The organism is Streptomyces sp. NPDC033177, assembly GCF_055577715.1.
Map to the genome: position 1 here is coordinate 403,250 of NZ_JBVIPS010000009.1, position 56,715 is coordinate 459,964.

The following is a 56,715-nucleotide window of genomic DNA, read 5'->3' on the forward strand; positions in this document are numbered from 1 at the left end:
GGCGGCCAGGGCACGTCGGCCCCCGGTGGTGCGTGGAGTGCGGAAGCTGGCAGACACGGGAGGTGGTCCTCTCGTCGGCCCGGTCCCTACGCCCTCAGGGCGTGGCCGGGAGATCGGCGGGTTTTCGTCTTCGCAGGTGGAACTCGCGGGGGGTGTGGGCGCGCAAGCGGTGCGCGTACGTCACTGCGCACATCGCCCGACTCCGCCCTGCCCCGCGCCGAGGGCGCCGCTGCCGACGCGGCCGCCCTCCTTCGCGAAGGTCGAGAAATAGTCGATCGTGGTCATGGTCAGAAGTCCCAGCCCTCGTCGTCCGCCGCCTTCTTGGCCTCTTCGACCGTCTCGACGGTTTCGGCGAACGCGTCACCCGCCATGCCGGCCGCGAGCGTGGTGCCGTCGGCCGGGTCGATCAAGAGGAACGAACCGGTGCGGCGCGAGGCGGCGTACGAGTCGACGGCGATCGGCTCGGCGGTGCGGATCACGACGCGGCCGATGTCGTTGGCGACCAGCTGCCCCGGCTCCGGGTGCTGGGAGAGGTCGTCCAGGGTGAGCCGCGAGGGGATCTCCTTGACGATCGCCTTGACCGTGCGGGTGGTGTGCTTGAGCAGTACCCGCTGGCCGACGGTCAGCGCGGTGTCCGCGACGTGGCAGACCGTCGCCGTGAGGTCCTGCGAGGTCCCCGGCTGGTCACCGCTCGGCACGATCAGGTCGCCGCGCGCGATGTCGATGTCGCTCTCCAGGAGCAGCGTCACGGACTGCGGCGTCCACGCGACGTCCACCGGCGTGCCGAGGAGGTCGATGCCCGCGATCTTCGACGTCTTGCCCGAGGGAAGCACGGTCACGGACTCGCCGACCCGGAAGGTGCCCGCCGCGATCTGTCCCGCGTAGCCCCGGTAGTCGGGGTGCTCCGCGGTCTGCGGGCGGATCACGTACTGGACGGGCAGGCGCGCGTGGCAGGAGGTCAGGTCGTGGCTGACCGGGACCGTCTCCAGGTGCTCGAGGACGGTGGGGCCGCCGTACCAGTCCATGTTGGACGACGGCTCGACGACATTGTCACCGGCGAGCGCCGAGATCGGGATGGCGGTGATCTCCGGGACGCCCAACTCGCTGGCGTACGCGGTGAATTCCTCGGCGATCTTCGCGAAGACGGTCTCCTCGAAGTCGACGAGGTCCATCTTGTTCACGGCGAGCACCACGTGCGGGACGCGCAGCAGCGCGGCGACGGCGGCGTGCCTGCGGGTCTGCTCGATGACGCCGTTGCGGGCGTCGACGAGGACCACCGCGAGGTCGGCCGTCGAGGCGCCGGTGACCATGTTCCGGGTGTACTGCACGTGCCCGGGGGTGTCGGCGAGGATGAACCGGCGCTGCGGGGTCGCGAAGTAGCGGTAGGCGACGTCGATGGTGATGCCCTGCTCGCGCTCGGCCCGCAGGCCGTCGGTGAGCAGCGCCAGGTCGGGCGCCTCCTGGCCACGGCCGAGGGACACGCGCTCCACGGCCTCCAGCTGGTCGGTGAGGACCGACTTGGAGTCGTGCAGAAGACGGCCCACGAGGGTGGACTTGCCGTCGTCGACGGAGCCCGCGGTGGCGAAGCGCAGCAGGGTGGTGGCCGAAAGATGCTCGGCGGAGAGCGGCTGCGCCTTGTCTGGTTCGGTGGTGCTGGTCATGTTTAGAAGTACCCCTCGCGCTTGCGGTCTTCCATCGCGGCCTCGGACATCTTGTCGTCGGCGCGGGTGGCGCCGCGCTCGGTCAGCCGGGACGCGGCGATCTCGGTGATGACGGCGTCCAGCGTGGTGGCGTCGGAGTCGACGGCTCCGGTGCAGGACATGTCGCCGACGGTGCGGTAGCGCACGAGCCGCTTCTCGACCGTCTCGTCGTCCTTGGGGCCGCCCCACTCGCCGGCCGTCAGCCACATGCCCGAGCGGCGGAACACGTCCCGCTCGTGCGCGAAGTAGATCTGCGGCAGCTCGATGCCCTCGCGGGCGATGTACTGCCACACGTCCAGCTCGGTCCAGTTGGACAGCGGGAACACGCGGACGTGCTCGCCCGGGGCGTGGCGGCCGTTGTAGAGCTGCCACAGCTCGGGGCGCTGGCGGCGCGGGTCCCACTGCGAGAACTCGTCCCGCAGCGAGAACACCCGCTCCTTGGCGCGGGCCTTCTCCTCGTCACGGCGTCCGCCGCCGAAGACCGCGTCGAACTTCTCGCTCTGGATCTTCTCCGTGAGCGGCACGGTCTGGAGCGGGTTGCGCGTCCCGTCCGGGCGCTCGCGCAGCTTGCCCGCGTCGATGTACTCCTGCACGGAGGCGACGTGCAGCCGCAGGCCGTGCTCGGCGACGACGCGGTCGCGGTACTCGAGAACCTCGGGGAAGTTGTGCCCGGTGTCGACGTGAAGGAGCGAGAAAGGGATCGCCGCGGGGGCGAACGCCTTCAACGCGAGGTGCAGCATGACGATCGAGTCCTTGCCGCCGGAGAAGAGGATCACCGGCCGCTCGAACTCGCCCGCCACCTCGCGGAAGATGTGCACCGCCTCGGACTCCAGGGCGTCCAGGTGGGACAGCGCGTACGGGCTGTCCGTCTCCTCGGTCACTGTGGCCACGGTGGTCGTCATGCCAGACCCCTTTCGATGAGCAGCGCGCGCACGGCCGCCGCGGACTCCTGCACGGTCTGGTCCTGGGACTCGATGCGCAGATCGGGTGACTCGGGTGCCTCGTACGGGTCGTCGACCCCCGTGAGCCCGGAGATCTCGCCGGCCGCCTGCTTGGCGTACAGACCCTTCACGTCACGTACGGAGCAGACCTCCACCGGTGTGGCCACGTGGACCTCCAGGTAGGGCGTGCCGCCCGTCTGGTGGCGCTTGCGCACGGCCTCGCGGCTGTCCGCGAAGGGCGCGATCACCGGCACCAGGACCTTCACGCCGTTACGGGCGAGCAGTTCGGCGACGAAGCCGATGCGCTGCACGTTCGTGTGCCGGTCCTCGCGGCTGAAGCCGAGGCCCGCCGAGAGGAACTCGCGGATCTCGTCGCCGTCGAGCACCTCGACCCGGTGGCCGTCCTCGCCCAGCTTGCCCGCGAGTTCGTAGGCGATGGTGGTCTTGCCCGCGCTGGGCAGGCCGGTGAGCCAGATGGTGGCTCCGGTGGTCACGTGCTTCTCCGATTCATTCTGCGGCTCTGTCCGCGGCTCTGGCATCAGTGGATCCCGCACTCGGTCTTGGCGTTGCCCGACCAGCGTCCGGCGCGGGCGTCCTCGCCCTCCAGGAGGCGGCGGGTGCAGGGCGCGCAGCCCACGGAGCCGTAGCCGTCCATGAGGAGGGGGTTGGTGAGGACGCCGTGCTCGTCGACGTACGCGTCCACGTCGTCCTGCGTCCAGCGGGCGATCGGCGAGACCTTGACCTTGCGGCGCTTCTCGTCCCAGCCGACGACGGGGGTGTTCGCCCGGGTGGGGGACTCGTCGCGGCGCAGACCCGTCGCCCACGCGGAGTACGAAGTCAGGCCCTCCTCAAGGGGCTTGACCTTCCGCATGGCGCAGCACAGGTCGGGGTTGCGGTCGTGCAGCTTCGCACCGAACTCGGCGTCCTGCTCGGCGACCGTCTGCTTCGGCGTGAGCGTGATGACGTTGACGTCCATCACGGCGGCGACGGCGTCACGAGTGCCGATGGTCTCCGGGAAGTGGTAGCCGGTGTCGAGGAACACGACGTCCACGCCGGGGCGGGCGCGCGAGGCGAGGTGGGCGACGACGGCGTCCTCCATGGAGGAGGTCACGCAGAAGCGCTCGCCGAAGGTGTCGACGGCCCACCGGAGGATCTCCAGGGCGGAGGCGTCCTCCAGGTCGCGCCCGGCCTGCTCGGCGAGAGCCTTCAACTCGTCGTCCGTGCGCTGTTCCTGCTCCTGAGCGGTCGTCATATCTGTTCCCCTCCACCGTTGTCGCGCTGAACTCCCTGGGCGAGCAGCCCGAGGAACTTCAACTGGAAGGCTCGATTGCATGCGGCGCATTCCCAGGCGCCGTGACCGGTCTCGTTCGGGCGCAGGTCCTCGTCACCGCAGTAGGGGCAGTGGAAGGGGGCGGCACGCTCGCTCACGAGAGTGCCTCCTCGCTGGCGCGTGCCACCCAGGTGGCGAAGCGCTCGTCGTCCGCGCGCTCCTCCTCGAAGCGCTTGAGGACCCGCTCCACATAGTCGGGCAGCTCGGCCGAAGTGACCTTCAGGCCACGGACCTTGCGGCCGAACCCGGCCTCCAGGCCGAGCGCGCCGCCCAGGTGCACCTGGAAGCCCTCGACCTGGTTGCCGTCGCCGTCGAGGACCAACTGCCCCTTCAGGCCGATGTCGGCGACCTGGATGCGGGCGCAGGCGTTCGGGCAGCCGTTGATGTTGATGGTGATCGGCTGGTCGAACTCCGGGATGCGGCGCTCCAGTTCGTCGATGAGCTGAGAGCCGCGCGCTTTGGTCTCGACGATTGCCAGCTTGCAGAACTCGATGCCGGTGCAGGCCATGGTGCCGCGCCGGAAGGGAGAGGGGCTGACCCGCAGATCGAGGGCTTCGAGCCCGGCGACGAGGGACTCGACCTGAGCCTCCTCCACGTCGAGCACGATCATCTTCTGCTCGGCGGTGGTGCGCAGCCGGCCGGAGCCGTGGGCGGCGGCCACATCGGCGATCTTCGTCAGCGTCGTGCCGTCCACGCGGCCGACGCGCGGGGCGAACCCGACGTAGAAGCGGCCGTCCTTCTGCTTGTGCACACCGAGGTGGTCGCGCCAGGTGCCGGCGGGCTGCTCGGGCGCGGGCCCGTCGAGGAGCCCGCGCTTGAGGTACTCGTCCTCCAGGATCTGCCGGAACTTCTCGGGACCCCAGTCGGCGACGAGGAACTTCAACCGGGCGCGGTTGCGCAGCCGCCGGTAGCCGTAGTCACGGAAGATGCCGATGACGCCGGTCCACACCTCGGGCACCTCGTCGATCGGCACCCAGGCACCGAGCCGCACACCCAGCTTGGGGTTGGTCGAGAGCCCGCCGCCGACCCAGAGATCGAAGCCGGGCCCGTGCTCAGGATGATTGACACCCACAAAAGCGACGTCGTTGATCTCATGCGCGACATCGAGCTGCGGCGACCCCGAGATGGCCGTCTTGAACTTACGGGGCAGGTTCGAGAACTCGGGACTGCCGATGAAGCGGCGCTGGATCTCATCGATGGCGGGCGAGCCGTCGATGATCTCGTTCTCGGCTACACCGGCGACGGGCGAACCGAGGATGACGCGGGGCGTGTCACCGCAAGCCTCGGTCGTCGAAAGGCCGACCGCCTCGAGCCGCTCCCAGATGGCGGGAACGTCCTCGATGCGAATCCAGTGGTACTGCACGTTCTGCCGGTCGGTGAGGTCGGCGGTCCCGCGCGCGAACTCCTGCGAGATCTCGCCGATGACCCGCAGCTGCTCGGTGGTGAGGCGCCCGCCGTCGATCCGGACCCGCAGCATGAAGTACTCGTCGTCGAGCTCCTCCGGCTCCAGGATCGCGGTCTTGCCGCCGTCGATGCCCTGCCGGCGCTGGGTGTAGAGCCCCCACCAGCGCATACGCCCACGAAGATCGTTCGGGTCGATGGAATCGAACCCACGCTTGGAGTAGATCGTCTCAATGCGTGTCCGCACATTGAGACCGTCGTCGTCCTTCTTGAACTGTTCGTTGCCGTTGAGCGGCGTGAAGTGGCCTACGGCCCACTGGCCCTCACCACGGTGACGGCTCGCCTTGCGCCGGGGCGCGGCAGTCGTGGGTTTTTCAGGGGTGGCAGCCATGGCTATACGTCCTTCAAGGCGGGCTGAGGGCAACTTTGACCTGCGCACTTCGCGCAGAGGGCGCGGCGGTGCGCAAGGGGATGGTCAAGCAGGGGGAGTCGTCGGCGCTGTTGCTGTCAGCTCGCCGGACACATGGCGCTGGACATGCGGCAGAGATCGACGTGACGCCGACTCACCAAGGCAATTCCAGTGCGATCCATGACGGAAGCGTGTCACGGGACTTTCGACCCAGTCCACCACTGTCCGAAGTATGGACGTTGTTGTCCCATCTGATGAGACGCGTGATGTGGGTCACTCTGGAAGCTTGGGGGAGGTGGAACCTCACGCGCCCGGCCAAGGCCCCGGCGAGGCCACGTCCGCCTCCTCCTCGACCTTCGTGTCGAAGAGCTTGAAGCCGCGCCGCAGGTAATTGTCCATCGCGTGTGCGCCGTCCTTGGAGCACGTGTGCAGCCACACCCGCTTCGTCGGGGTGAGGTCGGGCCAGCGGTCCGCGAGGTCCCAGGCGCGCCGCACCGCGTGCGAGAGCAGGTGGCCGCCGATGCGGCGGCCACGGAAGGCGGGGATGAGGCCGAAGTAGACGATCTCGACGACGCCCTCCTCCCGCGCCGCGAGTTCCACGTAGCCCGCGGGTGTCCCCTTCTCGTACGCCACCCAGGTCTCGACGCCCGGCCTGCCGAGCTCCTCCTGCCACTGGGCGTAGGACAGGGACAGCCGGTCCGTCCAGCGGATGTCGCCGCCGACGGAGGCGTAGAGGAAGCGGCTGAACTCCGGGGAGGGGATCTCGGCCCGGACGATCCGTACGCCGTCGCCCTCGGGTGCGGCGGCGGGCAGCAGGTCGGTGGGAGCGGTCTGCTCGAGCGACCAGGTGGTGACAGTGAGGCTCATGCCGGTCAGAGAATCATGGGGCCAGGGTGGTGGCCAAGGCGGGCACGACCGCACTCAAGGCTCCGGCACCCTGCGTGCCTCCCGCACCGCCGGTGCCGTCGAGTGCGGGAGCAGGTTCGCCGGGTGCTCGGGGAGGATCACCTTCACGTCCACGTCCTCGGGGAAGCGGTAGGGGCGGTGGGCCAGGAGGCAGCCCAGGTAGCGCCGGATACGGGAGATCTCCGCGCGGACCGTGACCGTGCGCGCCGGGTCGCCGAACATGTCCTCGGCGAGGCCCGAAGCGCTGCGGCCCTTGCGATGGGTGGCGAGGAGGTAGAGCAACTCCGCGTGCCGCGGGCTCAGTTCACGCGTCCAGCCGCCCGCCCCGCCGCCCTCGACGGTGACCGCCCAGCGGCGCGGCCCGCTCACGTCCAGGATGACGCGCGTTGCGGCCAGCGGCTGCGGCTCCTCCTCGGCGCGCAGCAGCCAGCCGCCGGGCAGCGGCTCCACCGCGCAGGTGCCGAGCGAGGGCAGCCATATGTGGCCCGCGGTCATGGCCTTGGGCAGGGACAGTCGGTCCGTGGGCGGCATTCCGGTGACCGCCGCCGTCCACCCGTGGACGTCCACCGCCACGGCGCGCCCGCCGAGGCGCGCGAGGACCGGCGCCGCCACTGAGCGCAGCCGGTCGAGCGCCGCGACGTGGGTCTCCCGAAGCCGGGCCTCGGCGAGCTTGGCCACCGAGTCGACCAGGGCGAGCGTCGCCGGGTGCATCGTGTTCAGCGGACCGCTGATGTCGACCACGCCGAGGAGGCGGCCGTCACGGGGATCGGTGATGGGCGCACCCGTGCACGTCCACGCGTGATGCGTCTCCACGAAGTGCTCGGCGGAGAACACCTGCACGGGACGGCGGACGACGAGCGGTGTCCCTACGCCGTTGGTGCCGACGACGCCCTCGTTCCAGTCCGCGCCCAGTTCGAAGCCGAGCGAGTCCGCCTTGCGCAGCACCGGGGAGTTGCCCTCGCGCCACAGCACCCGGCCGTCCGCGTCACAGACGACCATGATGTGGTGCGCCGCGTCCGCCACCGTGACCAGCGCGTCCCGCAGCATCGGCATGATCTCCGTCAGCGGCGACGCGCGCCTGCGTTCCTCCACCTCCTCGACGCTGAGCAGCCGGGAGCGGAAGTCGTGGTCGGGGTCGACCCCGACGAGCTTCATGCGCTCCCAGGACTCCTCGATCACGGGACGCGGCAGCATGCGCGGCCGCTGCCCCGCGAGCGACGCCTGGCGGACACCCGCGAGCAGTCGCGCGGCCTGAGCACAGTCCATGGCGGAGATCCTCGCGAGGTCGATCGTCGAAGTCACGTTCATGACCGGTCCTTCCCGAGCGGAGCCAGTGCGTCGGGAGCATCCTCTGGCTTGCAACCGTCTGCAACCCTCGCGAACGGCCGTACGGAGATCGAAGCTGATGTTCAACGCCGTTCGCGGCGTTGACGCTCCTCAACGGGGCTTGGGAGCGGGGGTGGTGCCGTGTCGGCGCAGCACCACCCCCGCGACTCTCCGGATGCCCGGGGCGTGTGGGGGAGGTGACTAGGCGTCGCGCGGAGCCGCCCGTTCCACCACGGAGGCCAGATCGAGGGTGTGCGGCAGCGTCCCGAACGCCGAGCCCCAGTCCCCGCCGAGCCGCGAGGCACAGAACGCGTCGGCCACCTCCGGGGGCGCGTACCGCACGAGCAGCGAACCCTGGAGCACCAGGGCCATCCGCTCCACGAGGCGGCGCGCCCGCGCCTCCACGCCGTCCAGGTCGGCCAGTTCGGTCAGCAGACCCTTGATCGCGCCGTCCAGGCGGTGGTCGGCGCCGCGGGCGAGGCCGACCTCCTGGAGGAAGGCGTTCAGGGCCAGCGGCTCCCGCTGCAGCGCACGCAGCACGTCGAGCGCCTGTACGTTCCCCGAGCCCTCCCAGATGGAGTTGAGCGGCGACTCGCGAAGGAGCCGCGGCATCCCCGACTCCTCGACGTAGCCGTTGCCGCCGAGCACCTCGAGGGCCTCCACCACGAGCGGCGTGCAGCGCTTGGTCACCCAGTACTTCGCGGCCGGCACCGCGATGCGCAGGAACGCCCGCTCCTGCTCGCTCCCGTCGTCGTACGCGGCCGCGAGGCGCAGCGCGAGGGTCGTGGCGGCCTCCGACTCCAGGGCGAGATCCGCCAGTACGTTGCGCATGAGCGGCTTGTCGACGAGCTTGCCGCCGAACGCCTCGCGGTACGTGGCGTGGTGCACGGCCTGCGCGACGGCCTGCCGCATGAGCGACGCGGAGCCGATGACGCAGTCGAGCCGCGTGGCCGCCACCATCTCGATGATGGTGCGCACCCCGCGCCCCTCGTCCCCGACCCGGCGCGCCCACGTCCCGTCGAACTCGACCTCGCTCGACGCGTTCGACTTGTTGCCCAGTTTGTCCTTCAGGCGCTGAATGGCGAAGGCATTCCTCGTGCCGTCCTCAAGGACCCGTGGCACGAGGAAGCACGTGAGCCCCGCGTCGGTCTGCCCGAGCACCAGGAAACCGTCGGACATGGGTGCGGAGCAGAACCACTTGTGCCCGGTGAGTTCATAGGCACCTTCCTCCGCGAGGGCACGCGCACGCGTCGTGTTCGCCCGGACGTCGCTGCCGCCCTGCTTCTCCGTCATGCCCATCCCGAAGAGCGCTCCGGCCTTCTGCGAGGCGGGCCGCATGCCTTCGTCGTAGACGAGGGAGGTGAGCCGGGGCTCCCACACGGCGGCGAGCGCGGGATCGGCCCGCAGGGCGGGAACGGCCGCGTGCGTCATCGACACCGGGCAGCCGTGCCCCGCCTCGACCTGCGACCACACCAGGAACCCGGCGGCGCGCCGCAGATGCCCGCCCGGACGCGACCAGGCGGTGGTCAGACCCGACGACACCGCCTTGCCGAGCAGCCGGTGCCACGCGGGGTGGAAGGCGACCTCGTCGATACGATTCCCATAGCGGTCATGGGTGTGCAGAACGGGCGGATTCTCGTTGGCGAGGAACCCCCATTCGCGCGCCTGCTCCGAGCCCGCGGTCCGCCCGAGTTCCGAGAGTTGCTCGCGCGCGGTGTCGAGGAGCGCGGGGTCGAGATGCCGTTCGACCCCTTCCGCGAGCGCGCGGTCAGACGTAAAGACGTCATATCCCACCAGGGGCGGAGCCTGGTTGGTCACTGTGTGGGTGGTGGCTGCCATGCCGCTACGGTAAGGAGGTGCACCAGGCAAATGAAACACCCGGGAGGCCGTCGGGCCGCTGGAACCGGGCCCGCGCTCTCTACAGCAACGTCTCCAAGCGCAGGACCGCCTGGCTGCTGCTCAAGGACACGGTCAACTCATGCGTGGAGTACCGCATCCTGGGCCTTGCCGCCGAAGCGGCGTTCTTCACGCTGCTCTCGGTGCCGCCGCTGCTCCTGAGCCTGATCGGGCTCCTCGCGTACGTGGACCGGTGGACCGGCGCGAACACGATCGCCAGCGTCGAGAACAACATCCTCGAGGCCTCCCGCACGGTCCTCTCCGACCGGGGCGTCAGCCAGATCGCGCAGCCGATACTGGAGGACGTCATGCGGGTCGGCAGGCCCGACGTCATCTCCATCGGTTTCGTCTTCGCCCTGTGGTCGGGCTCGCGCGCCGTGAACGTCTTCATCGACACGATCACGGTGATGTACGGCCTGGACGGCGCGCGCGGCATCGTCAAGACCCGCCTCCTGGCGTTCGGCCTGTTCATCGTGGCGCTGCTGATCGGGTCGGTGGCGCTGCCGCTGATGGTGGCGGGCCCCGACGCGGTGGTGAAGCTGGTGCCCGGCTCCACGACGGTCGTGCAGATCCTGTACTGGCCGGTGGTGACGCTGCTCTCGGTGGTGTTCCTGACGACGCTGTACCACGTGTCCGTGCCGGTGCGCTCGCCCTGGGTGGAGGACATGCCGGGCGCGCTCATCGCCCTGGGGATGTGGGTCCTCGGCAGCTTCCTGCTCCGGATCTACCTCACGAGCACGGTCGAAGGGCCCACGATCTACGGCTCGTTGGCGGCGCCGGTGGCGGTGCTTCTGTGGATCGGTGTGTCGGCGTTCGCGGTCCTCGTGGGGGCGGCGGTGAACGCCGCGATCGACCGGGTGTGGCCCTCCGTCGCCACGGCGGCCGCGCGAGCGGCCAACGACCGGATCCGGGAGGCGCGGGCGGTGGAGATGGTGGCGCGGGCGGCCGCCGCGCGGGAGGCTTCCGCGGACCCGGACGACCCCGACATGCCGTCCGAGTTCCCCGAGCGGTGGTCCCGCTTCCTGCCGCCGGATGACGTCTCTTCGCGACTGCGGACGCACGTGAAGAAATCTGGGGGGAACGGGGAGAAGCCGCCGGAGTAGGGGGCTACAAGATGTCCTCAAACGCCGGACGGGCTGGATTTCCAGCCCGTCCGGCGTTGGAGGACAAGGCCCTCGCGCCGAGCGAGTTTGTGGGAAGGGGCGGGGTTGGGGAGTAGTCACCCCTTCCAGACGCCCGCCTCCCCCTGCTCCCGAGCAAAATCGGCGAAGTCCCGCGGCGCCCGCCCCAGTACCTCCCGCACCCCCTCGGAGAGATACGCGTTGCGGCCGTCCAGGTTCGTCTCGAAGAGCTCGATCAGGAACTCGACCTCCTCCGCAGGCGCCCCGTACTCGGCGAGAGCACCCCCGTACTCCCTCGCCGAGACGGGGACATATCGAATCTCCCGCCCCGCGGCCGCCGACACCTCGGCCACGGCGTCGCGGAACGAAAGAAGCCGCGGCCCCGAGATCTCCAGAACCCGGCCCGCGTAGCCCGAATCGGGACGCAGTACCGCCACCACCACATCGGCGATGTCCCGCGCGTCGATGAACGGTTCGAGCACCTCACCGGCGGGGAACACCAGCTCCCCGGCGCGCATCCCGTCGAGCAGCGGCCCCTCGCTGAGGTTCTGGGCGAACCAACTCGCCCGTACGACCGTCCACTCGGCCCCGGACTCCCGCACCGCCCGCTCGGTCGGCTCCGCCTGGTCCTCGCCCCGCGCAGAGAGCAGCACGAGCCGCCGCACACCGAGCGCCACCGCCTGCCGGGCCAGCGCGCCCACCGTCTCGCCCGCGCCGGGCGCGCCGACGTCCGGCATGTAGGCGAGGTAGGCGGCGTCCGCGCCCCGCAGCGCGTCCTCCCACGTCGAGGGGTCGTACCAGTCGAAGCGCACGGCGCCCGACCGCGACGCGGCCCGCACCGTGTGGCCCGCGGCCCGCACGGCCTCCGCGACCCGGCGCCCGGTCCTGCCGGTGGCCCCGGTGACCAGCACCGTCATCTTCGGCGTGTGCTGATTGTGCTGCGTGTTCACTGCGGTCTCTGTCATGACTCCAGTGAACTGGCCCGCGCCACAAGGAACCATCCGCCAGGGACTCGCCCCCATACGCGTACGTCTACGCTTCCCGCATGGATGTACTCGCAGGCTTGCTGGAAGGCCCCCGCGCGCGAGGAGCCTTCATGATCCGCGCGTGCTTCGACCCGCCCTGGTCCGTCCGCATCGCGGACGAGGCACCCCTGTCGGTCATGATCATGGTGCGGGGCACCGCCTGGATCGTGCCCGAGGACGGCGAACCCCAGCTGATCCGCCCCGGTGACGTCGCCGTCGCCCGCGGCCCCGACCACTACACCGTCGCCGACGAGCAGGCGGCGCCGCCCCGCGTGGAGATCCGGCCCGGCGAACACTGCATGCCCCTCGGTGACACCCCCGCCGACCAGTACCGCGACCTCGGCCCGCGCACCTGGGGCCAATCGCTCGACGGCGCCTCCGAGATGCTGATCGGCACCTACCAGGCGCGCGGCGAGATCACCGGCCGCCTGCTCGACGCGCTGCCCCCGCTCCTCGTCCTGCCCATCGAGGTGTGGGACTGCCCGCTCACCCCGCTGCTCGCCGACGAGATCACCAAGGACGAACCCGGGCAGGAGGTCGTGCTCGACCGGCTGCTCGACCTGCTGATGATCGCGACGCTGCGGGCCTGGTTCTCCCGGCCGGAGGCGGAGGCACCCGCCTGGTACCGGGCGATGGGGGACCCGGTGGTCGGGCAGGCGATCCGGCTGCTCCAGGACGACCCCGCACACCCGTGGACGATCGCCGGACTCGCCGCGAAGGCGGGCGTCTCACGGGCCGCGCTCGCCCGGCGGTTCACCGAACTCGTGGGCGAGCCGCCGATGGCGTACCTGACGGGCTGGCGGCTCGCGCTCGCCGCCGACCTGCTGCGGGACGGCGAGCAGACGATCGCCGCGATCGCCCGCCGCGTCGGGTACGGCAGCGCGTTCGCGCTGTCCAGCGCCTTCAAGCGGGTGTACGGGGTCAGCCCGCAGGAGCACCGCTCACGGGCCGCGTGACCCCGGGCGGCGTAGCCTTGAGGCGTGTCGTTCACGCCTGTCCAGTACGCGGAGCGGCCGTCCCTGGTCACCGGCGCGGTCCTGTGGACCCGTGCCGGGGGCGCCCGGACCGGCCCCGTGTACCCCGTCCTGCCCGACGGTTGCATGGACCTGCTCTGGACCGGCGGCAGGCTCCTGGTCGCGGGCCCCGACACCCGCGCGTACCGCCCCGAGTCGAACGGCGCCGCACGTTATGTGGGCATCCGCTTCTATCCCGGCACCGCCCCCGCCTTCCTCGGCGTGCCCGCGCACGAACTGCGTGACCGGCGTGTCGACCTCGCCGACCTGTGGCCGTCCGCCGAGGTGCGCCGGCTGACCGAGCGCATGGACGCGGCCCGCGATCCGGCCGCCGTCCTGGAGTCCGCAGCCCTGGCGCGGGCGGACGTGGCGGGGCCGCCGGACCCGCTGCTCACCCACGTCGTCACGTCCCTGGACTCGGGGCGGTCCATCGCGTCCACCGCCGAGGAGGTGGGCATCAACGCCCGTCTCCTGCACCGGCGTTCACTAACCGCGTTCGGCTACGGCCCCAAGACGCTGGCCCGGGTCCTGCGCCTGCAGCGCGCGCTCGCCCTGGCCAGGGGAGGCCTGGCGTACGCGGAGACTGCGGTCGTCGCGGGCTTCGCCGACCAGGCCCATCTGGCGCGTGACGTCAAGGAGTTGACGGGCGTACCGCTGGGCGAGCTGCTCAGCCCGCGGCCGGACCCGGCGGTGTAGGCAGCGGCGCGAACAGGTCGACGCCGTTCCCGTCCGGGTCGAGGACAGCGGCGTACCGCTGGCCCCAGAAGGCGTCCCACGGCTTCAGCTCGCCGCGGTACCCGGCGTTCACCAGCTCCGCGTACACCGCGTCGACACCCTCGGGGGTCTCGCAGTGGAACGCGAGCCCGATGCGGCCCGAGCTCTGCGGCGGCTCCCAGTTCTCGGTGAAGGAACGGATGGTTTCCTCCGTGTCGAACGCGAGGCGCAGACCGCCGGGGAGCGCCGCCTCGACGTGCGGCTGCTCCTCCGAACCCTCGGCGAACTCCAGGCCGAGGCGGCGGTAGAAGGCGAGTGTGGCGGCCATGTCGGCGACGACGATGCCGATCAGGTCGAAGCGGGGTGTGATGTTCGTGTTCATGCTTCGAGCGTAGACAGCCGCCGTCCGCCCGTCTTGAAGGAATCGGACGACGCGCCACGCCGTGTGTGCCCCATCGACTGACCGTCCTACGAGGTCCCTTCCTGGCGCGAGAAGGTGAACGCGAACTCCGCCGGGGCGGCGTGGAGTTCGTACCGCGGCAGAACCCCGGGACCGCACGCCTGCGAGCCGATGCCGTGCTGCCCGTGATCGAGGTGGACCCACACGGTGTCTCCGGCGACGAGATCCGTGCGGTGCGTGGCCGCGTCGAGCTGCTCGGTGGTCCAGCGGCGTGCCGTGAACCAGAAGGCGGGCTCACCGACCACCCGTAGTCCGACGCCCGTGAAGTCGGTCCGCAGCTCGGCCCAACGGACGTCCGCGCGGGCGCCGTTCTCCTGCGGGCACACATACGGGGTCTGCATGCGGTCGACCGGCGCGAAGTGGCGACCGATGTCGGACGCCGCCGCCGTGTCCGGGTACGCCTCGCCGGAGCCGCCGAACCAGTGCGCGTACCCGTACGCGGCGGGCAGACCGAGCCGGATGCCGAGCCGGGGCAGCGGCACCGTCCACTCACCCTCGGGCACCACGGACACCGTGAGGCGCAGGCGGGCGCCGTCGGACGTCCAGCGGTAGACCGTGCGCAGGCCGATGTCGCGTGCGGCGGGTGCCGCACGGGTGCGGACGATGAGCGTGTCGTCCGTCAACTGGACCGAATCGAGGCGGTGTTGCATCCGGTGCAGGCCCAGCTCGCGCCAGACGAGGCCGTTGCGCTGCCCGCCCTGCCAGGACGCCCCGTTGTCGTTGTCGGTGGGCGCGCGCCAGATGTCCAGGCGCGGGGCGCTGGTCAGCGGGACGTCGTTCAGCGTGCGCAGCTCGCCGCTGCGGGCGTCGAAGGTGCCGGGGCCGAGCGTGATGAGGTCACCGTCGGGCACGGGGCGTGCACCTGTGGCGGGACGGGCCGCAGGACGTGGTGCGACCGCGAACTCGGCCCGCGCGACTACATGGTCCAGCTTCGTCCAGCTCGTCTCGACGCCCACCGTGGCCGTGAAATGCAGGAAGGTCTCGGCGTCGCGGCTCGCGGCCGGCGCGTCGGGCACTTTCAGCTCGACGGATTCACCGGGCCCGAGCTCCGGCGGCACGGCCAGCTCCCCGGCCGCGAAGGGGGCCTCTTCGTCGTCGCTGATGTACTGCCACTCGAAGGACAGATGGGACAGGTCCGCGAAGTCGTGCAGATTGGTGACCTTGACCGTCCCCGCATCGTCGTCGTACGCGAAACGCACGGGCTGGATGACCCGCTTGTACGCGTCGAGTCCGGGCGACGGCAGCCGGTCGGGGAAGACCAGGCCGTCGCAGACGAAGTTCCCGTCGTGCAGCTCCTCGCCGAAGTCGCCGCCGTAGGCGTAACCGAACTCCGGGTGGCTGAGGCCGTGGTCGATCCACTCCCAGATGAAGCCGCCCTGATTGCGTTCGTGCGCGTCGAACAGCTCCTGGTACTCGCTCAGGCCGCCGGGGCCGTTGCCCATCGCGTGCCCGTACTCGCAGAGGATGAAGGGGAGTTGGCGCCGCGCCTCGGGTCCTCCGGTGTCCGCCCGGTGGCCGATGCGCTCCACCTCGGCATGGTCGGCGTACATGCGCGAGTACATGTCGGTGTCCGCGCAGGACGGGTCGCCCTCGTAGTGGATCAGGCGCCCCGCGTCCCGCACGCGGATCCAGCGGGCCATGGCGGTCAGGCCGCGGCCCGTCCCGCACTCGTTGCCGAGGGACCAGATGATCACCGAGGCGTGGTTCTTGTCGCGCTCGACCATGCGGGCCGCGCGGTCCAGGAGGGCGGGCGTCCAGCGCTCGTCGTCGACGGGGTTGCCGCGCCACCCTTGCTCGGTGAAGCCGTGGGTCTCCAGGTCGCACTCGTCGACGACCCACAGTCCGAGCTCGTCGCAGAGGTCGAGGAAGGCCGGGTGCGGCGGGTAGTGGCTGGTGCGGACCGCGTTGATGTTGTGCTGCTTCATCAGGAGCACGTCGGTGCGCATCGTGGCGAGGTCGAGGGCGCGGCCCGTGTCCGGATGGAACTCGTGCCGGTTCACGCCCCGGAACAGGATTCGCCGTCCGTTGACCTTGATGACGCCGTCCTCGACCACGACCGTGCGGAAGCCGATCCGCAGCGGGACGAGCTCGCCCGGCGTGGCCAGGACCCCGTCGTAAAGGCGTGGCATCTCGGCGGTCCAGGGTTCGACGGCCACCGTCACGGACTCGCCCGTGGCGACATCGATCCCCAGCTCGGGCACGCTGATCCGCCCCTCGACGTCCGAGTCGACGCGCAAGGTTCCCGTCCCCGCGCGATGGTCGTACGAGGCGTGCGTGAAGAAGTCGAGGGCGCAACCCTCCGGGCGGTGCAGCAGGGTCACGTCCCGGAAGATGCCCGGCAGCCACCACTGGTCCTGGTCCTCCAGATAGGAACCGGACGACCACTGGTGGACGCGGACCGCGAGGACGTTGTCCGACGGCTTCAGGAGGTGGCCGACCGAGAACTCGTGCGGGAGCCGGGAGCCCTTGAACTCGCCAAGCTCCGTGCCGTTCAGCCAGACGCGGGCGCAGGACTCGACGCCGTCGAAGCGGAGTGTGCCGTCGCCGGTCTCCGGCCAGCCGTCCGGCAGGTCGAAGGTGCGCAGGTGATCGCCGGTCGGGTTCTCGGTGGGCACCCGGGGCGGATCGACCGGGAAGGGATAGACCATGTTCGTGTAGATGGGCGCGCCGTGGCCCTGCAGCACCCAGTGGCCGGGCACCGCCACGGTGTCCCAGCCCCGGGCGTCGTAGCCCTCCGAGGCGAAGGAGTCATCGGCCGTGTCGGCGGCCGGGGAGAGACGGAAGTTCCAACTGCCGTTCAGCGAGAGGGAGATGGCGTCCGACTTCGCATACCACGCGCGGGGCGGGAGGCTGCCGGTGCCGGGGGATACGTCCTCAAGGTAGGGGAGCTCCATGACCTCCATCAGACAGGGGGGAGGTGAGGCGCCACAACCGTCACACGGCGGAGGTTGTTGGATTCTCGGAGACCGAGTTGGACAAAAGGCGCAGGGGTTGCGGATTTCGTCGTGTGGCGCCGATCGGTTAGTCGTTATTCGTTGAGGCATGGCATTTCGGCCGCGTTATCGGTAGCTTGCGGAGGCGTGACCACCAGCCAGCAACCCAGCAAGCCGCACGTGCCGTCGCCACCGCGTCTGCCCGCCACGCTCCCGCAGACCGATCGCACCCGCCACAGCCGTCTGCGCGAGCAGGGCAGCCTGGACCGCGCCGACCTGGAGGCGATACTCGACGCCGGGTTCGTCTGTCATCTGGGTGTCGTGGTCGACGGCCATCCGATGGTGGTCCCCACCGTCTACGGTCGCGACGACACCCAGATGTATCTGCACGGCTCGGTCGCGAGCCGCAGCCTGGCCGCCGACCCGGCCGCCGAGATCTGCGTGACCGTGACCCACGTGGACGGCCTGATCCTGGCCCGCTCGGTCTTCGAGCACGGCGTCAGCTACCGCAGCGCGATGATCTACGGCGTCCCGCGCGAGGTCACCGACCCGCAGGAGAAACTGACCGGCCTGCGCCTGCTCACCGAGCACGCGGCCCCGGGCCAGTGGGATTACGCCCGACGCCCCAGCCACAAGGAACTCGCTGCCACGACACTGCTCGCCCTCTCCCTGGAGGAGGCGTCGGTCAAGACGAGCGCGGGCCCACCGGACGACGGTGAAGGCCCAGATGCCGAGCTCGGCATCTGGGCCGGAAACCTTCCCCTGACCGCCAGTTGGGGTACTCCGCTCGCCGATCCGCTGCTCCCGCCGGGCATCGCGGTCCCGCCTCACATCGCCGCGCGCGGTGGTACGCGGCAGAGCTGAGGAGGGTCGGGGTTGAGGCGGCGGCTGAGGCGGGTCAGGGTTTCGCGGCGGAGGGCGTCCCGCAGCCGTGCGCCTTCGCCGAGCCCTGTGCGAACGCCGTGAGCGCGGCGCGCTGGTAGGCGCGATCGGCGGGCGCGGGCTCGCCCCTCTCGCCCCTCTCGTCCTTCTCGTCCTTCTCGTCCTTCTCGTCCTGTTCGTACGAGGCGTCGCCGGACCCAGGTGGCTCGACGGTGAACAGGGCGCGCTCGCCGCCCTTCTCGCATGCCGCGCTCACCCAGTAGCCGCCGTCCGGTAGCCGGCCCGACGGCCGCACGCCGGGGATGGCGTTCCGGCCCAGGAAGTCGTAGTGGTCCTGGTAGCGGTAGCGCTCGTCCTGCGCGTACGGGCCGTAGGACGCGGTCAGCCGATACCGCCCACCCACGTCCTCGGACGACACGGCCACCGGCAGCCCGCCCCGCGTCACGGTGCCGGGACCCAGCACGCACACCTCGACCGGCGTCCCGCGCCGCCCGCCCTCCCACGCGCGTGCCACCTCGGAGCCACGCCCGGGTACGCCACGGCAGGACGCGGCGGCGTCGGCGAGCGGCACGGCCTCGTCCGTGTCCACGGGCAGCGGCACCGTGCGCGGCGGCTTCCCCAGGTCGGCGTCGCAGTTCCAGTGCGCGGAGGCGTTCGCCGCCGTGGCGGTGGCGATCCGGGCGTATGCGGTGCGCTGCCCGGGGTCGTTTACGGTCGCGTCCTCGCCCTCGGTGTCCACCGTGACCAGGAGTCCGCCACGGCCGCGCGCACAGTCGAGGAGGACCGCGGTGGTGGCCGACACATCGGACGACACGCCCCCACCGCTCGATCCGCTCGATCCGCTCGCCGTGAAGGTGCCGTTCCACCCGGACCCGACCGCCACCGGCGGCAGTGCGGAGTGCACGTCCGGATACACCCCGTCGTACTCGCCGCTGAAGGTGTCCCGCCGCCACCTCCGGGCCTCCGGGCCCTCGTCGCCCTTCGCGGGCCGCTCGGGCACCGCCCGCACGTTGACCGTCACCGAGCCGTCGCGGGCCGGACTGCCCTCGGCGTCACGGGTGATCGTGCAGTCCACGCGCAGGGAGGCGTCGCCCAGCTCGCCCTCCACCCGGTCGCGCGTCTCGTCCTTGAACGGCCCCTCGCCCAGTACGTCACGCACTTCGGCGGCCGGGAGCACCCCGTCGCAGGCCCCGCCCACCAGGCGCTGCGCCACCCACCGGTCGTAACCCCCGCCGAACCAGAAGTAGCCGCCCGCCACCAACGCGAGGGCGAGCACCGCCCCGGCAGCCGTGGTGAGTCCTCGTCCGGCACCGGAACGCCAGGTCAGTCCCGCCACTCCTCCACCTCTCCCATGATCTCGGTGCTGCGGCAGTGCGCGCGTCGCGGCCAGCCGTCGTCCGCCACCAGATACCGGTCGAGCAGCGCCCGCGCGTCCGCCGACACCCGCCGCCACTCCTTCTTGTCCAGGACGACCTCGTCCTGGTGCCGGAAGTCGAGCGCGGGTGTCACCGTGACGCGGTGGAACGTCGGCCCGCCGTCGCACACCGACCGCGCCCAGAGCGCGAGCAGCGGATCGTCGCCCGACCGGCCGAAGGTCAACTGCCCCTCGGGACCCCGCTTGTGGCGGCTCTGGCCGGTCCCGGGGACGACACCGCTGCCGCCGAACCTCTCGTACGCGCCGGGCGCGAGGACGCCGGACCAGCTCTGCGCGCTCGCGGCCTTGGTCCGTGGCTCGGTCGCCTGCCCCGCCGTGTCGTCCCACTGCCCGCCGCAGGTCCCGGCGCGTTTGTTGTACGCGGTGTCGTTCGCGTCGAACTTCCAGTTTCCGGCCGCGAACTTCAGCGCCTCGGGCGAGAGCCACTCGCAGAGCGCGCCAGCCCTCTCCGCCTCCTTCACGCCGGCCAACGGCCGTCCGCCGCAGCCCTGTTCCCGGCTCACCCAGTCGGCGACCCGTACCGCGGTGCGGGACGCGAGGAGCCGGTCGGACTTCGGGACGTCGTACTCGCTGTCGGCGCGCGAGGGAAGGTCCACGGAGACGAGCAGATCCTTCGACGGCCTGACCCGGCCGCTCAGCCCCTTCCGGCACTCCGTGAGCAGCGTGGCCGACACCTGGCTGGCGTGCAGCCGGTCATCGGTGGACACCCCGCCCAACGCGCTGCTCGGCAGCGGCAGTTCGAAGCCGCCGACCGGCGCGTCGGCCCGGCCGAGCACGGCCTGGGCCCGCACCCTCACCTGCGCGTCCGGCTCCCAGCGTGCGTCGCCACCGCCCCACGACAGCGTGCAGTCGAGCAGCGCCCGGCTCTGCTGCCTCGGCGCGAGGAGCGTGCCGTACTCGTCCAGTACGCCCGCCGAGTCGTCCGGAACGTAGGAACGCAGCTCCTCGGGGAGCAGGCCCGCGCAGGCGCGGGTCAACTGGTCTTGATTGGCCGCGAGACGGTCGTCGCGCTCCTGGGACCGCGACACGGCGATCCCGGTTCCTGCCACCACCAGAGCCAGGACGGCCACCCCGGTGGCCAGAAGCCACGTACGCCTGCGGACGTCACGGATTCCCGGCATGGCCCCCCTTCCAAGATCGGAGAGGAGACGCTACCAACCGGGCCGGCTAGAGCTCCATCGGCCCGGTCAGATATCGCCGGGCGACCGCTTCGGGGGGGCACGCCGAACGCGAACGCGCGGGCCTTGATCAGCGCGAGGGAATCCGAGATCGACCGGCCCGCCTGCGCGGACAGCGCGCCCGCAGCCTGATGGACCACCGACCGGATGTCGGCACCGCCGTACAGATCGAGGTCTCCGTCGGGGCCGAGCAGTACGCCGTTCAGGAGGGCGCGGGCGACCGTGTGGAACGTGTCATGCCGGGCCAGCGGCGACCCGGGATCGAAGAGGCACCGGCAGGTCGGAGTCCGACTCCCCGAGAAGCGTGATCAGAGCCTGGACGCCTCCGGCCGACGACGCGAGGGTGACGACGGCGTAGTCCTCTGGGGCGCGCTGCGCGGACGGCATTTACTGCGCCTATCCGGTGACCGGTCACGGGGCGTAGCGGCGCGGGACGGCAACACCCTTGTCGCCGGTCGGGTCATCTGCTTGACTCCGCCCGCCGGCACGCCAGATCCCCCCCAGCACGCCAGATCCCCCATCACGCCAACGTATCGGCGGAGGACGCCATGGAGATCACCCGCAGACGCCTGCTGTCCGCCCTCTCGGCCGCCGGCCTCCTGGCGGTGATCCCCATGCTTCCGGCGAGCGCCGCCGAGGCCCCGGCGGACAGCGCCCGACTGCTGGCCAACACCGTGCACGTCTTCGCCGGGACCGCCGAGTCCAACGCGCGCCCCGAGACCGCAGCCAAGCTCACCGCGATCGACAGGACCGCGCGGACGAACCTGAAGGCGATGGACGACGCGGCCGAGGGCGAACTCTTCGCCGGTCTGCCGCTCGGCACCGACGACGCCAACCTCAACACGGCCTACAAGCGTCTGTACGAGATCGCCCTCGCCACCCGCGCACCGAACCCCACCGCCCCCTCGGACCTCTACGGCAACACCACCGTGCAGCGCCGCGTCATCGACGGCCTCGTGTGGCTGCACGAGCGCTACTACGGGGATCAGGCCAAGGGCTACTACGGCAACTGGTTCAACTGGGAGATCGGCATCTCCCAGCACGTCAGCAAGACCCTCGTCCTCCTCGTCGACGAGGTGCGGACCTACCAACCCGAGCTCATCGCCACCTACGTGGCCTCGATGGACGCCTATCTGCGCAACGGCACCGACGGCGACGTGAACCTCGACTCGCGGTTCCACACCGGTGCCAATCTCGCCGACATCACCACCAACCGGATCCTGCAGGGCGCGCTCCTGGGCGCGAGCGGTGAAGCCCGCATCCGCAAGGCCCTCGTCGACCAGCTGACGGTCTTCGTCACCGTCGACCCCTACCACCTAGTGCACGGGGTGACGGACGGCCACTACGCGGACGGTTCGTTCATCCAGCACGCCTCCGTCGCGTACACGGGCTCGTACGGGAAGGCCCTGCTCACCCGGGTCGTGCAGACCCTCAAGATCCTCGACGGCACGGGTTTCGCGCACGGCGAGGAGCTGGTGCCGACCGTGCGGAGATGGGTGCGCGACGGCTTCGCGCCGCTCATCTTCGAGGGCTGGATGATGGAAATCGTGAAGGGGCGCGCGGTGTCGCGGCCGGACGGCGGCTACGTCGACGTCGCGGTGGTCGTGGAGGCCGTCGTCGACCTCTCCTCACTCTCGACGGGCGCCGACGCCACCGCCCTGAAGAGCTATGTGAAGCACATCCGCGCCACCTCGCGCGCCGCGCTCAACCCGGCGGGATTCGTCTCGCCCGTCAGCATCGTGCGCTACACCGACATCATCGGCGACACCTCGCTGCCCGCCGCGGACCTCAACCCCGCCTCGCGCAGCGTCGCCTTCAACGCCATGGACAAGAACGTCCACCGCAGACCGGGTTACGCGTTCGCCCTGGCCCGCAGCTCGGACCGGATCAGCAAGTACGAGTACATGAGCGGCGAGAACCTCATGCCGTGGTTCCAGGGCGACGGCGCGTACTACCTCTACCTCTCCGGGCAGGACCAGACGCAGGCGTACGGGGTCGACTACTTCACCACGGTCTCGCCGTACGGCCTCGCGGGGGTCACCGCGCCCGTCGAGCAGCGGCGCACCGTGCCCGACCTGTACGGAAAGCCGTACTACGACAACCCGGCCCACCCCTTGAACTTCACCTCCTCCTCCGAGTCGCAGAACAAGTACGTCTACTTCCCGCGCGGCACCAACCAGCACTCCGGGGGCGCCGTCCTCGGGGCGTACGGCGCGGCGGGGGCCGTGCAGTCGAACGATGTCCCCTTCCAGGAGCGGGAGTTGCTGCCGGACGACTTCGTCGTGTACCGCAACGCGACGGCGACGAAGTCGTGGTTCCTGCTCGACGAGGAGATCGTGGTGCTCGCCGCCGGGGTGGGTGACCGCGCGGGGCGGGCCGTGACGACCACGATCGACGCCAGGATCGCGGCGCCGGACGACGAGGTCTCCGTGACGGGGCGGTCGCGTGACGGCCGCGCGTGGACCGGGGCGGGCACGGGCGACCTCCGGTGGCTGCGGTACGCCAACGCCACGCGGCGCACCTCCGTCGGCTACCTCTTCCTGGACACCCCGAAGGTGCGCGTCACCCTGGACGAGGTCACCCGAAGCCGCCGGGTTGTCCGCACCGCCAACCCGGACACCGCCGTGACGCGCAGGGTCCTCGGCGTGACGGTGGACGGAGCGGCCGGGGCCAAGCCCGCCTCGCTGGCCTACGCGCTGGTGCCGAACGCCGGGGAGGCCGCTCTGCGCTCCTACCGCTCAGGGCAGCCGCTGAAGGTCCTCGCGAACACGGTGCGGCTGCAGGCCGTCAGCCACGCGGGCCTCGGCCTGACCGCCGCGAACAGCTTCACCACGGGGCGGCACGAGGCCGCCGGACTGCGGATCGACGGCCCCGCCTCGGTGCTCGTGAAGCGCGAGCGGCGCGGCACGACCACCGTGGCGGTGTCCGATCCGACGATGGACCGCGACAGGATCAGCGTGCTGGTCCGGGGGAGTTCCCTGCGGCAGGTGACGGCGGACGAGGGGGTACGCGTGAGCCGGACCCATGGCGGTACCCGTATCGACGTGGACACGCACCACGCGTACGGCCGAAGCTTCACGGTGACGCTACGAGGCTGACAGCTGCCTGCCTGCCTCGTGCGGGCCGTCAGTCCTCCACGGTGACGGCCCGTACCGGACAGGCCCGCACGGCCTCACGTACGAGGGGATCGCCGCCGCCGTCCTCACGGCCGGGGAGCACCTCGCTGAAGCCGTCGTCGTCCTGGGTGAAGACGCTCGGAGCGGTGAGCGCGCACATCCCCGCGCCGACGCACCGCTCCGTGTCCACCGTCACACGCACGCTCATCTCAACTCCTACCAGGTCACGGGGAGTTCGAGCATCCCCTGAATGGTGTCGCCGGGCTTGAACGGGATCTCCCGCGCGGGCACGGCGAGGCGAAGCCCCGGCATGCGTGCGAAGAGCGTCCGCAGGGCGATGTCGATCTCGGCTCGGGCGAGGTTCTGGCCGAGGCACTGGTGGATGCCGAAGCCGAAGGCGAGGTGGTGGCGGTCGGCGCGGTGGAAGTCCAGTTCCTCCGGGGCCGCGTGGGCCGCGGCGTCGCGGTTGATGAGGGAGGTGGAGAAGATGACGCCGTCGCCCGAGCGGATGCTGCTGCCGGCGACGTCGATGTCCTCCTTGGCCACCCGCAGCAGCCCGTCCGCGATGGACAGGAAGCGCAGCAACTCCTCGACCACGGCGGGCATCAGCGCCCCGTCGGCGCGCAGTTCGGCGAGTTGCTCGGGGTGCTGGAGCAGGGTGAAGGTCCCCAGGGAGATCATGTTCGCCGTGGTCTCGTGCCCCGCGACCAGCAGGATCGTCGCCAGGCTGACGAGCTCCTCGGGGTCGAGCGCACCCTCGGCGAGCTGCCGGTGGATGAGTTCGTCGAGCAGCCCCCCGTCCGGCTCACGCTGCTTGCGTTCGATCAACGCGTGGAAGTAGGCGTCGAGTTCGTCCCGGGCTCGTTCGATGTCCTCGGCGAGAGGGCCACGCAGCAGGCGCCGCGACTGCTCCTCGAAGAACTCGTGGTCGGCGTAGGGCACGCCGAGCAGCGCGCAGATCACCATGGACGGAACCGGCAGCGCGAACGCGCCGACCAGCTCGGCGGGCGGACCCTGTGCCTCCATGGCGTCGAGGAGTCCGTCGACGGTCTCCTGGATACGGGGCCGCAGCGCGGCGATCCGCTTGACGGAGAAGCTGGGGATGAGCATGCGGCGCTGCGTGTTGTGCACGGGGTCGTCGACGCCGAGCAGGGCGACACGGCGGTTGCGTACGTTCGCGAAGCGCTCGGTGGGGGCCGGGAACGCCTCGTTCTCCCGATCGGTGGACAGCCGCGGGTCGACGAGCAGGTCACGTGCGGCCCCCTGCCCGGTGACCACCCAGACGGAACGCCCGTCGAAGAGGCGTACGCGAGAGAGAGGCCGGGCCTCGCGGAGCGGGGCGTACGACTCCGGGGGGTGGTAGGGGCAGGTGCGGTCCTGCGGGAAGGGGATGGGGTCGGGGGTGATGGGGTCGGAGTCGGTGGGTTCGGAGGCGATCGGTTCGGACGCGACTGATTCCGTCATGGACTGACCTCACAAGCGGAGTGGCTCCTCTTACCTCTCCCATTGGATGCCTGGGGCATCTACTTGGTCCACGACAAGACAAGCCAGATCGCTGCCTGTTCGGCGCCAGGATCTGGCCGGAACCGACCCTTCCGCCCTGGCGTGCGTTTGCGTACGCGCCCCGATACGAGTTCGAGCGCGCCGCCCCGGTCAACGGCGGCTCACCAGAGCCCTCTTTGCTCTAAAGTCCCCCCATGCTCATCCCCGCCTTCGTCGACATGCGGCCCATCGGAAAGTGCAATCTCAGTTGCCCTTTCTGCTTCGGGCCGAGGCACGAGGTCCCCTCCATGTCCCGGGGCGTCGCGCTCAAGGTCGCGGCAGCTCTGAAGGACGGGGGTGTGCGCGGCGTCGTCATCTCCGGCGGCGAGCCGACCCTGCTCCCCTATCTCGACGAGCTCGCGGCCGCATTGCGTGAGCCCGGAGAGGACGGCAGCGCACCGCGAGTCGTGCTGAGCACCAACGGTCTGGCTCCGATGCGCACGATGGAACGCATCCTGCCCAGCCTCTCCTGGATCGCGCTGCCCCTGGAGTCCGCCGACGCGGACGAGCATCGGGCGATGCGTACCGGCGTCGCGCCACACCGCGACAAGATGCTGGCGCTGCTCGGAGAGGTGCGCAAGAACCACCGGCACGTCAAGGTCAAGCTCGGCACGGTCGTCACACGGTTGAACGTGCGGGGCGCGCCCGACGTCCTGAACCTCATCGACGACGCCTGCAGGCCCGACGTCTGGAAGCTCTACCAGATGTCGGAGACCAACTACGGGGCGGACAACAGGGATTGGCTCGCCATCGGGGACGACGAGTTCGAGGACGTCGTGCACCGGTGCGAGATCGCGGCCGAGAAGCGCGGAGTCACGCTGAGGGTCTACCGGAACAGAACCCGCACCGGCAGCTACTTCTTCATCGACCCGGACTGCGAGGTCGTCGTCGTCGACGAGGGTGGGGAGCGCAGGATCGGGAACTTCTTCGAGAGGCTCGCGGAGAGCTTCGGCGAGCTGCCCCCGCCGGTCGAGGGAACGCGCAACATCGAGAATTTCACCGGCACTTACCCGGACGCGTGAGGAGCCCGCGGTGACGGCACAGGTACGTGTAGGGGTCCAGGCGATCGTCCGCGCGGGCGGCCGCGTGCTGCTCGGTCTGCGAGCCAACACCTTCGGCGACGGCACCTGGGGACTGCCCGGCGGGCATCTCGAAGTGGGGGAGTCCCTGGCCGGCGCCGCCTGCCGGGAGCTGGCGGAGGAGACGGGCCTCCGCGCCATCGGCACGCGCGTCGCCTGCGTCACCGATCCCGACCCGGCGGCCAATCACCACATGCAGGTCGGCGTGGAGATCCTCGACTTCACCGGAGAGCCGCGGGTGCTGGAGCCCGAGCGGTGTCTGCGCTGGGAATTCTGGCACCTGGACGAGCTGCCCGACGCGCTGTTCGTGGGATCGGCGGGGGTGCTGCGCAGCGTCAGGGACGGTGCTCTCCATCTTCCGTGACGGTCTGCGGTAACCCGGTCGCCTTGATCAGGCGGTCGTCGGCCTGCGCGCGCACGGCGTCCCGCAGAGCCTTCTTGTGCTGCTTCTCGTTCGCCTCGAACTGGTCGAGAGGGCTGGCCAGCTCCCACTGGATCCCGAATTCGTAGTCGCTGTCCGTGTAATACCTGCTGTCCTTGTGGAACTCCACCTCGAACACATTGAACTTGCGTCGGGTCCTGCGCTCGGGGTTGGACGTGATGTAGGGCTCGAAGAAGCCCTTGCGCGTCGTGAGGAGCGTCGAACCAGGTATATCGATATGGGTGAGACGCAATTCGATCTGTCCGGGGTACGTCTCCGCGAGCGTACGGTAGGAGTCGATCACCGGAAGGAAAGTCTTGTCGTAGTAATCGCTTGCCGCGACGATGTCGACGATGTTGTGGGAATTGGGCCGCTCGGCCGTCGCATCGTGTTTGGTGAACATGGCGAGGGAGTTCCAGGGGCTGCTGATGATGGCGTAGAAGTTGCTGCCGTGATTCAGGGCGTGGACCACCTGCGGGTGGAAGCGCTTCAGGTCCTTCAGGAAGAAGGACGCCCCCGCATGCGCAATCAGCCTGATCATATTGCGCTCACGTTTGACCGCCTCGCCCTTGGCCTTGTTGCGAGTGGTGCTCTCCTGAGGTGTGTAGACATGGTCGATGTCGTACGGGAGTTCATCGGGCGGGGCCGAGTCGCTCCGTACGACCGCGAGCGCCGCACGCAACGCGATCGTCTGGGAGTGGTCACGGCCCAAGGTTCGGGCAGCCGTGGTGGTGGCCGAGTCGAGCAGGGCCACGGCCTGCTGTTTGCGCGTCGCGCTGAGCATGGCGCCGTCGGCGGCGTCGTATTCCGCCGCGGCGAGGGCGGCCTGGGCGATCAGTGTCTGCTGGTGGTCGGGGCCGAGCAGCGCGACCGCGCGCAGATGGGCGATCTCCAACTCGCCGAGCTGCTCTTCGGCTCGCTCGTCGTTGTGTGTGGCCCTTGCCAGTTGGAACCGTGCCTGGGCCAGCGCGGACCGGGCGGCAATGGCCTTGGGGTCGTCGTCGTCCGTGAGGCTGGTGATGAACCAGTCGACGGACGCGGCGAATTCGCTGATGGCACGCTTCAGCTCTGTCGTGTCCCGCCGGATCGATGCCACCTCCACACGCACCCAGTCGGCGGTCAGCCGGGCCTCCGGGTCGCCGCCGTAGGACTGGCCGAGGACGGTGACCGCCTTCTGTGCCCAGACCGAGGCATCCTCCAAGTGCCCGGCCCGCAGGCTCACCGCGCTCAGGTTGGCGAGGATCCTGGCGTGCTCGGGAGCCGCCCTGCGCTGCGCCCTGTTCAGGGCGTAGTTCAGGACCATGCGGGCCCGGTCGAGATCGTCGTGCTCCGCGAGCAGCGAGCCCAGTTCGTTCCAGGTGTCGGGCGCGAACACCTCCCTGTCCACCTCGGCGATCTCCATGTGCCGCAGGGCCACATCCGCCACGGAGAATGACCGCTCCGTCATCCCGAGCGCGAGAAGGAGCTGCGCGAGCGTGATGTGCTGCCGGGCGGTGGTCCGCAGCGGTACGGACGACGCTTCGGGGCTCGTGAGGCGTTTCACGTAGCCGGCGAGCGACTCCTTGAGATCCGCGCGGGCACTTCCCTGCGCTTCGAGTGCGTCCTCGGCCGCGGTCAGTGCCTCGCCGATATGTGCGATCGTCGTCATGTCCCCTCCAGGAGGCGGGCCGCCCGGTGCGCGCGCGCTCTTCACGGCCGGTGGTTCCAGCGCAGGTTCACGTAGCTGGACACGCCGGCCCGCTGCAGGCCGGCCCGGACCGTCTCGTCCTTGCGGGCCGCGGCCTCCGCCAGCGGATCCTGGAGGACCGTATAGATCCGTTCGGACTCGGACAGCGGCCGCGATGGCTCGGGACGAAACCTGAAGGAGTCGAACCTGCGCACCGCCTCTTTGATCACCCCGGCGAAGAGCGTGTCCGCCGGAGCGGTCGTGGCGGCGGGCCGCGCGACGAGGAGGCCGAGCACGACCGACGGGCGGTCGGGGTCGTGGTGCTCCCGGTCGATGGGGCTGCCCGCGTACTTCTGTACGTTGTCGCACGAACCGTCGTGCCGAAGCTGATGGCAGTTGACGACTTGGTTGTCGCGCGTGCTCTGATAGATGACTGACGCGTCGCTCACGGTTCCCCGCAACACGACGCCATTTCCCGGCGCCCGGTGGGCCGCCGTCCATGATTCGCCCGGCTGCGCCACGTCGAAGTCGATGCCGGGCAGCGGCACGCTCTCACCCTTGCGGAAAATGATCCGCACGAGTGCCATGTCGGTCAGGAGGTCGCAGTCCGCGACCTTGCCTTCCAGGCGCCTTCCACCCGGCAGCCGGACGATGACCGGCCGCTGACGCTGCTCCCGGTCGTCTCCCAGGCGGTGCGCCACGGTCAAGGCGAAGTACTTCGTCAACCGCACACCGGATGCGATGCGACGGTTTCCCCGGAATATCTGGATCAAGTGCTTGGGGTGCGTCATGGGTTCGTCCCCCCGTCCGATCCCAAGAACGAATCGCGCCATTGCGCGTGGAATATGCAATGGTAGCCACGAGGGGCTCCGGATCGGGAGTGACCACACAAGTATCTTTGCCAGGACGTGAGTTGCGAAGATCCCTTACGAGGTGGGCGCCACGGAGAGGCGCCCCGAGGTCGCGCTGGTCACGGTGGGCGTGTTTCTCCTTTCATGCCGCGCACCTCCTTTCGCAGCTTGATCCAGAACTGGCGGTCTGATGCCTCCGACGCCTTGACGCACCTGATGAATTCACGCCACAGCTCGTCGGATTCGGACACCCGAGGATCCCCCTCCTGGCTGTCCCACTCCTCCCACGCGTGCATCCACGCCCGCATCGTCGTGAACGTGGCCCAGTGCGCTTCGAGAACCTCGGTCGTGGCGTAGATCTCGAGGCGCGCCGCCAGGGCGTGACTGTCGGTCTCCGCGGCGCCGGTGCCGCCCGGCCAGGTACCGGTCTCGCTCAGACCCGAACGCAGTACGGCCAGCCGGTGGACGGTGATCATGGCGTCTTCGTAAACGGTCATGCACCGCGACCAGACGCGGTTCTCGCGCTCACGCCTGCTCGTCGCGATCTGGGTGAGCAAGACGCCGGAGATGGAGGCGATCGCTCCCAGAGTCGTACCGATGATCGCCGCAGTGGCCGGATTCAGTGTCACCCCGTCAGCATGGCGGGTTCGTCCGAAACTGCGCCCTGTCGTCATCGAGTTGGCGGCCGGGCTGTGTCAGGACTCCGCCGCCTGTCCCCGCCGCACATCCCGCGGAGTTGCCCCCCACCACCGCCTGCAGCAGCGGTTCAGGGCTGACTGTTCGGAGAGGCCTAGGAGCAAGGACACCTGGCCCAGCGGGAGTTCGGTGGTGGTGAGGTAGCGGTGGGCGGCCTCGCGGCGTTCCTCGTCGGTGATCCGGGCGAACGTCGTGCCCTCGTCCCGCAGCCTTCGCTGGAGTGTCCGGGGGTGGACGTTGAGCAGGCGGGCCACCGTGCCGATCTCGGGCGGCGTGGTGCCGAGCGACCTGGCCACGACCGCACGGACACTGCCGACCACGTCCGCCCCCTCTTTGAGGAGTTGCTCGTCCAGGTACGCGAGTGCGAGGCGCCGCAGATGCGCGTTGCCGCCGCCGAGTGGCCGGTCGGCCAGGCTCAGGGGGACCCGTAGCAGTGCCGCGGGGCGGTCCGCCTTCACCGGTACGCCGAAGAAGTCCTCGTACACCGAGAGCGGGGCGAGCAGGGGGTGCGGGAGTTCGACCGAGCCGAGGCCGTACGGGCCGACCAGGTAGACGATCGCCCGGTGCATGAACCCCAGGGAGAGGTCGATGCCCTGCGGCGGCGCCTCGACCCCCTCGCGCACGCCGTACCGCAGGGCGGCCACCCCCGGAGTGCCGTACGGATCGGGGTCCAGGCTCAGGCTCAGCGAGCGCGCGTGGACGAACAGATAGCGCGTGGTGCACTCCAGGGCGTCCCCGAGCGTCTCGGAGTTCTGGATGGCCAGGGCGAGGGCGCCGAGCATGCCCAGGTCCTGCCGGGCCGCGATCCGCAGGCCGAGATCGGGGCAGCCGAGGTCCGCGGCGGCCAGCTCGAGTACGGTGGCCATCGCCTCCTCGGGCACCAGGACGTCGTCCGCGTCCAGAGCGGCCGTGGGGCAGCCCGCCTGCCGGGCGTACGCCTCTGCGTCGCCCCCGAGCTCCGCCACCGTGGCGCGGAAACCCCGCAGCCCCGCCGATCTGATCACGGACATGTCGTCCAGGGTCAAAGATCTGTCGCGCCGGGTCAATTCCTGCCGGGTGTGGTTCCGGACACTGAAGGAATGACGTACTCCGCACACAACTCAAGGACCGCCGCTGACGACACCGCTGCCCCGGTCGAGCACATCGACGTCGTGATCGTGGGCGCCGGCCTGTCCGGTGTCGGTGCCGCCTACCGGCTGCAGACCGCATGCCCGGAGCGTTCGTACGCGATCATCGAGGCGCGGCAGTCCATGGGCGGGACGTGGGACCTGTTCCGGTACCCGGGTGTGCGCTCGGACTCCGACATGTTCACCCTCGGCTACGCCTTCAAGCCCTGGCGCGACTCGAAGGTGCTCGCCGACGGCCGGTCCATCCTGAGCTACATCAAGGAGACGGCCGCGGAGTTCGGCATCGACCGCAGGATCCGCTACGGGACCAAGGTCGTCGGCGCCGACTGGTCCACGGCGACGGCACGCTGGACGGTGACCCTGGAGCGCACCGACGAGGACGGCAGCCGCACCCTGACCACCGTCACCTGCGACTTCCTGTACTCCTGCGCGGGCTACTACAACTACGACCAGGGCCACGCCCCCGAGTTCGAGGGAGCCGAATCCTTCACCGGCACGGTCGTGCACCCGCAGTTCTGGCCCGAGGACCTGGACCATGCGGGCAAGCGCGTGGTCGTCATCGGCAGCGGCGCCACCGCCGTCACCCTGGTCCCCGCGATGGCGCGGACCGCGGCCCACGTCACCATGCTGCAGCGCAGCCCCACCTGGATCGGCTCGCTCCCCTCGCGGGACAGGCTGGCCGACGGCGTCCGCGCCGTACTGCCCGCGGGCGTGGCCCACCGGGTAGTGCGGACGAAGAACATCCTCTTCGCCATCGGCCTCTACCAGTTCTGCCGCCGCAGCCCGAAGGCCGCGCGACGCCTGCTCACCGGCCTCAACAAGCGCATCGTCAAGGACGACCAACTGGTGGCCGACCACCTCACTCCGTCGTACGACCCGTGGGACCAGCGGCTGTGCGCGATTCCGGACGCCGATCTCTTCGAGGTCCTGAAGTCGGGCGACGCGGAGATCGTCACCGACCACATCGACCGCTTCGTCCCCGAGGGCATCCGCCTCGCGTCCGGCCGTGTCCTTGAGGCGGACGTCGTCGTGACCGCCACCGGGCTCCAACTGCTCGCCTTCGGCGGCATCGCCCCGCGCGTCGACGGCCGGCCGGTCGAGCTGAACAAGCAGTTCGTGTGGCGCGGCGCGATGATGACGGGCGTCCCGAACTTCGCCGTGTGCATCGGCTACACCAACGCCTCCTGGACGCTGCGCGCCGACCTCACGTCCCGCCTCGTCTGCAAGGTGCTCAACCACATGCGCGACAACGACTACGCGGCGGTGGAGCCGAGGCCGACGAGCACACTCGACGAACGCCCGCTGCTCGACCTCGCGTCGGGGTACGTCCAGCGCTCCATCGACGCCTTCCCCCGCCAGGGCGACCGAGGCCCCTGGAAGGTCCGGCAGAACTACGTGCTCGACGCCGCGTCGACGATGCGCACCAATCTGCGCAAGACGCTCGCCCCCACCCCGCTGTCCGCCGTGCGCCGGGCCCGTACGTCGGACAGTCGGACCCGTACGGCGGACAGTGGTGTGGCGGCGGCCGAACAGCCCGTCGCTGCCGGGAGCGAAAAAGGTTGGCGCTCCGCCTGAGGGCGGGGCTAGGGTTGGTCCCGTTCGTCCGGCGGTTTGTTGGCCGCCGGTGCCGGTTGAGTGTGATCCAGGAGGTGTGACCGATGGCTGTCGTTGAGATGGGCGCTGCCCGCATCGAGAAGTCCGTCCATTCCACCTACGTGGCCACCGGCTGACCTTCCTTTCTTCCACGCGCCAGTGCGCGCGTGCGCCGGGGCCACCCTGTGAAGGGTCACCCCTTGTCTTCCTCCTCCTTCTCCTTTTCCGCATCACCTTCTTCATCCTCTTCACCTCAGGCTTCTCCCTCGTCCTCGAACCCGCTCGCGCCCTACGGCTGGGACGAGAACTGGGAGGCCGAGTTCGCCCCGTACGCGGCGCAGGGTCTGCTGCCCGGCCGTGTGCTGCGTGTCGACCGCGGTCAGTGCGATGTCGTCACGCCGGACGGCACGGTGCGTGCGGACACCGAGTTCGTCGTGCCCCGCGACCCGATGAAGGTCGTGTGCACGGGGGACTGGGTAGCGCTCGACCCCGACGGCGGCGATCCGCGGTACGTACGGACGCTGCTGCCGCGCCGTACCGCCTTCGTCCGCTCCACCTCGTCCAAGCGGTCCGAGGGGCAGATCCTCGCGGCCAACGTCGACCACGCGATCATCGCGGTGTCGCTCGCCGTCGAGCTCGACCTCGGCCGGATCGAGCGGTTCCTGGCCCTGGCCTGGGAGTCCGGGGCCCAGCCGTTGGTCGTCCTCACCAAGGCCGACCTCGTCCCGGACGCCACCGGCCTGTCCTACCTCGTCGAGGACGTCGAGACGTCGGCCCCCGGCGTCCAGGTGCTCCCGGTCAGCGCCACCACCGGGGAAGGCGTCGACATCCTGTGCGCCGTCGTCGCCGGCGGTACGTCGGTCCTGCTCGGCCAGTCCGGAGCGGGCAAGTCGACGCTGGCCAACGCGCTGATCGGTGAGGACGTCATGCTCGTCAACGCCGCCCGTGACGTGGACGGCAAGGGCCGCCACACCACGACGACCCGCAATCTGCTCGTGCTCCCGGCGGGCGGTGTCCTCATCGACACGCCGGGCCTGCGAGGTGTCGGCCTCTTCGATGCGGGGTCGGGCGTCGGCCAGGTCTTCTCCGAGATCGAGGAGCTGGCCGCCGACTGCCGCTTCCAGGACTGCGCCCACACCGCCGAGCCCGGCTGTGCGGTGCTCGCGGCCGTGGAGGACGGCACGCTCCCTGACCGCCGCCTCGACAGCTACCGCAAGCTGATCCGTGAGAACCAGCGCATCGTCGCCAAGACGGACGCGAAGCTCCGGGCGGACATGCGGCGCATGTGGAAGCTGCGGGGCGCGGAGGGCAAGGCGGCCATGGAGGCCAAGCGGGGCCGCATCCGCTAGGGGCAGCCGCGTCGCGGGGGCGTGTGTCCGCGCCCCCGCGATGCGATGTCCGAATTCCGCCAGCCGAAGCGGTCGCCACCCCGCACACTGGACCACGTGATCGATGAAGAGACCAGGTACGAGGCGGTGCGCAGCCGCGACGCGCGCTTCGACGGAGAGTTCTTCTTCGCCGTCGAGACCACCGGCATCTACTGCCGCCCCAGCTGCCCTGCCGTCACCCCGAAGCGCAAGAACGTCCGCTACTACACCACCGCGGCCGCCGCCCAGGGCTCCGGATTCCGGGCCTGCCGGCGCTGCCGCCCGGACGCCGTGCCGGGGTCCGCGGAGTGGAACGTACGCGCGGACGTCGTGGGGCGCGCCATGCGCATGATCGGTGACGGTGTCGTCGACCGCGAGGGCGTCTCCGGTCTCGCCGTGCGGCTCGGCTACAGCTCCCGGCAGGTGCAGCGCCAGCTCACCGCCGAACTGGGGGCCGGGCCCGTCGCCCTCGCGCGGGCCCAACGGGCGCACACTGCGCGGGTGTTGCTGCAGACCACGGCTCTGCCGATCACGGAGATCGCGTTCGCGGCGGGGTTCGCGAGCGTCCGGCAGTTCAACGACACGATCCGCGCGGTGTACGCCCTGACGCCCACCGCGCTGCGGGCCGCCGCGCCGCGTGGCGGGGGCGCCGGGCAGGCGACCCCGGCGGCCGGGGTGCCGCTGCGGCTCGCCTACCGGGGTGCCTATCAGGCGGGCGCCGTCTTCGACCTGCTCGCCGAGGAGGCCGTCGCCGGGATCGAGCAGGTCAGCGGGGAGCCGGGTGGAGCGACTGGTGGGCGGACCTATCGGCGTACGTTGCGGCTGCCGTACGGGACGGGGATCGTGGCCGTCGAGGAGAGTGACCACGGGGTCGGCGGGTGGCTGGACGCGCGGCTCCATCTGACCGACCTGCGGGACCTCACGACCGCCGTGCAGCGATTGCGCCGCCTCTTCGACCTCGACGCGGATCCGTACGCCGTCGACGAGCGGCTCGGCTCCGATCCCCGCCTTGCCCCGCTGGTCGCGGCGCGGCCGGGCCTCCGGTCGCCGGGCGCGGCCGATCCCGAGGAGTTCGCGGTGCGGGCGCTCGTGGGGCGGGGGGAGGCTTCCCTGCTGGTGGAGCGGTACGGGAAGGCGCTGGACGCGCCGTGCGGGACGCTGACCCATGTGTTCCCGGAGCCCGGCGCGCTTGCCGGGGAGCCGGGGTCCTTGGGGGTGCTTGCCGCCGCGCTCGCCGATGGCCGGGTTCGCCTTGATGCGGGGGCGGACCGGGACGATGCGGAGGCTGGCCTCGCGGCCTTGGGCGGGGTGGATGCGGGGGCCGTCGCCTTGATTCGGATGCGGGCGTTGGGTGATCCGGATGTGGGGCTGCCGGGTGAGCCGGTGCCTGAGGGGTGGCGGCCTTGGCGGTCGTATGGGGTGCGGCATGTGCTGGCGGCGGGGTAAGGAAGTTTCCCCGACCCCGCTCGGCGCGAGGGCCCTCCTCAAACGCCGGAGAGGCTGAATCTTCAGCCTCTCCGGCGTTTGAGGAGCGGGGTCTGGGGCGGAGCCCCAGGTAGGCCCGGGGCGCGGGCACGGTTTTCGGGAAGGGGCGGGGTTGGGGAGAACTTACTGCTCCAGCCCCCAGCTATGGATCCGCCGAGGATGGATCCGGATCAGCTCCTCGCTGAAGTGAGGGCCCAACTCATGCGGCCCCGTGAGAAGTTCCGCCTCGCCGCGGATGTCGACACCCCGCACCTTCCACGGCCGCTCACTCACGACGTCGTCCACGACCAGCGACACCTTCGGATTCTTCTGGAGGTTGCGCCACTTCTTGGTGGCCCCCAGCGCGTACCCGCCGATCAGGATCGTCCCGTCGTCCTGCGGGAAGAACCCGACAGGATTGGCTTGCGGCTGCCCCGTCGCGTCCACGCTGGCCATCCGGCCCAGACGCTGTGACTTGAGGTACGCCCGCTCGGCCTCGCTGAATTCGGTCATGGCGCGAGCCTAAGCCGCGGGCAGGGCCCGGCGCCGGGCCTCCTCGTCCGGTTCCGAGGGAGCGATCCGCCGATCCGGTTCAGCCCCAGATCACGGCCCCCAGCCACGCCCCCGCGATGAGCAGGCACGCGAACAACTCGGTCAGTACGCTCCAGCCACCCGCCCGCATGGCCGCCCTCGTCGCCGTCGCCGCCCGGCCGTGGCCGCCGAGCCGCAGCCGCTCGCTCACGTAGATCCCTCCGATGAATCCCGGCAGCGCACCGATCACCGGCACCACACAGAACCCGACAAGCGCCCCGGCCCCCGCGTACACGGCGGTCCGGCGCGTGGCGCCGCTCTGGCGGAAGCGCCGCGGCGGCAGCAGCCATCGGATGCCCTGCGCCACGAGGAGCACGACGGACGCGCCGACCAGGACCCACCAGGTGACCGGCTCCGGATCCTTCAGCGCCCACCACAGCACCGCGGCCCACACCAGCCACGGCCCCGGCACGCCGGGTACAAGCACTCCGCCGATCCCGAGCAGCAGTACGACTCCGACCAGCAGGAGTTCCCAGGCTCCCATCTGTCAAGCGTGCCGGAAACGGGAGAAAACCGCAGGTCGCGCAAGTCCCCGCAGCTCGCGCGAGCCCCCGTAGCAGCCCGCGGGGCCCGGTCCTAGCGCGCCACCCAGCCCCGCTCGTACGCGTGCCAGCCCAGCTGCAGCCGCGTCGTCACGCCCGTCAGCTCCATCAGGCGCTTGACCCGGCGCTGCACCGTCCGAAGGCCCAGATCGAGCTGCTTGGCGACGCTCGCGTCCGTCAGGCCCGCGAGCAGCAGCGACAGGATCTCCAGATCCGCGCCGTCGGGGCCCTCGGGGGCGTCCTCGGTGACCGCGTGGCCGGCCTCGCCGAGCCGCAGCGGCAGCGCGTCCCGCCACACCGCCTCGAAGAGCCCCGTCAGGGATTCGAGCAGGCCGCTGGCGTGCACCACGAGCGCGGCGGGCTCCGCCCTGCGCGAGGTCAGCGGCACCATCGCGAGCGAGCCGTCGGCGATCACCAGCTTCGTCGGGACGCGGTCCACGACGCGCACCTGTTCGTCGCGGCCGATCGCCGTCGACAGTTCGGTGAGGCCGGTGGGGAGCGCGAGCACGGAGCGTTCGACCACCACCCGGTAGGTGACGCCACGGCCCGCGGCCTGCTCCTCGGCGTCGTTCTCCGTACCGGTGATCACCACGGGGTTACCGGTCACCAGGGCGCACACCTCGGAGCTCGCGCCCAGCTGGAGCTGGAGGAAGCGCTGCGAGACCGCGCCCGCGCCGGTGACCACCTCGACCAGGTCGTGCACCGTGGGTTCGGCGGCCTGCGCGCGGTACTCCTCGGCGAGCAGCTTCGCCGCGAGCTCCGCCTTCTCCAGTTCGTGCCGCTGCTGGGTCAACAGGGCGCCGAGCGCGACGCCGGGCGGGGCCGCCACCCACCGGCCCGCCTTGCCGGACGCCTGAGCCGCGAGGCCGTGCAGTTCGAGGCGGCGCAGCGCGCGGACCGTCTCCGGCTCGCCGAGCGAGAGCCGCCGCGCGAGATCGGGCACGTCGGCGGCGCCCACCGCGACCAGCGCGCGGTACGCCGCCTCGTGCAGCTCGTCCAGACCTATCGCAGCCAGCATGCGGCGACGTCCCTCCCCAGAGATCCGATCCGACGGAGCCCTGGCGGGAAACAGCCACGGCGTAAACCCGCCCCAGGACATCATCCCCGTACCCCCCGCCTCTCTGCCAAGGTGACGCCACCGCAGCACCAACGGCAGCCGCGATTAGGGCCTTTGGTCCCTTTTCGGCTGTGGTTCCGCATGCCCATCAACCCTGGGGAGAGCGATGCGCCCGATAGCGCGTACGGCCTTGGGGGCGGCGTCCGCCGTCGTCCTCGCCGTCACCGCGGCCGTCCCGTCCGTGGCCGAGCCGCGCACGGCCACGGCGGACACGAGTCCGCCGGTGGGGAGTGGGCCGCGCGGCGAGGGCAGCTCCGTCGTCACCCTCGTCACCGGCGATCGCGTCCTCGTCACGACCGACGGCAAGGACCGCGCGGGCGCGAGCGCACTGCCCGGCGCCGACGGCACGGTGCCCCTCGTGCAGACCAGACAGTCCGGCAAGGACCTGTACGTCTACCCGGAGGGCGCCGTCCACGCGATCGCCGACGGCAAGGTCGACGAGGAGCTCTTCAACGTCACCGGGCTCGTCCGCCAGGGTTACGACGACGCGCACGCCGAGCAGCTTCCGCTGATCGCCGTGTACGACACGTCCGTCGACGTCACGCGCGCGGTGCCCGCCACTCCGCGCGGTGCCGAACGCGGGCTCGTCCTCGACCCCGTCGACGGGGTCGCGATGAAGGCGGACAAGAAGAAGGCCGCGGACTTCTGGGCGGACATCACCTCACCCAAGTCCCGTGCCGCGTCCGACCTGAAGAAGTTGTGGCTCGACTCCAAGGTCAAGGCCACCCTGGACAGGTCGACGAAGCAGGTGCACGCCCCCGAGGCGTGGGCCGCGGGCTACGACGGCAAGGGCACCAAGGTCGCCGTCCTCGACACCGGCGCCGACGCGGAGCACCCCGACCTGAAGGGCCGGATCGGCGCGGTCGAGAACTTCACCGAATCGCCGGACAACGAGGACCGCCAGGGCCACGGCACCCACACCACCTCCACCGTCGGCGGCAGCGGCGCCGCGAGCGGCGGCAAGAAGAAGGGCGTCGCGCCCGGCACCGAGCTGCTGCACGGCAAGGTCCTCGACGACAGCGGCTCCGGCGCCACTTCGTGGATCATCGCGGGCATGCAGTGGGCCGTCGACGAGAACGCCGACGTCGTCTCCATGAGCCTCGGCAACCCGGCCCGCACCGACTGCACCGACCCCATGAGCACCGCCACGGAGGAGCTCGCGCAGTCGAGCAAGGACACCCTCTTCGTCCTCGCCGCGGGCAACACCGGGCCGAGCCTCAACTCCGTCTCCTCGCCCGGCTGCGCGCCGAGCGTCCTGACCGTCGGCGCCGTCGACCGCGACGACTCGACGGCCTCCTTCTCCAGCCGCGGGCCCGCATACGGCTCGCACACCCTCAAGCCGGAGATCGCCGCCCCCGGCGTCGACATATCCGCGGCCGCGGCGGGCGGCAGGGGCGTGTACGCCTACCAGTCCATGAGCGGCACGTCGATGGCTGCCCCGCACGTCGCGGGCGCCGCCGCCCTGGTCAAGCAGCGCCATCCGGACTGGAGCGCGCAGCAGATTAAGGCGGCCCTCGTGTCGTCCGCGGACAGCGCCATCCCCGGCGACGTGACCGAGACCGGTGGCGGACGGCTCGACGTGAAGGCCGCCGTCGACCAGAAGGTGCTCGGCTCGCCCGCGGTGCAGGGCGGCAGCTTCGGCTGGCCCCAGGACACCTCGGACCGTACGACGGTCGACGTGCCGTACACCAACACCACGGACAAAGCCGTGGAGTTGAAGCTGTCCGTGCAGGGCGTCACGGGCAACGACGGCTCGTCGGTGAGGTCGGGCGTCGCCGAGCTCGGCGCGCGCTCGGTGAAGGTCGCCGCCGGGGCCACGGTCAAGGTCCCGCTGAAGCTCGATCCCGACGTGCACCTCAAGCGCTCCCAGTACGGCGACGTGACCGGACGCGTCCTGGCGAAGGGCGGCGGCGTCGCGGTCTCCACCCCCTTCTCCCTCTACGTGCAGCCGGAGACCGTCAGCCTGCGCGTGAAGCTCGTCGACCGTGACGGGAAGCCCGCCGACGGCCCTTCGTCCCTCGACCTCATCGGCACCGACGACGCCACCGGCGAGCGGCGCTTCAACGAGGGCGCGAACGACCAGACGTACCAAGTCCGCCCCGGTGCCTACTTCTTGACCGGCTTCGTCGCCACGCCGGACGCGGACGGCGGCACCTTGACCGACTCGCTCACGCACATCGCCCGGCCCCAGGTCGAGGTGAAGAAGGACATGACCGTCACGCTCGACGCCCGCAAGGCACACCGCCTCACCGTCAGGACGGACAAGAAGTGCGAGGTGCGCGGGGCCACCCTCGGGTTCGCCCGCACCTGGGGCACCGACAACTGGCTGCACGCGGGCACGGCGGCCGGACCGCGCTCGATCCGCGGCTTCTACCAGTCCGTGGAGGGCAAGGCCACCGACGGCACCTTCGAGTCCGGCAGCTACTGGCGCGCCGCCGCACCCCTGCTCTCCGAACTCGCCGTCGTGGGCGGCAAATCGCTGCACCCAGTGACCGCATCCACCGGTTCGGCCAACCTCGACGGCACGGGCAGGGCGACCCTCGTGGACGCCGGGTCCGGTACGCCGGAGGAGCTGGAGGCCGCCGGGGTCAAGGGCAAGATCGCCCTCGTCAAGGTGCCGGACAGCGGTGCCGCCTCCGCCGTCGCCACGAACGCGAAGGCGGCGGGCGCGCTCGCGGTCCTCGCCCACCGCACGGCACCAGGCCGTTGGTACCCCTCGGCCGGCCTCGGCGGCTCCCCGCTGCCGGTCCTCGGTGTCCAGACGGCCGAGGCGAACTCGCTGCTCGCACAACTGGCCGCTGGGGCGGTGGAGTTGAAGTGGAAGGGCACGGCCAAGAGCCCGTACGTCTACAACCTGGCCTTCCCCGAGACCGGTCAGGTCCGCGACGACCGCACCTACCGCGTACGCGACAAGGACCTCGCCGCGAACGAGGCCACCTACCGCGCGATGGGCACGGCCACGGACTACGTGGACCTGCCGTCCGCCGTCCGCCCCTCGGGTCTCGAGGTGTACTTCGCCGACATCGAGTCGGTCCCGGCCCCCGGCAAGCGCACCGAGTACTACTCGGCGGGCACGACCGGCTGGGGCCACCAGGTCTCCAGCAGCTTCCCGTTCGGCGAGTTCATGATCGACCCGGTGCGGACGTACGAGAAGGGGGAGCGGCGTAGCGAGAGTTGGTACGAGGGCGTGCTCACCCCCGCCGCGCCACGCGACGCCGACGGCGGCCTCGGCCTCGCGGGGGAGCGGCAGGGCAACCTGATCGGAGTCGCGCCCGGATTCTGGGCCGACAGTGAACACGCGGGGATCCAGGGCGGGTTCGGTGACATCGGCAGCGTCGAGCTGAAGCGGAACGGCGAGGTCGTGGGCGAGTCCGGCTGGCCGTCCGGCGTGTTCTCCGTCCCGGCCGAGGACTCCGCGTACGAACTCACGCTCAGCACCCGGAAGATCGGCTCGAAGGTCTGGCACCGGTCCACGGAGACGCAGACCACGTGGGCGTTCCGCTCGCACCTCGACGAGGAGGTCTACTCGCAGGGCATCCCGATGCTGTTCCCGCGCTACCGGCTGCCGGAGGACGGCATGAAGACACTGGCGGCGAAGGACGGCCGACGGATTGAGCTTTCAGTGACAGGGCACGCGGGCTACAAGCCGGGCGCGGTCAAGTCGGCGGCCCTGTCCTACTCGTACGACGAGGGCAAGACCTGGACCGAGGCCAAGACGTCCGCTTCCGGCGGCAAGTGGACCGCCACCGTGAACCATGCGGGCGCCTCGGGGAAGCAGGTCTGGCTCAGGACCGAACTGACGGATACGAACGGAAGTTCCATCACTCAGACGGTGGCCCGCGCCTACGACGTGCGATAAACACACAGACACCGCCGGGCGGTCCTCCCGTGGGGGGTGGGCCCGCCCGGCGGCCCTCATCACTCTTCCGGTGGCCGGATTTTCCGGATGCACCGTTTTCGTACGGCCTCCGCGGTGGACAATAGGGGCATGAGCCAGCAGGGGGAGAGGCACGACGGAGCTTCCGGCCAGGAGGACGACTGGTGGGGTCAGCTCTACGACGACTCCGCTCATGACACGGGTCCGGCCGAGGCGGCCGACACCCTCGACGACAGGTTCGCCTCGGCTTCCGCGGCGGCGGGGGAGGGCCCGGCTGATCCCTCCCCGGCGAGCGAGGGCGCGGAGGGAACACCCCCGCGCCCCGGCCGTTTCCCCAACCCGGAGCCGCCGCCCTCGGATTTCCGGCCCCAGCGGAGCGCGCCGCCGGACGCCACCCCGGCCCTGACTCCTCGGCCGCCGGATCCCGAGCCGCCGGGGGAGCAGGTCACACCCCACGACCCGGCAACGCTCCACGACCCGGAGCCGCCGCCCCCGGATTTCCGATCCCGGCAGGGTGCGCTGCCGGACGCTACCCCTGCCCTGACTCCTCGGCCGGCGGATTCCGAGCCGCCGGGGGAGCAGGTCGCACCCCGCGACCCGGCAACGCTCCACGACCCGGAGCCGCCGCCCCCGGATTTCCGATCCCGGTGGAGTGCGCCGCCGGACGCTACCCCGGACCCGCCTCATCGGGCGCCCATTCCCGCGCCGCCGGGAGAGCCCCCCACCCGTGGCCCCGCGGCCGCAGCGGGGGAGCGGATCACACCCCACGACTCAGCCACACCCCGCGACCCATCGCCGCCCCCGGATTTCCAGTCCCGGCGGACTGCGGCGCCGGACGCCACCCCGAACCCGCCTCCGCGGCCGCCGGATCCCGAGCCGCCGGGGGAGCGGAGCACGCCCCACGACCCCGTCACCCCCCGCGCCCCCTCGCCGCCACCCCCGCCCCCGCCCTCATACGAGCCGCTCTCGCCGCCCGTCCGTGTCCGGCCCGACACCGCCCCCTGGGAGCCGTCCGCCGGGGCCGGGGGGCCTGTCACCTTTCTGTCGGGGCCGTCGAAGCCGGCCGATGATCCGAGCCGCACGACCGCCGTCCCCGCGCCCCGCGCGCCCGAGGAATCCGCGGGTCCGGACCCGCAGGCGCCTGCCCCCGTGGGACCGCCGCGGGAAGCGGTCGTCTCGGCGTCCGCGGTGACTGCCGTGGCGTACGTCGGCGACGGGCCGCCCACCTACGACGCCGAGCCCACCGTCCTGCCCGTCGCCGACCCCGACGACCTGGGCGATCTGGTCGCCGACACCGTGCTCGACGGCGCCCGGTACGGCACCTCCACCCTGCGGGCCGTCTCCGTGCGCGGGGACTCCGCGCGCTATCGGGGCGAACCCCGCCGCGACTCGCTGCTCACCGCGCGCTTCGGGACCGGGGATGGCGCCCTCGTCCTGGTCGCCATGGCCACCGGCGCGCGGGCCACACCCGGCGCTCACCGTGCCGCCGCCGAGGCGTGCGCCTGGATCGGGCGGGCCGTGGGCCGCAGCCATCAGCGGCTCTCCGAGGACATCAGGGCCGCCCGGCGCGGGGACCTCAAGAGCGGGCTGCACCGGCTCACGGACCGCAGCCTCGGCAAGCTCCGCGCGCACGCCGCCGACCTCGGCATCGAACCCGAGGAGTACGCGGCGTCCCTGCGCTGCCTCCTCCTGACGGCCGACCCCGAATGCCGTACCCGCGTCTTCTTCGGCGTCGGCGGCGGCGGACTCTTCCGGCTCAGGGACGGTGCGTGGCAGGACATCGAGCCCCAGGTCAGCGACGCCGCCGGGGACCCGGGACCGCCCGTGGTCGGGTTCGGGTCGGTGCCGCCTCAGACCCCCGACGGCGACCGGCTCACCATGGACATGGGGATCGTCACGCCCCCGAGTCCGTACGAGCCCGCGCCCGAGCCCCCGCCCCGCGAACCCTTCCGCTTCCGGGCCTCCGTAGCCCGCCCGGGTGACGCCCTGATGCTCTGCAGCGGCGGCCTCGCCGAGCCCCTGCGCGGCGAGCCCGAGCTGGCCGCCCACCTCACCCAGCGGTGGGCGAAGGGCGGCCCCCCGGGCCTCGCGACCTTCCTCGCGGACATCCAGGTCAGGGTCAAGGGATACGCGGACGACCGGACGGCGGCCGCCGTTTGGGAGGCGTGAGCGCCCGCCCTGTGAATTCATGGACCCAAGAGAGTCAAGGGGACTGAAGGGTTCGTGAAGCCATGGCCAAGCAGAACGTCGCCGAACAGTTCGTCGACATCCTCCATCGCGCCGGTGTGCGCCGCATGTACGGAGTCGTGGGCGACAGCCTCAACCCGGTCGTGGACGCGATCAGGCGCACCAAGGGCATGGAGTGGGTGCAGGTCAGGCACGAGGAGACCGCCGCCTTCGCGGCGGGTGCCGAGGCCCAGATCACCGGCAGCCTCGCCGTCTGCGCCGGTTCCTGCGGCCCCGGCAACCTCCACCTGATCAACGGCCTCTACGACGCCCACCGCTCCATGGCGCCCGTCCTCGCCCTGGCCTCGCACATCCCCTCCAGCGAGATCGGTCTCTCCTTCTTCCAGGAGACCCACCCCGACCGGCTCTTCCAGGACTGCAGTCACTACAGCGAGATGATCTCCAGCCCGCAGCAGATGCCGCGGCTGCTCCAGACCGCCATCCAGCACGCGATCGGGCAGTCCGGCGTCAGTGTCGTCACCCTGCCCGGAGACATCGCCGACCAGCCCGCCCCCGACAAGTCCCCGGAGAGCGCCCTCGTCACCTCGCGCCCCACCGTGCGCCCCGGCGACACGGAGATCGACAAGCTCGCCGCGATGATCGACAAGGCGGACAAGGTCACCCTCTTCTGCGGCAGCGGCACAGCCGGCGCGCACGCCGAGGTCATGGAGTTCGCCGAGAAGATCAAGTCCCCGGTGGGCCACGCCCTGCGAGGGAAAGAGTTCATCCAGTACGACAACCCCTTCGACGTCGGCATGAGCGGGCTGCTCGGCTACGGCGCCGCGTACGAGGCCACCCACGAGTGCGACCTCCTGATCCTGCTCGGCACCGACTTCCCGTACAACGCCTTCCTGCCCGACGACGTCAAGATCGCCCAGGTCGACGTGCGGCCCGAACGCCTCGGCCGCCGCTCCAAGCTGGACCTCGCCGTCTGGGGCGACGTACGCGAGACGCTGCGCTGTCTCACCCCGCGCGTCGCGCCCAAGAGCAACCGCAAGTTCCTCGACAAGATGCTGAAGAAGCACGCGGACGCCCTGGAGGGCGTCATCAAGGCCTACACGCGCAAGGTCGACAAGCACATCCCGATCCACCCCGAGTACGTCGCGTCCGTCGTCGACGAACTCGCCGCGGATGACGCCGTGTTCACCGTCGACACCGGCATGTGCAATGTCTGGGCGGCCCGCTATCTCTCGCCGAACGGCAGGCGCCGCATCATTGGTTCCTTCAGCCACGGCTCGATGGCCAACGCCCTGCCGCAGGCGATCGGCGCCCAGTTCACCGACCGCAAGCGGCAGGTCATCTCCCTGTCCGGCGACGGCGGATTCTCCATGCTGATGGGCGACTTCCTCACCCTCGTCCAGTACGACCTGCCGGTGAAAATCGTCCTCTTCAACAACTCATCCCTCGGCATGGTCGAGCTGGAGATGCTGGTGGCCGGGCTCCCTTCGTTCGGCACGGCCAACCACAACCCCGATTTCGCCGCCGTCGCCCGCGCTGCCGGTGCTTATGGAGTACGGGTCGAGAAGCCCAAGCAGCTCGCCGGCGCCCTGAAGGACGCCTTCGCGCACAAGGGCCCCGCCCTCGTCGACATCGTCACGGACCCGAACGCCCTCTCCATCCCGCCCAAGATCAGCTCCGAGATGGTGACGGGCTTCGCGCTCTCCGCCAGCAAGATCGTCCTGGACGGGGGCGTCGGCCGCATGGTCCAGATGGCACGCTCCAACCTGCGGAACGTGCCACGCCCCTGACGTACGGTCAGCGAACGGGCCGCAGCCGCAGCGTCACGATTTGGAACGGACGCAGCGCGAGCACGAGCCCCGCTTCATCGGTGTGGGCCGGTTCGAGCGGACGCTCCAGGAGGTCGGTCACCTCGGCCGCGCCCACCGCGAACGACGTGGTGAGCGTGGCCGCCGCGCGGCCGCCCCGCGACTCGTAGAGCCGCACCACGACATCGCCGCTCCCGTCGTCCGCGAGCTTCACCGACTCCACGGTCACCGCCGGATTGTCGACGCTGACCAGCGAGGGCAGGGCAGGCGCGGCGGCGACCCGCAGCGGCAGGTTCAGGGCGAGGCCCTCCGCGACCGCGTCGCCCGTCGTCGCGCCGGGCAGCAGGGCGTACGTGAAGCGGTGCACGCCCAGGTCCGTCTCCGGGTCCGGGCTGTGCGGGGCGCGCAGCAGCGTGAGCCGCAGGGTGGTGCCGAGCCCTTCGCCGTGCGGGGCGCGCGTCACGTCGTGGCCGTACGTCGAGTCGTTGAGCACCGCCACGCCGTACGCGTCCTCGGTGACCCGCAGCCAGCGGTGCGCGCAGATCTCGAAACGTGCCGCGTCCCAGCCCGTGTTGGCGTGCGTGGAGCGGTGCACATGTCCGAACTGGATCTCGGCGGCGGACCGTTCGGCGTGCACGTCCAGCGGGAAGGCGGCCTTGAGCACCTTCTCCGACTCCTGCCAGTCGACCTCCGTGACGACGTCGATGCGTCGGCTGCCCGCCGCGAGCCGGATCTCCTGGGTGATCCGCGACTTCCCGAAGGCCCGCACCACGCGGACGGCGACCCGCAGCGGCCCGTCCTCGACCAACTCGACGGACTCGGCCCCGGTGAGGTCGGTGTGCGTGTTGCGGTAGTGCTTGTCCAGGTCCCAGGCGTCGTAGTGCGTGGGGTGGTCGGGGTGCAGCTGGAGGAGATTGCCGCGCGATCCGGGGGACAGGACCTCGCGGTGCGCGTCGATGTCGTGCACGGAGGTCAGCAGGCCGTCCGCGTCGATGGCGACGCGCAGATGCTCGTTCAGCAACTGGATCTCGCCGTCGGCGAGCAGCGCCGTCGCCCCGGTCTCCCGCGTGTAGGAGGCGGCCTCCTCCAGACTCTTGCTTCCCAGGGCCGGGACGTTCACGTGCACGAGGGAGCCGTCGTCGGCCGTGACGACCTCGCTGCGGGCGTACGGCGACGCGTTGAGCGCGACGGGCCCGCCCGCACCGAGGGAACGGACCGCCGCCGCGGTGATCTCGTCCAGCTCGGCGAGCACGCGCCCGTAGGTGTCACGCGCCTCGCGGTGCACCCAGGCGATCGACGAGCCCGGCAGGATGTCGTGGAACTGGTGCAGGAGCACCGTCTTCCACAGCCGGTCGAGGGTGCTGTACGGGTAGACGTACGCGGGGTCGCGGACCGCGGCGGCCGTGCACCACAACTCCGCCTCGCGCAGCGCGTGTTCGGTCCGCCGGTTGCCGCGCTTGGTGGCCGCCTGTGTCGTGTACGTGGCGCGGTGCAGCTCCAGATAGAGCTCGCCGGACCAGACCGGCGCCCCCGCCCCGTACTCCTCCTCGGCGGCGGCGAAGAACGTCGACGGCTTCTCGACCTCGACGCGCGGCGACCCTTCAAGGGACCGCAGCCGCCGTGCCTTCTCCAGCATCTCGCGGGTCGGACCGCCGCCGCCGTCGCCCCAGCCGAACGGCACCAGTGAGCGGGACGCGCGGCCCTTCTCGGTGAAGTTCCGCTCTGCGTGCGCGAGTTCGGCGCCATGGATCTGGGAGTTGTAGGTGTCGACCGGCGGGAAGTGCGTGAAGACACGGGTGCCGTCGATGCCCTCCCACCAGAAGGTGTGGTGCGGCATCTTGTTGGACTGGTTCCAGCTCAGTTTCTGGGTGAGGAACCAGCGGACGCCCGCGAGCTTCGCCAACTGCGGGAACGCGGCGGTGTATCCGAAGGAATCCGGCAGCCAGATCTCCTCCGTCTCCACGCCGAGCTCCTCACGGAAGAACCGCATCCCGTGCGTGATCTGCCGGGCCAGTGCCTCGCCACCCGGCATGTTGGCGTCCGACTCGACCCACATGGAGCCCACCGGGGCCCAGTTGCCGTCCGCGACCGCCTTCTTGATGCGCTCCCAGATGTGCGGCTGGTGCTCCTTGACCCAGGCGTACTGCTGGGCCTGTGAACAGGCGAAGACCAGCTCGGGATAGTCCTTCGCGAGCGCCGTCACATTGGCAAAGGTGCGCGATGCCTTGCGTACCGTCTCGCGCAGCGGCCACAGCCAGGCCGAGTCGATGTGGGCGTGCCCGGTGGCCGAGACCCGGTGCGCGCTCGCGTGGGCGGGACTTGCGAGGACCTCCGTCAGCTCGGCCCGCGCCGCCGCCGCCGTGCCCGACACGTCGTGCAGATCGAGTGCGTCGAGCGAACGCTCCAGGGCGCGCAGGATCTCGTGACGCCGCGGACGGGCCGCGTCCAGTTCGTACATCAGCTCGGAAAGGACCTCGATGTCCAGGGTCAACTGCCATACGTCCTCGTCCAGTACGGCGAGATCGGCAGACGCGAATCGGTAGATGGGACCATCACCCGCGGTCAGTACGTCGCCCAGGGGTGTCGGTTCGAAGTCGTGCAGGATCGCGGGGTTGGCCGCCGCCTCCAGGAGGAGGTGCACCGGCTCGCCGCCCCGTGCGGAGGCTGCCACGGGAATGTGCCGGTTGCGCGGGTGAATGCCCTTGAGGGGGACGCCCGAGGCGTCGTACACCAGACCTTCCGCCTGGAAGCCGGGGCCCTCACCGGTGAAGCCGGGGTCGACGACCACCTCGACGTGGCGCCCGCGCCAGTCGTCGGGCACCTGACCGCGCAGCCGGAACCAACTGGTTGACCAGGGTTTTCCCCACGCCGTGCCCGTCTCGAAGGGTTCGTACGTGGCATCGAGGGCCGCGGCGACGGGCACGGGTTCGCCGGGCGCGTGCCAGACGGAGAGGCTGAGCGGCACACGGTCCGCGTACTGGGCGGGGCGGATGAACTGCCGCAGGGCGCGCTCCAGGCGACCCTCCACCAGCAGTCGGTCGTCGTGCACGGCGGCTCCTCAAAGCGCTCGGGCGGGACCGATGTGACGCGATCGGGCCCGGTCGGGATCAAGCAGAAACGGTCCACGGCTTCACTTCCCCGTCGGGCTCGGGCGCACCCACTCCAATGCTTGACGAATGGACATGAGTGCCGCCAACCGAGTGGGGCATGAATGCCGTGAGGGTGTTCGAGCAGGGAGGAATTGACTCGTTTGTGGGCGGGGGTCATGACAAGGCAAGCAAGAGGGGGCAGTCCCATCCAGTTCGGGACGTCTTCGCCGATAGCAAGGGACGGGCCGATCGACGACAAGCCGGTGGAGCTCCATAGGGCTCAACTCCGGCGCAGATTGGGGAGATCCGACCTGAGGGCGGTCCCTGAGGTCAGGGGCGCCCTGCGTGAACTGCTCCGGGCCTGGGGGACGCCCGGAAGGCCCGAGGTGGCCGAGCTGCTGACCAGCGAGCTCGTCACGAACGCACTGGTGCACACCGATCGCGACGCCATTCTGACGGCGACCGTGCGGCCCGGCGGGCTGCGCGTCGAGGTCAGGGACTTCGTTGGGCGCCGCCCGGAGCTCTGCGGGCCGAATGCCGACGACAGCACGCATGGCCGCGGCCTGATGCTCGTGCAGTCCCTCGCCGACGCGTGGGGTGTGCGGGTCCACGGGGTCGGAAAGGTGGTGTGGTTCGAGCTGGACGGCGGCCCGGCATGAGCCGGACCGCCGGTCAACTCCCGTCCTGCGCCGCTGACATCAGCCGAACTGCTGCTCCAGATCCTTGAGCTTGCGCTCAAGGGAGTCGAGCCGCGGCAGCGCCTGGGTGTCGTCCTCGGCCGTGAGGTCGACGGTGACGGGTTCAGCGCCGTTCTTCACGGCCTGGAGAGCGGGACGGGAGCGCAGCGGCAGCTGGTCCTGTTCCAGTTCTTGCGGCGCTATGGCAGGGTCCGCGCCGGCCTGCGCGGACCCGGTCGCCGGCGCGACCGCCGGCAGATCGACCTGACGTCCGCCGCCGCGGCCCGGCAGGCTGCGGTGGCCCCTGCTGATCGCCTTGAGCTGCGCACGTTCCAGCTTCTCCCGGTCCTTCCTGCGGGTCCGGGTGCGCTCCTTCTCGCGCCGGTCCTCGCGGACCTCCTCGACCGCCTCGTCCAGACTGCGTACGCCTTCGAGGAGCATCAGCGACCAGGCGCCGAAGGTCTCCCGCGGTGCGCGCAGCCACCGTACGATCCGGATCTGCGGCAACGGCCTTGGCACCAGGCCCTGTTCACGCAGCGCCGCGCGGCGGGTCTGCTTCAGCGCGCGGTCGAAGAGCACCGCCGCCGACAGCGACATTCCGGCGAAGAACTGCGGGGCGCCCGCGTGGCCGAGGCCCCTGGGCGCGTGCACCCAGTTGAACCAGGCGGCCGCGCCCGCGAACGTCCACACCAGGAGGCGCGAGCCGAGCGCCGCGTCACCATGGCTGGCCTCGCGCACGGCGAGCACGGAGCAGAACATCGCCGCGCCGTCGAGCCCGAACGGGACCAGGTACTCCCAGCCGCCCGTGAGGTTGAGATTCTGCCGACCGAAGCCGACGAGGCCGTGGAAGGAGAGTGCGGCGGCGACCGCCGCACAGCAGAACAGCAGGACGTACGAGGCCGTTCCATAGATTGCTTCCTTGCGCCTGCGGCGCTCCTCGCTGCGTTCCCAGGAGTCGTCTCCGGAGGCTCCGGTGGCCGCCTTCTGCCCGGCGCGCTTGCCGCGTGCGAGTACCGCCACCGCCACCAGCATGCCCAGGAGCAGGACGCCACCCGGAAGCAGCCAGTCCAGCGATATGTCGGTCAGTCTCATCTGGGGTCCCTTGCGTCGCGGTAGGGCGTTCGGGCGCCATAGTGGCCCAATCCCGATGACCCCCAGAGGGGTTTTTGCGCAAGAAGACGCCAAGGGGGGTGCATAGGGGTGCGGCGCGCGCCGTTTTGCTCGAACTAGGGCCCCGGCGTGGGAAGTTGGGTTCGATTAAACGGACACGAAAGGGTGGTTCGAGGAGGAGGGGGTGCGATTTGGGCTCGGAGCGAGCCGCGGATCAGGCGGCCGCGGCGGCGCTGAGGCGCGCGACGCGTTCCGCGTCACAGGTGCGCGGACAGGTCACACAGGTGTCCTCGGGGCGCAGCGTGTAGAACATGCAGCAGCTCGCGCGGTCCCGCGTCGGCAGGGACTCGCCGTTCGGCCCCCGCAGCTCACGGAACCCCGCCGTGCCCACGTACGGCTTGGTGGCGCCGGGGAGCAGCCGCTCCAGTTCCGTCGTGGCGCGCTGCTCCTCGCCGAGCAGATGGGCGATGTACCAGAGCCCCTCGACGATCTCGTCCGTGGCGACGCTCCACAGGGCGCGCGAGCGGCGACGCATCCGGGGGCCGAAGGCGTCGAGGAGCGGTCCCAGGTGCTCGGCGACGGAGGCCCGCACCTCCGCGCGCAGGGCCTCCTCGTCCGGCACGACGCGGGTGCCCGGGAGCGAGGCGGCGGGATCGCCGGGCAAGCAGGCGAAGCCCGCGCTGCGTACGGCGAGGCGGCCGAGCGTGCGCTGGAAGGACACGTTCTCCACGGGATAGCGCGGCACACGGCGGTGCAGGAACCACGGCATGGTGATGAGGAGGGTGGCGGGCCAGGCGTAGCGGTGCAGCGCGAAGCTCGCGATGACGTCCGGGCGCCCCGCCTGTCCGTAGTCCCTCAGTACCTGTGCCTCGTCCCACGCCATGAACGCGTCGAGGTCGGCCCCGCCCTCCGCGAGCCGGGCGGCGGTGACCCAGCCGTCGCCCTGTGGGGCCTTCTCGTGTTCGCCGAGCTCGCTCACGAGCAGTCCGGGGAACACCTCGGTGAGGCGGGCGTAGGCGTCCGCGAGGACGCTCGGGGCGGGCTTCGCCAAGGTGGGAACGGACATGCGAGGACCACCGAATCACGATCGATTACAGGTAAGCCTAACCTTACCCAGAATGATCGAGGTTTCAACTGCGGGGCTGTCCGCCTATGGTGCCTCTCGTACCTTTCGGACCGAGCGGACTTTGGGGTGGACCTCGTGGAGCAGGCCAGAGCGCATGACGCGTACCGCCTCGCCGTCCGTGTTCCGGAGCAGATGCGGGCGGCGACGGCCCGGGACGCGGTCGCCCCCGTGGCCCGCGGTGAGCACACGCACGGGGAAGCGGCCGTACGGGCGCCGGTTCCCGCGCCCCGCAAGACGGTGCAGCGGAACTCGGTACGCGGGCAGATCCTGGACGCTCTGCGGGACGCGCTCGTCGGGGGCGACCTCGCGCCCGGCGAGGTGTACTCGGCGCCCGTGCTCGGCGAACGCTTCGGGGTCTCGGCGACTCCGGTGCGCGAGGCGATGCAGCAGCTGGCGATCGAGGGCGCCGTGGAGGTCGTGCCGAACCGCGGCTTCCGGGTCACCGAGCGGAGCGCGCGGGAGCTGGGGGAGCTTGCGGAGGTGCGGGCGCTGATCGAGGTGCCGGTGATGCTGCGGCTCGCCCGTACGGTGCCTGCGGCGCGGTGGTGTGAGTTGCGTCCGCTGGCGGAGGCGAGTGCGGTGGCTGCGGCGGGCGGGGACCTTGCCCGGTACGCGGAGGCGGACCGGGCCTTTCACGGGGCGGTCCTAGCCCTCTCGGGCAACCAGCAGCTGGTGCAGGTGGCGGACGATCTGCACCGCCGGTCGCAGTGGCCCCTCGTCAGCGGGCCCGTCCATGCCCGGCGCGCCGATCTTGTCGCTGATGCGGCGGAGCATATGGCTCTGCTGGAGGCGTTGGTGGTGCAGGACCTGGGGGTCGTCCAGACGTTGGTGCGGGAGCACTTTGCCGGTGCCGGGGGCTAGGTTCGGGCGTTCCCTGCGGGGCTCTCCCCAATCCCACCCCTCCCCGAAACCAAGGGGCTCCGCCCCCTGGACCCCCGACAAGATGTCCTCAAACGCCGGACGGGCTGAATTTTTCAGCCCGTCCGGCGTTTGAGGACGAACTCGGCGAAGCCGGTGATGATGGCCATCAGGGCCGGAGGCCTACGCCGCCGGCGCCGGTGGCGACAAATGCTGTGACAGCCATGACGGCACCCCGCCCATCAGGCGGAAAAGGCGAGCCGCCTCGGCCCGGAGGCGGCCCGCCTCCGGTTCGGGTTCCGTGTCGGCGAGAGCCGCCAGCGCAGGCGCCGTACCGACCAGATACCCCAGCTCCTCCCGGATCCGCAGCGATTCCGCGAACCCGTGCCGCGCCTCCGCCAACTCGCCCTCCCGCAGGGCGAGTCCGGCCAGGTGACGCCAGGTGAAGGAGAGCAGCAGAGGATCGGAATGCGCCGTCGCCCCCGCATGCGCCCGCCGGTAGGCGGCCCGCGCCGCCTGGGGCGAGTCCGAGATGTGCTCGGCGATCAGACCCCGGCGGAAGTCGAGCAGAGGCCGCCCCGAAGCATTCGGGGCAAGCAGCGCCGCCGCCCGCCCCAGCGCCGTACGCGCCTCGTCGGCCCGGTCCCGTACGGCGAGCACCGTGGAGGCGTACGCGAGCTGGCCGCGCTCGCAGGCCGCCGCCCCGCGGTCCTCGTCCTCGACGGCCAGCGCCTCGGCGGTCCGCAGTCCGTCCTCCGCCTCCGCCCAGCCCTCGCCCGTGAACAGGCACCGCTCCACCAGGAGTGAGGTTCTCTGCAGGGCCGGCCCCGGTCCCTCCCGCGAGGCGAGCAGTGCTGCCGCGTCGGTCCAACAGCCGCGCGAGCGCAGCCGCCATACCGCGGTCTGGAGTGGATCGTCCCCTGCAGTCGTTCCGGAACCAGACATGGCGGTATGCGCCACGTTGCCCTCCCCGAGCACGCCATTGAGCTGTTGAGTCGTGGGCGCATCTCAGCATGGATCGGCGCACCCGGCCAAGAGGCTGGGTGAAAGATTTCACAAAGGGCCGACCATGAAAGGGGTTTGAGGGAGGTCGCTCGCGTCAGCTCATCCGCAGTGCCAGGAAGAAATCGAGCTTGTCCTCGAGGCGTGAGAGGTCACGACTCGTCAACTGCTCGATACGGCCCACTCGGTAGCGCAACGTGTTGACGTGCAGGTGCAGCCGCGCCGCGCACCGCGTCCAGGAACCGTCGCAGTCGAGGAACGCCTCCAGGGTCGGGATGAGCTCCGCCCGGTGGCGCCGGTCGTAGTCCCGCAGCGGGTCCAGGAGGCGGGCCGTGAACGCGCGGCGCACGTCGTCCGGGACGAAGGGCAGCAGCAGGACGTGCGAGGCCAGCTCCTGGTGGCCCGCGGCGCAGACGCGCCCCGGACGCGCCGCCGCGACCCGGCGGGCGTGCCGGGCCTCCTCCAGGGCGCCGCGCAGGCCCTCGGCCGAGTGCACGGACGCGCTGACGCCGAGCGTGAGGCGCCCGTCGCCGTCGAGACCCGCCGAGAGCGGGTCGCGGACGGACTCCAGGAGGGAGTCGGCAAGGAGGCCCGTCTCCGAGCCGTCGTGCTCCGTGGAGACCGCGGGCAGCGGCACGAGCGCGATCGCCTCGTCACCCGTATGGGCCACCGCGATGCGGTCGGACGGTTCGGGGCCCGCCGACAGGGGGTCCACGAGGATCTCCTCCAGGAGGGACTGGGCCACCGGGCCGCCGTCGATCTCGCCCCCGTCCCACTCCACGCGGGCCACCACGACCTGCCAGTGCGGTGCCGCGCCCAGGCCGGGAAGGAGCACGGGGGCGGCGACCCGCAGGCGCGCCGCGATCTCCGCCGGTGCCGCGCCCGTCTGGACCAGTTCGAGGACCTCCTGCGCCAGCCTGCGCCGGACCGTGCGGGCGGCGTCGCGCCGGTCGCGCTCCACCGCGATCAGCTGGGTGACGCCCTGCAGCAGGTCCAGCCGCTCCTCGGGCCAGTCGCCCGCGTCGGCCTCGACCGCGAGGAACCAGTCGGAAAGGACCGTCTCGCGCACGTCGCGCAGCGCGGCCGTGCTCGCAGCGGCCGCCGCCGAAGCCGACGCGGAACCCGAACCGCGCCCACTGCTCCGGATGGGGAACAGGGAGTACGTCGAGCCGTCCACCTGGACCCGGTGGGGGCCCCGGCGACCCGTGCGGGCCGCGGCCAGGTGTTCGCCCGCCAGACGCGCGCAGACGGCCGCGGGCAGGGCGGGGCCCGCGGCGCTCGACCCCGCGATGGCGCGGCCCGCGGGGGACAGGACCCAGGCCCGCAGGTCCAGGTCGGAGCCCAGCAGGTCCAGGACGACGTCGGGGCCGCCGCCCGTGGGGCCCGAGGTCATCAGGCGGCGGTGCCGGTCGACGACGGCCGCCAGGTCACCGGCACGCTCGCCGGACACCTGGCGCACGACGTGCTCGGTGATCGTCGCGAAGGCGACCGACTCGTTCACGGCGAACAGCGGCAGACGGTGCCGTGCACAGGCCTCGACGATGTCGTCGGGGACATCGCCCAACTCGGCCTCGCCCGCCGCGAGGGCCGCCACTCCGGCGCTCGCGAGGGTCCGTACGAAGGGTTCGGTGTCCGTGGCGTCGCGGCGCCAGGCGAGACCGGTCAGGACCAGCTCGCCGCCCGCCAGATACCGGCTGGGGTCGCGCAGGTCGGTGGTCATCACACCGCGCACGGTGCGGTCGAGCTCTTCCTCACCGCCGAGCAGCCGCAGGCCCAGCGCGTCGGTGTCAAGGAGTGCGCGCAGCCGCATGGTGGTCGCCGCCGATCTTGTCTCGAATGGGATGTACAGACAGTCCGTGTCTGTCGACTCTGTGTGGACCGGAGCCCCCGTGTCCTGGGGTGCCTCCGGTTTCCAGGGGGAAGCCGCGAGGTTACTGAGGCCCGTTCTTCATACGAATCTACAAGACGCGCGCCTTGGCCAGCCAACTCCTTCATGGTTTCGGTGACTGACCCCATGGGACGGCGGAGCGGTGTACTTGCCCCACTCCGCGTTAACAGCACATGAACGAGCAGTCGAGGGACGAATGGCACCTGTGGCCGGAACGAAGTCCCTTGAAGCGAACGACCCACGATACGAAGAAGAGAGCCTCATGGACTTCCTTCGCCCCGCCAGCTGGGAGGAGGCGCTCGCCGCCAAGGCCGAGCACCCGACAGCTGTGCCGATTGCGGGTGGCACCGACGTGATGGTCGAGATCAACTTCGACCACCGTCGTCCCGAGTACCTGCTTGACCTCAACCGCATCGCCGAGCTGCGCGAGTGGTCGGTGGGCGAGGAGACGGTCCAGCTGGGCGCCTCGGTTCCCTACACCACGATCATGGAGGAGCTGCGCACCGAGCTCCCCGGTCTCGCACTGGCCTCCCACACCGTCGCGTCCCCGCAGATCCGCAACCGCGGCGGCGTCGGCGGCAACCTCGGCACGGCGTCCCCGGCCGGTGACGCCCACCCCGCGCTGCTCGCCGCCGACTGCGAGGTCGAGGTGGAGTCCGTACGCGGCTCGCGCCTCATCCCGATCGACGACTTCTACACCGGCGTGAAGCGCAACGCCCTCGCCCAGGACGAGCTGATCAAGTCCGTCCACATCAAGAAGGCGGACGGCCCCCAGCAGTACTCGAAGGTCGGCACCCGCAACGCGATGGTCATCGCCGTGTGCGCCTTCGGCATCGCCCTGCACCCCGAGACCCGGACCGTACGGACCGGCATCGGCTCCGCGGCCCCGACCCCCATTCGGGCCAAGGCGGCCGAGGAATTCCTGAACGCGGCGCTCGAAGAGGGCGGCTTCTGGGACAGCAAGAAGATCATCACCCCCTCGATCGCCAAGCAGTTCGCGGAGCTCGCCTCCGGTGCCGCCAACCCGATCGACGACGTCCGCGGCACGGCGAACTACCGCCGGCACGCCGTCGGCATCATGGCCCGCCGCACGCTCGGCTGGACCTGGGAGTCGTACCGCGGCAACGGCCGCAGCACTGAGGGAGTCGCATAATGCGCGTGAACTTCACGGTCAACGGCCGTCAGCAGGAAGCCGACGACGTCTGGGAGGGCGAGTCCCTCCTCTACGTCCTGCGCGAGCGCATGGGGCTTCCC

47 protein-coding genes (2 of these 47 only partly in view) are annotated in these 56,715 nt (G+C 70.9%); 17 read left to right on the plus strand and 30 right to left on the minus strand.

Going from position 1 to position 56,715, the window contains the following annotated elements; genetic code table 11:
- The 11 genes from ACZ5U5_RS30300 to ACZ5U5_RS30350 all read right to left on the minus strand — a co-directional run.
- Positions 1–57: the 5' end (the start) of an ABC transporter substrate-binding protein gene (locus ACZ5U5_RS30300; RefSeq protein ID WP_469027857.1), read on the minus strand. The gene continues 1,074 nt to the left of window position 1, outside the view; the window shows 57 of its 1,131 coding nt (coding positions 1–57); the start codon lies at positions 55–57; its stop codon lies beyond the left edge, outside the window.
- A 230-nt stretch (positions 58–287) separates the two neighbouring features.
- Positions 288–1,661: a sulfate adenylyltransferase subunit 1 gene (locus tag ACZ5U5_RS30305; RefSeq protein ID WP_469027859.1), complete on the minus strand. Its 1,374-nt coding sequence runs from the start codon at positions 1,659–1,661 to the stop codon at positions 288–290.
- A gap of 2 nt (positions 1,662–1,663) precedes the next feature.
- Complete coding sequence (gene cysD, locus ACZ5U5_RS30310; protein ID WP_451211536.1) at positions 1,664–2,602, minus strand: sulfate adenylyltransferase subunit CysD; 939 nt, start codon at positions 2,600–2,602, stop codon at positions 1,664–1,666.
- Positions 2,599–3,180 carry an adenylyl-sulfate kinase gene (gene cysC / locus ACZ5U5_RS30315; protein ID WP_469027863.1) on the minus strand — a complete coding sequence of 194 codons (582 nt, stop codon included), beginning with the start codon at positions 3,178–3,180 and terminating at the stop codon, positions 2,599–2,601. The genes cysD and cysC overlap by 4 nt, the downstream gene beginning before the upstream one ends.
- Positions 3,180–3,893 carry a phosphoadenylyl-sulfate reductase gene (locus ACZ5U5_RS30320; RefSeq protein ID WP_469027865.1) on the minus strand — a complete coding sequence of 238 codons (714 nt, stop codon included), beginning with the start codon at positions 3,891–3,893 and terminating at the stop codon, positions 3,180–3,182. Before ACZ5U5_RS30320 ends, cysC begins: the two co-directional genes overlap by 1 nt.
- Complete coding sequence (locus ACZ5U5_RS30325) at positions 3,890–4,069, minus strand: hypothetical protein (RefSeq protein WP_363209761.1); 180 nt, start codon at positions 4,067–4,069, stop codon at positions 3,890–3,892. Before ACZ5U5_RS30325 ends, ACZ5U5_RS30320 begins: the two co-directional genes overlap by 4 nt.
- A complete protein-coding gene (locus tag ACZ5U5_RS30330) occupies positions 4,066–5,763 on the minus strand; it encodes a nitrite/sulfite reductase (protein ID WP_469027868.1) in 1,698 nt (565 codons plus the stop codon). Before ACZ5U5_RS30330 ends, ACZ5U5_RS30325 begins: the two co-directional genes overlap by 4 nt.
- A gap of 116 nt (positions 5,764–5,879) precedes the next feature.
- Complete coding sequence (locus ACZ5U5_RS30335) at positions 5,880–5,963, minus strand: putative leader peptide (RefSeq protein ID WP_323178717.1); 84 nt, start codon at positions 5,961–5,963, stop codon at positions 5,880–5,882.
- A 121-nt stretch (positions 5,964–6,084) separates the two neighbouring features.
- On the minus strand, positions 6,085–6,648 hold the full coding sequence (locus tag ACZ5U5_RS30340; protein WP_469027870.1) for a GNAT family N-acetyltransferase: 564 nt from the start codon (positions 6,646–6,648) through the stop codon (positions 6,085–6,087).
- 54 nt (positions 6,649–6,702) lie between these two features.
- Positions 6,703–7,995 carry a GAF domain-containing protein gene (locus ACZ5U5_RS30345; protein WP_469027873.1) on the minus strand — a complete coding sequence of 431 codons (1,293 nt, stop codon included), beginning with the start codon at positions 7,993–7,995 and terminating at the stop codon, positions 6,703–6,705.
- Between the two features lie 219 nt (positions 7,996–8,214).
- A complete protein-coding gene (locus tag ACZ5U5_RS30350) occupies positions 8,215–9,852 on the minus strand; it encodes an acyl-CoA dehydrogenase family protein (RefSeq protein ID WP_469027876.1) in 1,638 nt (545 codons plus the stop codon).
- Positions 9,853–9,869: 17 nt separating this feature from the next.
- On the opposite strand from ACZ5U5_RS30350, the gene ACZ5U5_RS30355 reads away from it, so the two are divergent.
- Complete coding sequence (locus tag ACZ5U5_RS30355) at positions 9,870–11,012, plus strand: YihY/virulence factor BrkB family protein (RefSeq protein ID WP_469027879.1); 1,143 nt, start codon at positions 9,870–9,872, stop codon at positions 11,010–11,012.
- Between the two features lie 116 nt (positions 11,013–11,128).
- On the opposite strand, the gene ACZ5U5_RS30360 is transcribed toward ACZ5U5_RS30355, so the two are convergent.
- Positions 11,129–11,995, minus strand: a complete 867-nt coding sequence (locus ACZ5U5_RS30360) for an NmrA family NAD(P)-binding protein (RefSeq protein ID WP_469027882.1) — start codon at positions 11,993–11,995, stop codon at positions 11,129–11,131.
- Between the two features lie 80 nt (positions 11,996–12,075).
- Here ACZ5U5_RS30360 and ACZ5U5_RS30365 point away from each other — a divergent pair, with 80 nt between their 5' ends.
- Together ACZ5U5_RS30365 and ACZ5U5_RS30370 are read left to right on the plus strand one after the other, a co-directional pair.
- On the plus strand, positions 12,076–13,011 hold the full coding sequence (locus ACZ5U5_RS30365) for an AraC family transcriptional regulator (RefSeq protein WP_469027885.1): 936 nt from the start codon (positions 12,076–12,078) through the stop codon (positions 13,009–13,011).
- Between the two features lie 24 nt (positions 13,012–13,035).
- Entirely contained in the window at positions 13,036–13,764 is a 729-nt protein-coding gene (locus ACZ5U5_RS30370) for a DUF6597 domain-containing transcriptional factor (RefSeq protein WP_469027888.1), read from the plus strand.
- Here ACZ5U5_RS30370 and ACZ5U5_RS30375 read toward each other — a convergent pair.
- The gene (locus tag ACZ5U5_RS30375; RefSeq protein WP_469027890.1) at positions 13,736–14,164 is read right to left on the minus strand and encodes a VOC family protein; all 429 of its coding nucleotides are present in this window, start codon (positions 14,162–14,164) and stop codon (positions 13,736–13,738) included. The genes ACZ5U5_RS30370 and ACZ5U5_RS30375 overlap by 29 nt on opposite strands.
- Positions 14,165–14,250: 86 nt before the next feature.
- On the minus strand, positions 14,251–17,136 hold the full coding sequence (locus ACZ5U5_RS30380) for a glycoside hydrolase family 2 TIM barrel-domain containing protein (RefSeq protein WP_469027893.1): 2,886 nt from the start codon (positions 17,134–17,136) through the stop codon (positions 14,251–14,253).
- A 219-nt stretch (positions 17,137–17,355) separates the two neighbouring features.
- On the opposite strand from ACZ5U5_RS30380, the gene ACZ5U5_RS30385 reads away from it, so the two are divergent.
- Positions 17,356–18,039, plus strand: a complete 684-nt coding sequence (locus ACZ5U5_RS30385) for a pyridoxamine 5'-phosphate oxidase family protein (protein ID WP_469028058.1) — start codon at positions 17,356–17,358, stop codon at positions 18,037–18,039.
- 34 nt (positions 18,040–18,073) lie between these two features.
- Here the strand turns inward: ACZ5U5_RS30385 and ACZ5U5_RS30390 are convergent, their stop codons facing one another.
- Complete coding sequence (locus tag ACZ5U5_RS30390; protein WP_469027896.1) at positions 18,074–19,393, minus strand: hypothetical protein; 1,320 nt, start codon at positions 19,391–19,393, stop codon at positions 18,074–18,076.
- On the minus strand, positions 19,381–20,613 hold the full coding sequence (locus ACZ5U5_RS30395) for a hypothetical protein (RefSeq protein ID WP_469027899.1): 1,233 nt from the start codon (positions 20,611–20,613) through the stop codon (positions 19,381–19,383). The genes ACZ5U5_RS30390 and ACZ5U5_RS30395 overlap by 13 nt, the downstream gene beginning before the upstream one ends.
- A 605-nt stretch (positions 20,614–21,218) precedes the next feature.
- Between ACZ5U5_RS30395 and ACZ5U5_RS30400 the strand changes: the two genes are divergently transcribed.
- Positions 21,219–23,768 carry a polysaccharide lyase family 8 super-sandwich domain-containing protein gene (locus ACZ5U5_RS30400; protein ID WP_469027902.1) on the plus strand — a complete coding sequence of 850 codons (2,550 nt, stop codon included), beginning with the start codon at positions 21,219–21,221 and terminating at the stop codon, positions 23,766–23,768.
- 28 nt (positions 23,769–23,796) lie between these two features.
- Here the strand turns inward: ACZ5U5_RS30400 and ACZ5U5_RS30405 are convergent, their stop codons facing one another.
- A complete protein-coding gene (locus tag ACZ5U5_RS30405; protein ID WP_469027904.1) occupies positions 23,797–23,994 on the minus strand; it encodes a ferredoxin in 198 nt (65 codons plus the stop codon).
- Positions 23,995–24,002: 8 nt separating this feature from the next.
- The gene (locus ACZ5U5_RS30410; protein ID WP_469027907.1) at positions 24,003–25,250 is read right to left on the minus strand and encodes a cytochrome P450; all 1,248 of its coding nucleotides are present in this window, start codon (positions 25,248–25,250) and stop codon (positions 24,003–24,005) included.
- A 233-nt stretch (positions 25,251–25,483) separates the two neighbouring features.
- Between ACZ5U5_RS30410 and ACZ5U5_RS30415 the strand changes: the two genes are divergently transcribed.
- A complete protein-coding gene (locus ACZ5U5_RS30415) occupies positions 25,484–26,350 on the plus strand; it encodes a radical SAM protein (RefSeq protein ID WP_469027909.1) in 867 nt (288 codons plus the stop codon).
- 10 nt (positions 26,351–26,360) lie between these two features.
- Positions 26,361–26,771 (plus strand): nucleotide triphosphate diphosphatase NUDT15, encoded by a 411-nt coding sequence (locus ACZ5U5_RS30420; RefSeq protein ID WP_469027911.1) that lies wholly within the window; start codon positions 26,361–26,363, stop codon positions 26,769–26,771.
- Here the strand turns inward: ACZ5U5_RS30420 and ACZ5U5_RS30425 are convergent.
- The 4 genes from ACZ5U5_RS30425 to ACZ5U5_RS30440 form a co-directional block, all read right to left on the minus strand.
- Positions 26,743–28,476, minus strand: a complete 1,734-nt coding sequence (locus tag ACZ5U5_RS30425) for a hypothetical protein (RefSeq protein WP_469027914.1) — start codon at positions 28,474–28,476, stop codon at positions 26,743–26,745. The two genes, ACZ5U5_RS30420 and ACZ5U5_RS30425, sit on opposite strands and share 29 nt — an antisense overlap.
- Before the next feature lie 41 nt (positions 28,477–28,517).
- Positions 28,518–29,285: a serine protease family protein gene (locus ACZ5U5_RS30430; protein ID WP_469027916.1), complete on the minus strand. Its 768-nt coding sequence runs from the start codon at positions 29,283–29,285 to the stop codon at positions 28,518–28,520.
- 179 nt (positions 29,286–29,464) lie between these two features.
- Positions 29,465–29,974, minus strand: coding sequence for a hypothetical protein (locus ACZ5U5_RS30435; RefSeq protein WP_469027918.1), 510 nt, complete (start codon positions 29,972–29,974; stop codon positions 29,465–29,467).
- 66 nt (positions 29,975–30,040) lie between these two features.
- A complete protein-coding gene (locus tag ACZ5U5_RS30440) occupies positions 30,041–31,051 on the minus strand; it encodes an AraC family transcriptional regulator (RefSeq protein ID WP_469027920.1) in 1,011 nt (336 codons plus the stop codon).
- Between the two features lie 69 nt (positions 31,052–31,120).
- Between ACZ5U5_RS30440 and ACZ5U5_RS30445 the strand changes: the two genes are divergently transcribed.
- The 3 genes from ACZ5U5_RS30445 (at position 31,121) to ACZ5U5_RS30455 (ending at position 35,574) form a co-directional block, all read left to right on the plus strand.
- Positions 31,121–32,743: a flavin-containing monooxygenase gene (locus ACZ5U5_RS30445; protein ID WP_469027923.1), complete on the plus strand. Its 1,623-nt coding sequence runs from the start codon at positions 31,121–31,123 to the stop codon at positions 32,741–32,743.
- A 218-nt stretch (positions 32,744–32,961) separates the two neighbouring features.
- Complete coding sequence (rsgA, locus tag ACZ5U5_RS30450; protein WP_469027925.1) at positions 32,962–34,110, plus strand: ribosome small subunit-dependent GTPase A; 1,149 nt, start codon at positions 32,962–32,964, stop codon at positions 34,108–34,110.
- Between the two features lie 45 nt (positions 34,111–34,155).
- A complete protein-coding gene (locus tag ACZ5U5_RS30455; RefSeq protein WP_469027928.1) occupies positions 34,156–35,574 on the plus strand; it encodes a DNA-3-methyladenine glycosylase 2 family protein in 1,419 nt (472 codons plus the stop codon).
- A 162-nt stretch (positions 35,575–35,736) separates the two neighbouring features.
- Here the strand turns inward: ACZ5U5_RS30455 and ACZ5U5_RS30460 are convergent, their stop codons facing one another.
- The 3 genes from ACZ5U5_RS30460 to ACZ5U5_RS30470 form a co-directional block, all read right to left on the minus strand.
- Positions 35,737–36,105, minus strand: coding sequence for a PPOX class F420-dependent oxidoreductase (locus ACZ5U5_RS30460; RefSeq protein ID WP_365819191.1), 369 nt, complete (start codon positions 36,103–36,105; stop codon positions 35,737–35,739).
- Positions 36,106–36,184: 79 nt separating this feature from the next.
- Positions 36,185–36,667, minus strand: coding sequence for a DUF456 domain-containing protein (locus tag ACZ5U5_RS30465; RefSeq protein WP_469027931.1), 483 nt, complete (start codon positions 36,665–36,667; stop codon positions 36,185–36,187).
- Between the two features lie 92 nt (positions 36,668–36,759).
- Positions 36,760–37,743 carry a helix-turn-helix transcriptional regulator gene (locus tag ACZ5U5_RS30470; RefSeq protein ID WP_469027934.1) on the minus strand — a complete coding sequence of 328 codons (984 nt, stop codon included), beginning with the start codon at positions 37,741–37,743 and terminating at the stop codon, positions 36,760–36,762.
- A gap of 205 nt (positions 37,744–37,948) precedes the next feature.
- Here ACZ5U5_RS30470 and ACZ5U5_RS30475 point away from each other — a divergent pair, with 205 nt between their 5' ends.
- From ACZ5U5_RS30475 to ACZ5U5_RS30485, 3 genes are all read left to right on the plus strand, one after another.
- Positions 37,949–41,701 (plus strand): S8 family serine peptidase, encoded by a 3,753-nt coding sequence (locus ACZ5U5_RS30475; RefSeq protein WP_469027937.1) that lies wholly within the window; start codon positions 37,949–37,951, stop codon positions 41,699–41,701.
- Between the two features lie 714 nt (positions 41,702–42,415).
- The gene (locus tag ACZ5U5_RS30480; protein WP_469028060.1) at positions 42,416–43,888 is read left to right on the plus strand and encodes a protein phosphatase 2C domain-containing protein; all 1,473 of its coding nucleotides are present in this window, start codon (positions 42,416–42,418) and stop codon (positions 43,886–43,888) included.
- A gap of 62 nt (positions 43,889–43,950) precedes the next feature.
- Entirely contained in the window at positions 43,951–45,693 is a 1,743-nt protein-coding gene (locus ACZ5U5_RS30485) for a pyruvate dehydrogenase (RefSeq protein WP_469027940.1), read from the plus strand.
- A 7-nt stretch (positions 45,694–45,700) separates the two neighbouring features.
- Here ACZ5U5_RS30485 and ACZ5U5_RS30490 read toward each other — a convergent pair whose 3' ends face one another.
- Complete coding sequence (locus ACZ5U5_RS30490) at positions 45,701–48,760, minus strand: alpha-mannosidase (RefSeq protein ID WP_469027942.1); 3,060 nt, start codon at positions 48,758–48,760, stop codon at positions 45,701–45,703.
- A 216-nt stretch (positions 48,761–48,976) separates the two neighbouring features.
- Here ACZ5U5_RS30490 and ACZ5U5_RS30495 point away from each other — a divergent pair, with 216 nt between their 5' ends.
- Complete coding sequence (locus ACZ5U5_RS30495; RefSeq protein WP_469027944.1) at positions 48,977–49,459, plus strand: ATP-binding protein; 483 nt, start codon at positions 48,977–48,979, stop codon at positions 49,457–49,459.
- A gap of 39 nt (positions 49,460–49,498) precedes the next feature.
- Here the strand turns inward: ACZ5U5_RS30495 and ACZ5U5_RS30500 are convergent, their stop codons facing one another.
- Both ACZ5U5_RS30500 and ACZ5U5_RS30505 read right to left on the minus strand, forming a co-directional pair.
- On the minus strand, positions 49,499–50,569 hold the full coding sequence (locus tag ACZ5U5_RS30500; RefSeq protein ID WP_469027946.1) for a DUF2637 domain-containing protein: 1,071 nt from the start codon (positions 50,567–50,569) through the stop codon (positions 49,499–49,501).
- Positions 50,570–50,801: 232 nt separating this feature from the next.
- Positions 50,802–51,653, minus strand: coding sequence for a (2Fe-2S)-binding protein (locus ACZ5U5_RS30505; protein ID WP_469027949.1), 852 nt, complete (start codon positions 51,651–51,653; stop codon positions 50,802–50,804).
- A 192-nt stretch (positions 51,654–51,845) separates the two neighbouring features.
- Between ACZ5U5_RS30505 and ACZ5U5_RS30510 the strand changes: the two genes are divergently transcribed.
- Complete coding sequence (locus ACZ5U5_RS30510; RefSeq protein ID WP_469028063.1) at positions 51,846–52,574, plus strand: GntR family transcriptional regulator; 729 nt, start codon at positions 51,846–51,848, stop codon at positions 52,572–52,574.
- Positions 52,575–52,754: 180 nt separating this feature from the next.
- On the opposite strand, the gene ACZ5U5_RS30515 is transcribed toward ACZ5U5_RS30510, so the two are convergent.
- Positions 52,755–53,531 carry a hypothetical protein gene (locus ACZ5U5_RS30515; RefSeq protein WP_469027951.1) on the minus strand — a complete coding sequence of 259 codons (777 nt, stop codon included), beginning with the start codon at positions 53,529–53,531 and terminating at the stop codon, positions 52,755–52,757.
- Between the two features lie 139 nt (positions 53,532–53,670).
- Positions 53,671–55,383, minus strand: a complete 1,713-nt coding sequence (locus tag ACZ5U5_RS30520; RefSeq protein WP_469027954.1) for a PucR family transcriptional regulator — start codon at positions 55,381–55,383, stop codon at positions 53,671–53,673.
- 340 nt (positions 55,384–55,723) lie between these two features.
- On the opposite strand from ACZ5U5_RS30520, the gene ACZ5U5_RS30525 reads away from it, so the two are divergent.
- Both ACZ5U5_RS30525 and ACZ5U5_RS30530 read left to right on the plus strand, forming a co-directional pair.
- On the plus strand, positions 55,724–56,614 hold the full coding sequence (locus ACZ5U5_RS30525; RefSeq protein ID WP_469027956.1) for an FAD binding domain-containing protein: 891 nt from the start codon (positions 55,724–55,726) through the stop codon (positions 56,612–56,614).
- Positions 56,614–56,715, plus strand: partial view of a (2Fe-2S)-binding protein gene (locus tag ACZ5U5_RS30530; RefSeq protein WP_469027958.1) — the 5' end (the start) only. 492 nt of this gene lie beyond the right edge of the window; only the first 102 of its 594 coding nucleotides appear in the window; it begins with the start codon at positions 56,614–56,616; the stop codon falls past the right edge of the window. Before ACZ5U5_RS30525 ends, ACZ5U5_RS30530 begins: the two co-directional genes overlap by 1 nt.

Bases quoted from the DNA above. Each gene is read 5' to 3' on its own strand.
- ACZ5U5_RS30520 (WP_469027954.1), bottom strand. From the start codon at position 55,383: ATGCGGCTGCGCGCACTCCTTGACACCGACGCGCTGGGCCTGCGGCTG.
- ACZ5U5_RS30400 (WP_469027902.1), top strand. From the start codon at position 21,219: ATGGAGATCACCCGCAGACGCCTGCTGTCCGCCCTCTCGGCCGCCGGC.
- ACZ5U5_RS30510 (WP_469028063.1), top strand. From the start codon at position 51,846: ATGCGGGCGGCGACGGCCCGGGACGCGGTCGCCCCCGTGGCCCGCGGT.
- ACZ5U5_RS30495 (WP_469027944.1), top strand. From the start codon at position 48,977: ATGACAAGGCAAGCAAGAGGGGGCAGTCCCATCCAGTTCGGGACGTCT.
- cysD (WP_451211536.1), bottom strand. From the start codon at position 2,602: ATGACGACCACCGTGGCCACAGTGACCGAGGAGACGGACAGCCCGTAC.
- ACZ5U5_RS30340 (WP_469027870.1), bottom strand. From the start codon at position 6,648: ATGAGCCTCACTGTCACCACCTGGTCGCTCGAGCAGACCGCTCCCACC.
- ACZ5U5_RS30460 (WP_365819191.1), bottom strand. From the start codon at position 36,105: ATGACCGAATTCAGCGAGGCCGAGCGGGCGTACCTCAAGTCACAGCGT.
- ACZ5U5_RS30475 (WP_469027937.1), top strand. From the start codon at position 37,949: ATGCGCCCGATAGCGCGTACGGCCTTGGGGGCGGCGTCCGCCGTCGTC.
- ACZ5U5_RS30470 (WP_469027934.1), bottom strand. From the start codon at position 37,743: ATGCTGGCTGCGATAGGTCTGGACGAGCTGCACGAGGCGGCGTACCGC.
- cysC (WP_469027863.1), bottom strand. From the start codon at position 3,180: ATGCCAGAGCCGCGGACAGAGCCGCAGAATGAATCGGAGAAGCACGTG.
- ACZ5U5_RS30405 (WP_469027904.1), bottom strand. From the start codon at position 23,994: ATGAGCGTGCGTGTGACGGTGGACACGGAGCGGTGCGTCGGCGCGGGG.
- ACZ5U5_RS30455 (WP_469027928.1), top strand. From the start codon at position 34,156: ATGTCCGAATTCCGCCAGCCGAAGCGGTCGCCACCCCGCACACTGGAC.
- ACZ5U5_RS30485 (WP_469027940.1), top strand. From the start codon at position 43,951: ATGGCCAAGCAGAACGTCGCCGAACAGTTCGTCGACATCCTCCATCGC.
- ACZ5U5_RS30320 (WP_469027865.1), bottom strand. From the start codon at position 3,893: ATGACGACCGCTCAGGAGCAGGAACAGCGCACGGACGACGAGTTGAAG.
- ACZ5U5_RS30375 (WP_469027890.1), bottom strand. From the start codon at position 14,164: ATGAACACGAACATCACACCCCGCTTCGACCTGATCGGCATCGTCGTC.
- ACZ5U5_RS30365 (WP_469027885.1), top strand. From the start codon at position 12,076: ATGGATGTACTCGCAGGCTTGCTGGAAGGCCCCCGCGCGCGAGGAGCC.
- ACZ5U5_RS30380 (WP_469027893.1), bottom strand. From the start codon at position 17,136: ATGGAGCTCCCCTACCTTGAGGACGTATCCCCCGGCACCGGCAGCCTC.
- ACZ5U5_RS30305 (WP_469027859.1), bottom strand. From the start codon at position 1,661: ATGACCAGCACCACCGAACCAGACAAGGCGCAGCCGCTCTCCGCCGAG.
- ACZ5U5_RS30410 (WP_469027907.1), bottom strand. From the start codon at position 25,250: ATGACGGAATCAGTCGCGTCCGAACCGATCGCCTCCGAACCCACCGAC.
- ACZ5U5_RS30505 (WP_469027949.1), bottom strand. From the start codon at position 51,653: ATGTCCGTTCCCACCTTGGCGAAGCCCGCCCCGAGCGTCCTCGCGGAC.
- ACZ5U5_RS30350 (WP_469027876.1), bottom strand. From the start codon at position 9,852: ATGGCAGCCACCACCCACACAGTGACCAACCAGGCTCCGCCCCTGGTG.
- ACZ5U5_RS30430 (WP_469027916.1), bottom strand. From the start codon at position 29,285: ATGACGCACCCCAAGCACTTGATCCAGATATTCCGGGGAAACCGTCGC.
- ACZ5U5_RS30440 (WP_469027920.1), bottom strand. From the start codon at position 31,051: ATGTCCGTGATCAGATCGGCGGGGCTGCGGGGTTTCCGCGCCACGGTG.
- ACZ5U5_RS30500 (WP_469027946.1), bottom strand. From the start codon at position 50,569: ATGAGACTGACCGACATATCGCTGGACTGGCTGCTTCCGGGTGGCGTC.
- ACZ5U5_RS30465 (WP_469027931.1), bottom strand. From the start codon at position 36,667: ATGGGAGCCTGGGAACTCCTGCTGGTCGGAGTCGTACTGCTGCTCGGG.
- ACZ5U5_RS30525 (WP_469027956.1), top strand. From the start codon at position 55,724: ATGGACTTCCTTCGCCCCGCCAGCTGGGAGGAGGCGCTCGCCGCCAAG.
- ACZ5U5_RS30395 (WP_469027899.1), bottom strand. From the start codon at position 20,613: ATGCCGGGAATCCGTGACGTCCGCAGGCGTACGTGGCTTCTGGCCACC.
- ACZ5U5_RS30415 (WP_469027909.1), top strand. From the start codon at position 25,484: ATGCTCATCCCCGCCTTCGTCGACATGCGGCCCATCGGAAAGTGCAAT.
- ACZ5U5_RS30445 (WP_469027923.1), top strand. From the start codon at position 31,121: ATGACGTACTCCGCACACAACTCAAGGACCGCCGCTGACGACACCGCT.
- ACZ5U5_RS30330 (WP_469027868.1), bottom strand. From the start codon at position 5,763: ATGGCTGCCACCCCTGAAAAACCCACGACTGCCGCGCCCCGGCGCAAG.
- ACZ5U5_RS30425 (WP_469027914.1), bottom strand. From the start codon at position 28,476: ATGACGACGATCGCACATATCGGCGAGGCACTGACCGCGGCCGAGGAC.
- ACZ5U5_RS30345 (WP_469027873.1), bottom strand. From the start codon at position 7,995: ATGAACGTGACTTCGACGATCGACCTCGCGAGGATCTCCGCCATGGAC.
- ACZ5U5_RS30360 (WP_469027882.1), bottom strand. From the start codon at position 11,995: ATGACAGAGACCGCAGTGAACACGCAGCACAATCAGCACACGCCGAAG.
- ACZ5U5_RS30335 (WP_323178717.1), bottom strand. From the start codon at position 5,963: ATGGATCGCACTGGAATTGCCTTGGTGAGTCGGCGTCACGTCGATCTC.